The organism is Cellulomonas sp. NPDC055163 (genome assembly GCF_053607065.1).
Window position 1 is genome coordinate 1 of the sequence record NZ_JBSGSU010000002.1, and the last position, 56,296, is coordinate 56,296.

Here is a 56,296-nt window from a genome sequence, read left to right on the forward strand (position 1 = left end):
GGCCCCGACGCCGACCGCCAAGCCGACGCCGACGCCGACCGTCACGCCCCTGGCGACCCCGCCCCCCACTCCCCCACCCCCCTCCCTCCCCCCCCCCCCGCTGCCCGGGTCGCGGCGGAGGCCGCCCGGGACGCCGCGGCACGCGAGGCGGGCGCGGTGCACGCGGCCCGGCAGGGTCAGGCGCAGGCGCGCGAGCTGGGGGCGACGCTCGCCTCGGTCGCCCCACGCGACGCCGCCGCGCAGGCGGTGCTCGACGCGTCCGCGGGCAGGGTGGCCGACGACGCCGTCCGCGCCGCGCTGCAGTCGGCGCTCGACGCGTTGCGCGCTCACGTCGCGGCCGCCGAGCAGGGCGCGGTGACGAGCGCGGCACTCCTCGCGGCCGCGGACGCGGTCGACGCCGCGAGCGCATCGGTCGCTGCGGCCCGGGTCGAGTGGGAGGAGGCCGCCGCGCGGGCTCGCGCACCCGACACCCCGACGGCGAGGGCGCGCCCCGCGGCGCCGCCGGCCCCGCCGGAGGATCCCGCTCCCCCGGCCGCCGGCCGCCCGACCGACGCCGCGGGCAACGTCCTGTGGGTCACGTCGGTCCCGACGGCGGACGGCGACGGGTCGAACGGCAACATGGCGATGTCGGCGATGTGCCGGATCCCGTGGGGCACCGACCAGCTCGGCTACGCGCAGTACCTGCGCTGCGACGCCGCGGACGCCCTGACCGAGCTCGAGGCGGCGTTCCGCGCGACGTTCGGGGAGTCGATCGCGATGGACCTCACCTACCGCTCCTACGCGGACCAGGTCGCGATGAAGCAGGCCCTCGGCCCGATCGCCGCGAAGCCCGGCACGTCGAGCCACGGCCTCGGCACCGCGCTCGACGTCCAGGAGTGGCCCGACGTGTACGGCTTCGGGACCGCCCGCTACGACTGGCTCGTCGCGCACGGCCCGGCCTACGGCTGGTACGCCCCCGCGCGCGTGCGCGCCGACGCCGCCTACCCCGAGTACTGGCACTTCGAGTACGGCCCCGGGCGCACGAGCTGACGGCGCGGACCTCCGGCGCACGCGCACGCCGGGTGGCATGGTGGGGCGTGGTGCGACGGACCCGTCGTGCCACGTCGCGACCCCTGCACCCAGGAGGCACCCGACCATGACGGACACCCACCCGTCGACCACCACCGGCCACGGCTCCCCGGCCACCCCGGGCACCTCCACGGCCGCCCCGAGCACCGGGACCGACGACGCGCCGGCCCGCACGCGACCGCTCGAGACGGCCCGCGCGCAGCTCGCGAAGGCCGTCGACATCCTCGGCTACGACGACGGCCTGCACCAGATGCTGGCGACCCCGCGGCGTGAGATCACCGTCGCGATCCCGCTGCGGCGCGACGACGGCACGACCGAGCTGTTCTCCGGCTACCGCGTCCAGCACAACATCTCGCGCGGCCCCGGCAAGGGCGGCCTGCGCTACGCCGCGAGCGTCGACCCCGACGAGGTCCGCGCGCTCGCGATGCTCATGACCTGGAAGTGCGCGGTCGTCGAGCTCCCGTACGGGGGCGCCAAGGGCGGCGTGACGATCGACCCCCGGCGGTACTCGCAGGCCGAGCTCGAGCGGGTCACGCGCCGGTACACGAGCGAGATCATGCCGATGATCGGCCCGGAGCGGGACATCATGGCGCCCGACATCGGGACCGACGAGCGCACGATGGCGTGGGTCATGGACACGTACTCCGTCAACCGCGGCTACACGATCCCGGCGGTCACGACCGGCAAGCCGCTCGCGGTCGGCGGGTCGCTCGGGCGGGCCACCGCGACGTCCCGCGGGGTCGTGCACGCGGCGCGCGCGGCGCTCGCCGAGGCCGGCGTCGGGATGGACGAGGTCACGGTCGCGATCCAGGGCTTCGGCAAGGTCGGCTCCCACGCGACCCGGTTCTTCGCCGAGGGCGGCGCGCGCGTCGTCGCGGTCAGCGACGAGTACGGCGGCGTGCACGACCCGAGCGGTCTCGACGTGCCCGCGCTCCTCGCGCACGTCGCAGCGACCGGATCCGTCACCGGCTTCGCGGACGCCGAGCCGATCGACAACACGTCCCTCCTGGCCCTCGACGTCGACGTGCTCGTGCCCGCCGCGGTCGAGGGCGTGCTCGACGCCCGGACGGCCCCGTCGGTCAAGGCGCGCTGGGTCGTCGAGGCGGCCAACGGCCCGACGACGCAGCGCGGCGACGAGCTGCTCGCCGAGCGCGGCGTGATCGTCGTGCCCGACATCCTCGCGAACGCCGGCGGCGTGGTCGTGTCCTACTTCGAGTGGGTCCAGGCGAACCAGGCGTACTGGTGGACCGAACGCGAGATCGAGGAACGCCTCGAGGGCCGCATGGTCAGCGCGTACGAGGCCGTGGCGCGCGCCGCCCGCGCCGAGGGGCTGTCGCTGCGGGACGCCGCGCTGACGATCGGTGTGCGCCGCGTCGCCGAGGCGCACCAGATCCGCGGGCTGTACCCCTGACGTGCGCCCGCGGGCGGCCGTGACGTGACCCACGTCCGGTCCGCCCGCGGGAAGCCTGCGCGCCGTCCCCGTGTTGCCCCGAGGTGACCACCTCGATCCCGCTCTCCGTCCTCGACCTGTCCCCCGTCGCCGCCGGCGCGTCCTCGCGCGACGCGCTGCTCGCGAGCACCGAGCTCGCCCGGCGCGCCGACGCGCTCGGGTTCGCCCGGTTCTGGGTCGCGGAGCACCACGCGATGCCGGCTGTCGCCTCGACCTCGCCCGCCGTGCTGCTCGCGCACCTCGCGTCCGCGACCGAGCGCATCCGGGTCGGCTCCGGCGGCGTCATGCTGCCCAACCACCCGGCGCTCGTCGTCGCGGAGCAGTTCGCGATGCTCGAGGCCCTGCACCCCGGGCGCATCGACCTCGGCATCGGCCGCGCGCCGGGAGCCGACCCGCGCACGGCGGCCGCGCTGCGCCGCACCGTCGACGGCCTCGGTGCCGAGGACTTCCCCGTCGAGCTCATCGACGTGCTCGCGCTGCTCGGCAGCGGACCCGAGGGCCACCCGCCGTCGGCGCGCGCCGCCCGGCTCACCGCGACGCCGGCGCCGACGTCGGCACCCGAGGCGTGGCTGCTCGGGTCGAGCCTGTTCAGCGCCCAGCTCGCGGCCGAGCTCGGGCTGCCGTTCAGCTACGCGCACCACTTCTCGACGGGCCGGACGCACCAGGCCGCCGCGGCGTACCGCAGCGGGTTCCGGCCGTCGTCGGTGCTCGCGCAGCCGCGCCTCATGGTGTCCGCGTCGGTGATCGTCGCGGACACCGAGGAGGAGGCCCGCTACCTCGCCGGACCGAGCCGCGTCATGGCGCTGAGCCTGCGCAGCCCCCGGCCGCTCGCACCGATCGTGTCGCCCGACGACGCGCAGCGGATGCTCGCCGACCTCGACCCGGGCACCGCGGAGCTCCTCGCGCAGCTGCCGGGCACCCAGATCGCGACGACGCCCGAGCGTGCCGTCGACGAGCTCGCCGCCCTCGTCGCGCGCACGGGCGCCGACGAGCTGCTCCTCACGGCGACGACCCACGACGTGGCGACGCGGATCGCGACGCTCGAGGCGATCGCGCCGCTGTGGGCCGAGGCGGACGTGCGCGCCGAGGTGCCGGCGGCTCGCTGACGCGCGGCGCCCGGTCCTCAGCGCGGGGCGCCGGGCTCCGGCTCGGCGGGTGCGTGCGGCGCGTCCGGGACGCGGGCCACGGGGACGAGCCGTGACTCGCGGCCCTGGGCGTCGGACAGCACCAGCACGACACCCTCGATCCCCGGTGCGGCGCCGCCGTCCGCTCGATCGCCCGTCCGCGCGTCCCCGGGACGGACGTGCGCGGCGCCGGCCGTCGCGTGCTCCGCGCGGACCCGGACGTCCCCGGCGAGCAGCGCGAGCACCGCCTCCTCGCGCTGCGTGTGCTCGGGTGTGCCCGCCATGCGGGTGCTCACGACCGTCCCGAAGCGCAGGACGCCGTCCTCGAGCCGGTACGTCGAGCGGAGGCGGTTGACGCCGCCCGTCCCGTACACCTGCCCGTCGGACTCGAACGTGAGCGCCGGGCGCGAGCGCTCCGGGACGTCACCGAGGGGCTCCCCCGCGACGTCGACGAACTGCCACGGCGCTGCGGTCAGGTGCACGGCTCCGGTCACGTGCCGATCATGGCACGCCACCCCGGCGCCGTCAGGGTCTCGGCGCACCCGTGCGTCGCGCTCGCCGGACCCGTGCGGCGCGCGCTCGGCGCACAGCCGTGCGGCGCGCGCTCCGCTCACTCACTCGCGCGGCTGGCGCTCCGCCCAGTCGGCGAGCAGCACGCGCGGTCCGGTGTAGAACGGCACCTCCTCGCGCACGTGCCGGCGGGCCTGCGTCGCGCGGAGCTCGCGCATGAGGTCGACGATGCGGTGCAGCTCGTCGGCCTCGAAGGCGAGGATCCACTCGTAGTCCCCGAGCGCGAACGCGGCGAGGGTGTTGGCGCGCACGTCGGCGTAGTCCTTGGCGGCGCGCCCGTGCTCGACGAGCATGTCGCGGCGCTCGGCGTCGGGCAGCACGTACCACTCGTACGAGCGCACGAACGGGTACACGCACAGGTAGTCGCGGGGGTCCTCGCCCGCGAGGAAGGCCGGCACGTGCCCGCGGTTGAACTCGGCGGGGCGGTGCAGCGCGACGACCGACCACACGGGCAGCAGGTGCCGGCCGAGCGCGCTCGCACGGAAGCGCTGGTAGGCGCCCTGCACGGCCTCGACCGAGTCGCCGTGCCACCACACCATGAGGTCGGCGTCGGCGCGCAGGCCGGCGACGTCGTACCAGCCGCGCACCACGAGGTCGCCGATCGCGGGGGTCGGGCCCTCGCCCCGCACGGCCGCCTCGCACTCCGCGACGAGGAGCGTGCGCTCGTCGTGGTCCTCGGGCAGCGGCTGCTCGAGGGCGAACACCGAGAACATCGCGTACCGGATCGCTCCGTTGACGGCCTCGGCGACGCCGGGGGCGTGCCCGCCCTCGTGGTGACCGTGCGGCTGGGACGCCGCGTGCGGTCGAGGGTCGGGCGTGCCGGCGTCCGGCGTCGTCGGTCCTGCGCTCATCGCTGCTCTCCTGCGGTCTGCGGGGTGGTGGTGGGGTCGACGGGATCGACGGGGTCCGACCCGCAGGCCGCGGGCACCCCGTTGTCCTCGCCGGCGCGCAGCCGGCAGCACCCGGGCCGGCACACGTCGGGCCAGGCGTCGAGCCCGCCGACGACGAGCCGCTCGACGTCCTCGCCGCGCTCCGCCGCCGCCCGCTCGACGACGAGGTCCACGAGCCCCTCGACGAACGCGGCGCGCACCCCGACCGTGTCCGCGCGCACCGCGGTCACGCCGAGCTCACCGGCCGTCTCGAGCGCCTCGGTGTCGAGGTCGAACGCGACCTCCATGTGGTCCGAGATGAACCCGATCGGGGAGAGCACGACCGAGCGCATGCCCTGCGCCGCGCGCTCCGTGAGCAGGTCGTTGACGTCCGGCTCGAGCCAGGGCTGGCTCGGCGGGCCCGAGCGTGAGCAGAACGCGAGCGTCCAGTCCACGTCGTGCCCGAGGCGCTGCCCGACCTCGGCCGCGACGACCGCACCGACGTCGAGGTGCTGCGTGCGGTAGCTCGGGCGCTGCGCGCCGGACGCCTCCTCCATCGTGTCCGGGATGGAGTGCGTGACGAAGACGAGCGGCGCGGTGGCAGCCGCCTCGGCGGTCGTCGTGCCGGTCCGCGCCGCGAGCGTGGTGTACGCCTCCACGACGGCGTCGACGTTGGCGCGGACGAAGCCGGGGGTGTGGAAGTAGTGGCGCAGCTTGTCGACCACGAGGCCCGCGCTCCCGTCGTCCCCGGTCGGCGTCGTGGCCCCCAGCCCGCGCAGCGTGGTCGCGAGGTTCTCGCGGTACTGCCGGCAGCCCGAGTACGAGCCGTACGCGCTCGTGACGATCGCGAGGACGCGCGTCGCCCCACCGTCGCGCAGCTCCGTCAGGCCCTCGTCGGTGTACGGCTCCCAGTTGCGGTTGCCCCACGTGACCGGGACGTCGATGCCCCGGCGCGCCAACTCGTCGCGCAGCGCGGCGAGCAGGGCGAGGTTCTGCTCGTTGATCGGGCTGCGACCCCCGAAGTGCGCGTAGTGCTCGCCGACCTCGGCGAGGCGCGCGTCGGGGATGTTCTTCCCGCGCGTGACGTTGCGCAGGAACGGCAGGACGTCGTCGGGTCCGTTCGGGCCGCCGAAGGAGAACAGCAGCAGGCCGTCGTAGGGCGCGAGCGAGGTGGGGTTCAGGGTCGAGGGAGCCACCAGAGAATCATCCCACCGCCGCGCGGAGCGGCCCGGTGACGGCGGGTCGGCCCGCGGTGACGTTGTCGCGACGGGCTGTCAGATCCGCGTTTCCACCCGGCCGTCGGGATGCAGACGGGCGCCCGACCTCCTACCGTTCTGGAGGGGATCCCGGGACGTGGGGCGCGTTCCGGGGCGTACGCACCAGGCAGCGCAGACCGGACGAGGGAGCAAGCCGCGTGGACCCGACCCGCCTCGACGCGCTCGTGGGCCATGCCCTGGGCCGTCGCTACCGCATCGACGGAACCCTCGGGCACGGCGGCATGGGCACCGTCTTCGCCGCGACCGACGTGCGCCTGCGCCGCCCCGTCGCGCTCAAGGTCTTCTCGCTCGACGGGGTGCCCGCGCGCGACATCGGCCGGTACGCCGGCGAGGCACGCGTGCTCGCGAGCCTCTCGCACCCCGGGCTCGTCGCCCTGCTCGACGTCGGCGCGGACCAGGGCCCCGAGGGCGAGCCGCTCGCGTACCTCGTCATGGAGCTCGTCGACGGCGTGACGCTGCGCGACCGGCTCGACGCCGGACCCATCGACCCGGTCGAGGTCGCCGACATCGGCCGCCAGCTCGCGGAGGCGCTCGGCCACGCGCACGCGGCCGGGGTGGTGCACCGCGACCTCAAGCCCGCGAACATCCTCCTCGCGCACGAGCCGGTGCTGTCCGGCGAGGCCGAGGCGCCGGCGACGGCGACGAAGCTCGCGGACTTCGGCATCGCGCAGGCGCTGGGCGGCCCCACGTCCGGGGACACCTCCGCCGGCCGCACGCTCGGGACCGCGAGCTACCTGAGCCCGGAGCAGGCGCTCGGCCGGCCGCTCGGTGCCGGGTCGGACGTCTACTCGCTGGGGCTCGTGCTGCTCGAGTGCCTCACCGGCGAGCGCGCGTACCCCGGCGAGGCGCTCTCGAGCTCGCTCGCGCGCCTGCTCGAGTCCCCCGAGGTGCCCGACTCGCTCGGCCCCACGTGGTGCTCGCTCCTGCAGGAGATGACCGCGAGCGACCCGGCGATGCGGCCCAGCACGACGGAGGTCGCCGAGCGCCTGCGCCGCCTGCGCCGCCCCGCGCTGTGGGACCGCGTCGCGGCGCGGCTCGGCTGAGCGCTCAGGCCACCGGGACCGGGCGGCTCGCCAGCTCCGCGGCGATCTGCTGACCCCAGCGGCGGACGGCGTCGAGGTCGCGGTGGTCGCCCTCGCGGGCGCGCGCCCCGGCGATGACCGTGCGCTCGGTGAACGAGAGCTCGCTGCGGTCGAGCCGGCCCGCGAAGCTGCGGTGCGCGAGGGCGCCGACGTCCGCACGCAGCCGGGCGACCTCGTGCGGGGAGTTCGCGGACGCGGCGGGCTGCGTCGCGAGGCCGGACGAGAAGAGCCAGACCGGCCGCTCGCGCAGCTCGTCGCGCAGCCGTACCGCGAGGTCGCGCGCCTCGGGGATCCAGTGCGCGGTGTACACGGCGGAGCCGAGCACCACGGCGTCGTAGCCCTGGAGGCTCCGCACGTCGGCCGGGGAGCGCTCGTCCACCTCGTGCCCAACCTCGGCGAGCGTGCGCGCCACGACGGCGCCGATCTCCCGCGTCGCGCCGTGCCGGGATGCTGCTGTGACCAGGATCTTCACTGCTCTCACCTCTGTCTGCCGCCGGTTCCGGGTGCGCGTGCGTGCGTTCGTGCGTCGGGGTGCTCGGTGGTCCTCCGCGCGGTCCGGGAGGGCGGCGCGCCACCCCTGCCCCCCGCACCCATCGTGCGCGCGCGGGCCGGCGACCTCGTGGGTCGGAGGTCCCCGGGACCTGTGACCCGTGGCCGGCGGTCGGTCCGGCGTTTCGCCCGGAAGGCCCGAGGAGGCATGCTGGGTGCGGCCGCACGTCGTCGATCGGCGCCGTGACGGTCCTCTCGTGCGCACACCGGCGTCGGGAGCCCTCGACCTGGAGCCGTCACGTGCGCCGTCGCCCCGTCCTCGCGAGCACCGTCCTCGCTGCCGCCCTCGTCCTCGCCGGGTGCGGCGCGAGCGAGCCCGAGAGCTCGCTGCCGACCGCGAGCGGTGAGTTCGGCGACAAGCCCGAGATCACCTTCCCCGACGCCGAGCCGCCCGCCGAGCTCACGACCGACGTCATCTCCGAGGGCGACGGCGCGGAGGTCGCCCCGACCGACCTCATCGTCGCCGACTACCTCGGCCAGGTCTGGGACGGCGAGGTGTTCGACAACTCGTACGACGCGAAGGGCGAGGCCGAGCCCACGCCGCTCACGATCCCGCTGAGCCAGCTCGTCCCGGGCTGGGCCAAGGGCCTCGAGGGCGTCAAGGTCGGCAGCCGCGTGATGCTCTCGCTGCCGCCCGAGGAGGGCTACGGCGAGGAGGGCAACGAGCAGGCGGGCATCAAGGGCACGGACACCATCGTCTTCGTGGTCGACGTGCTGAACAGCTACAGCGCCGACGCGAGCGCCCAGGCGGACGCGGTGCCGGACGCCGCCGCGGCGGCCTCGGTCGCCCCCCAGGTCACCGGTGAGCTCGGCAGCGTGGCGACCGTGACCGTGCCGGCCGGGTCGCCCGAGCCGACCGAGGTCGTCACCACGGTGCTCGCGGAGGGCACTGGCGAGCCCGTCGCCGAGGGCCAGCTCATCGCCCAGTACTCGGGTGTCGACTGGACCGGGTCGAGCATCGGCAGCTCGTGGGAGGACAAGACCCCGCAGGCGTTCCCCGTCTCCCCGGACGAGCCGACGTTCGCCGGCCTCGTCGGCGTGCCGCTCGGCAGCCGGGTCCTGCTGCAGATCCCGTCGGCCGAGGCCAGCCCGGCGATCGCGGTCGTGATCGACCTCATCGACCAGCCGTAACCCGTACGGCTCGCGCGAGGGCCCGGTACGCCACGGCGTGCCGGGCCCTCGTGCGTCCGGCGCGACCTGCCCGCGCGCGGCCCGACGGCCGTACGCTGGGCCGATGGAGACGCCGGCGCCGCGCACCACCTACGTCCTGGTCGACGGCGAGAACATCGACGCCACCCTCGGCTCGTCGATCCTCAGCGGCCGACCGACCCCCGAGCAGCGGCCGCGCTGGGAGCGGGTGCTCGACTTCGCGCAGCGCGCGTGGGGCGGCAACGCGAAGGGGCTGTTCTTCCTCAACGCGTCCAACGGCACCATGCCGATGTCCTTCGTGCAGGCCCTCGTCGCGATCGGGTTCCAGCCGATCCCCCTCGCCGGCGAGAGCTACGAGAAGGTGGTCGACATCGGCATCAAGCGCACGCTCACGGCGCTCGCCGAGCGGCCCGGCGACGTGCTCCTCGCGAGCCACGACGGCGACTTCACCCCCGAGATCGAGGCCCTGCTCGGCACCGACCGCCACGTCGGCCTGCTCGCGTTCCGCGAGTTCACGAGCTCGGCGCTCGCGCAGCTCGCCGACCGCGGGCTCGAGGTGTTCGACCTCGAGTCCGACGTCAAGGCGTTCAACGTCCAGCTCCCGCGCCTGCGGATCATCCCGCTCGACGAGTTCGACCCGCTGCGCTACCTCTGACGGGGCCGGTCGACGCAGGCCCGGTTCCTGCCGCCCGCGTCAGCCCGCGAAGACACCGTCGAGGAACGCGCTCATGCGCTCCTCGACCATCGGGCCGGAGCCGGTCGCGAGGATCGCGAGCCCGTGCGCGCCGCCCGGGACCTCGAGGTAGGTCGTGGGGTCGTCGGAGCGGGCGACCCGGCGGGCCGCGGTCGCGTTGTCCGCCGCGCTGCCGATCACCAGGAGAGGGCCCGTGTACGTCGAGTCGGCCGAGGCGGCGGAACCCGCGTCGGACACCGCGGCGGGGCTCAGCGCGAGCACGCCCGCGGGCGCCGGGTCGAGGTCGTCCGCGAGGGCCGCGGACATCGCCGCCCCGACCGAGGAGCCGACGAGCGCGTAGGCGTCGACGCCCTCCGCGAGCAGCACCTCGACGGTGCTCTCCAGCGACGCCACGGGGTGCCCGGACCACGCGAACGACGTCACGGTGTAGCCCTGCGCCGCGTACGCCTCGAGCGTCGGCACCCACTCGCAGTACGTGTCGCCCGACTGCGGGGCGAAGACGAGGCCGTTCGTGCCCTCGCCGAGCGTCACGACGACGACGGGCTCGTCCTCGGGGCCGGTCACGACCGCGCGCGCGTCGTCGGGCACGCAGTCCGGGGTGTCGATCTCGCGGGGGCCGGTGGGTGCGGGCTCGGCGGTGCGATCCGCGGCCGTCCCGCCGTCCCCTCCCCCGCACGCACCGAGGAGGGCCACGAGCGGCAGCACGACGAGGGGGGCGAGGCGGCGGGCCGTCCGGGGTGCGGGCATGCGGCCGTTCTAGGGCCCGGCCGACCGCCGGTCAAGGGCGGTCGGCCCGTGCCGGCACCCGCGTGGCCGAAGGGGCAGCGGACGGTCCCTCCGCGTGGCCCAGGCGCCGTCAGCCGCCGGAGCGCGCCGCGGGCACCTCGAGCCGTGCGCACGCCGCGGCGTACCGGTCGAGCGCGATCGCGGCGAGCCGGTCGTCGGGGGCGAGCGGCGCGCTGACGACGTCGGCGCCGGCCTCGAGCACCCGGTCGTGGAAGAACCCCGGCGCGAGCAGGTACGCGGCGACGACCACGCGCGGGGCCCCGGTGGCCCGCGCCGCCGCGACGGCGTCCGGGACCCGCGGCGTCGCGCCCGCGCCGTAGCCGATGTGCACGGCGCGCCCGAGCCGCTCCGCGAGCCCCGAGCCGATCGCCTCGACCGCCACCGCGGCGGCAGGATCGGTCGAGCCGGCCGCGGCCAGCACCACGGCGTCGCCGTCGCGCAGGCCGGCCTCGGCGAGGCGGTCCGCGAGCAGGTCGACGAGGCGCGGGTCAGGGCCGAGCGGCGAGGCGGCGACGGCCGGGTGCCCCTCGACGGACTCGGCGATGTCGACGCGCACGTGGAAGCCCACCGAGAGCAGGAGCGGCACGACCACGGCGGTCGACCCGTCCGGCTCGACCGCACCCGCGACCACGTCGGGGACCTCGGGCTGCTGCACGTCCACGAACGCCTCGCGCACGTCGAGGTCGGGGCGCCGCCCACGGACGGCGTCGAGGATCGAGCGGATCGCGGCCCGGCCGGCCACGCTGTCGGTGCCGTGCGAGCACCCCACGAGCACCGGCGGCGGTGTGTGCGTCATCGTCCTCCCTCGCTCACGAGCTCGAGCCGGTAGCCGCGCTTGACCACCGTGCGGATCAGGCCCTTGCTGCCGGTCGCCTCCCGGAGACGTGCGACGGCGACCTCGGCGGCGTGCGGGTCCTGCGAGTCCCCGGGCAGCACCGAGAGCAGGTCGGAGCGGGGGACGACGGCGCCGCGCGCCGCGGCGAGCAGCCGCAGCACCTCGAGGCCCGACGGCGAGAGCGGGAGCACCCGGCCGTCGAGCACCGCGGCGCCGCGGTGCACCTGGAGCGGGCCCGCGACCGTGTCGAGCGTCTGCAGCCCGCCGTAGTGCGCGACGAGCGTGCGCACGAGCGACCCGAGCCGCCCGCGGTCCGGGACGATCGGGGTGATCCCTCGCTCGACGAGCGGCTTCGCGGTGACCGGGCCGACCGCCGCGGTGACGACCTGCCCCCGCCCGGCGAGCCGCACGAGCGTCGGGAGGACGCCGGCCTCCTCGGCCGCGGCGAGCCACGCGGCCGCCCCCGGCGCCGACGTGAACACGACCGCGTCGATCTCCCCGGCGGCGACCGCCCGCACCGACGCCGCGAGCGCCTCGGGGTCGGGTGGCGGCCCCCAGCGGTAGACGACGAGGCTGCGGACGTGCGCGCCCGCGACCTCGAACGCGCGGTCGAGCCCGTCGGCCCCCGCGCCGTGGTGCTGCACGGCGACCTTGAGGCCGGCGACGCCCTCGTCGAGCAGCACCTCGGCGATCTCGGCGCTCGTCTCGGACTCCGCGACCCAGTCGGCCTGGAGCCCCGCGGCCTGGATCGCCCCGCGCGCCTTGGGTCCGCGGGCGACGATGCGGGCGTTCCGGAGCACCGCGGTGAGCTGGTCGGCGATCCCCACGGCGTCGGCCGCCTCGATCCAGCCGCGGAAGCCGATGCCGGTCGTCACGACGACGACGTCGGGCGGGTCGGCGATGAGCGCGCGGGTGCCCGCGACCAGCGCGGCGTCGTCCTGGTTGGGGACCATGCTGAGCGCCGGGGCGTGCCGGATCGCGGCACCACGGCGGGCCAGGGCTGCGCCGAGCTCGGCCGACCGGCGGTCCGCGGTCACGAGCACGACGACCCCGGCCATGGTCTGGTCGATGTGGTCGCTCACGAGGTCATTGTGTCCTGGCCGGATGTCGGTCGTGTGTCGGGCCCGTCGTCCGGCGGCGGCGGGGGCACCAGGAGGCCGTCGGCCGCGACCGCGCCGACGACGATGACGGCGGGCGCGCGCACGCCCGCGGACCGGGCCGCGGCGACGATCCCGTCGAGCGGCGCCCGGGTCACCCGCTGCGTGTCGAGCGTGCCGCTCTCGACGATCGCCACGGGCGTCGCCGGGTCGGTGCCGGCGCCGAGCGCGGTGGCGACGAGCTCGTCGAGCATGCTCACGCCCATGAGCACCACGAGGGTCAGCGACGCGTCGCACAGCCCGGCGAGCGCGGCGCGGGAGAGCCCGTCGTGCCCGTTGACGACCTGCACCGAGCCGACGGTCCCGCGGTGCGTGAGCGGGATGCCGGCCGCGGCGGGCACGGCGAACGCGCTGCTCACGCCCGGGACGACGGTCACGGGCACCCCGGCCTCACGGCACGCGAGCACCTCCTCGCCGCCGCGCCCGTACACGAACGGGTCGCCGCCCTTGAGGCGCACGACGAGCTCGCCGCGCTGGGCCCGCTCGACGAGGACCCGGTTGATCTCGTGCTGCGGGACGGCGTGGTTGCCGGGGGTCTTGCCGACGTCGATCACCTCGACGTCCGCGGGCAGCTCGTCGAGCACGGCCGTCGGCCCGAGGCGGTCGGTCACGACGACGTCCGCCTCGGCGAGCGCCTGGCGGGCACGGACGGTCAGCAGGTCGACCGCGCCCGGTCCCCCGCCGACGAGCACGACCCGGCCCTGCCCGGGCACCGGCGCGCGGCGGCGGCGCAGGTCCGCGCCGCCCTGACGGAGGTGGGTCGCGATGGCGTCGCGCACGCCGGCGATCCGGCGGGCGTCCGCGGGTCCGGCGGAGGCCGACGGGGCGGATGCGCCGGACGCACCCGACGGCTCGGCCGCGCTCCCCGCGGACGTCGCGACGACGCCGACGAGCACGTCGCCGAGCCGGGTCGTCGCGGGGGTGCGCGCGGTCCCGCCGGGCGCGTCGCCCGGCGTCACGCAGAAGACCCGGCGCTCCTCGGCCCACCCGGCGACGGCGACGTCGGTGGACCGGTCGCCCGTCGCGGTCTGCACGAGCCACGCGCCGTCGAGGTCCTTCGCGCGGACCTCTCCGGCGCGCCACTCGACGAGCCCCCAGCGGTGCATGTCGAGCAGCGCCTCGCACAGCTGCGGGGCGACCACGAGGACGCGCGGACCCTCGACGAGCAGGTCCTGCACGAGCCGGGCCGCGACCGGTCCCCCGCCCGCGACGACGACGCGCCGGCCGGCGAGCCGCAGCCCGAGCAGCGCGGTCACCCCGCACCCCCGACGGCGACCGAGCCGGCCGCGACGCCGACCTGCACCGAGCCGGCCACGACGCGCACGGGCCACGTCCGCAGGTCGGCGGGCTCCTTGCCGACCGCGTCCAGGCACCGGCCGGTCGTCAGGTCGAACACCTGCTTGTACATCGGCGACGCGACGGTCGGGACGTCCACGCCGTCGACCGACCGCGTGCCCACGATGCCGCGGGACATCACGTACGCGCCGCAGAACGGGTCGAGCTGCTGGACCGCGAGGACGCGGTCGTCGAGCAGCCGGACCAGCGCGACCTGGTCCCCGCCGACGAGCGCCGCCGCACCCCGCTCGGGCGCGAGGTCGTCGAGCCGGCACACGTCCACCCACGCGACGTCCTCCACCACGAGCTCCTCCACCTGAGCAGCGGTCACGAGCGCACCTCCAGAGTCGTCCCCGCGACGAGCACCGCACCGGTGCGCCCGTCGTCGTACCCGTTCTTCTCCTCCGCCGTGGCGGGCCGTGCCTGGCCGCGCTCCGCGACGTACGCGAGCGACGGGTCGGGCGTGGCCGGCGCGTTGACGAACGACGCGAACCGGCGCAGCTTCTCGGGGTCGGCGAGCGTCGCGGCCCACTCGTCCTCGTACGAGTCGACGTGCAGCGCCATCTGGGCGTCGAGGTCCGCGGCGATGCCGAGCGAGTCGTCCATGATCACGGCGCGCACACCCTCGAGGCCGCCCTCGACGTCCTCCATCCACGGCGCCGTGCGCTGCAGCCGGTCCGCGGTCCGCACGTAGTACATGAGGAAGCGGTCGATGGTCCGCACGAGGGTCTCGGTGTCGAGGTCCTCGGCGAGGAGCTGCGCGTGGCGCGGGGTGAACCCGCCGTTGCCACCGACGTAGACGTTCCAGCCCTTGTCCGTGGCGATGACCCCGACGTCCTTGCCCCGCGCCTCGGCGCACTCGCGTGCGCAGCCCGACACGCCGAGCTTGATCTTGTGCGGGGACCGCAGGCCGCGGTACCGCAGCTCGAGCTCGACGGCGAGCGCCACGGAGTCCTGCACCCCGAACCGGCACCAGGTGGACCCGACGCACGACTTCACGGTGCGCAGCGACTTGCCGTACGCGTGCCCGGACTCCATGCCGGCGTCCACGAGGCGCTTCCAGATCGCGGGGAGCTGGTCGATCCGCGCCCCGAACATGTCGATGCGCTGGCCGCCCGTGATCTTCGTGTACAGCCCGAAGTCCTTCGCGACCTGCCCGATCACGAGCAGGCCCTCGGGGGTGATCTCGCCGCCGGCGATGCGCGGGACGACCGAGTAGGAGCCGTCCTTCTGCAGGTTCGCCATGACGTGGTCGTTGGTGTCCTGCAGCGTCGCGCGCTCGCCCTCGAGGACGTGCCCGGGGGCGGTGGTGGAGAGGATCGACGCGACGACGGGCTTGCAGATGTCGCAGCCGCGGGCTCCGGGCCGCGTGCCGAACCGCGCGAGCACGTCGGTGAACGAGCGGAGCTGCGTGACGCGGACGGCGTCGTAGAGCTGGGCCCGGGAGAGGTCGAAGTGCTCGCAGAGCGCCTTGCTGACCGTGATGCCGGACTTCTCGAGCTCCGTGGTGACGAGCTTCTTGACGAGCGGGAGGCACGAGCCGCAGCTCGTCCCGGCGCGCGTGCAGGCCTTCACCGCGCCGAGGTCGGTGCAGCCGTGCTCGGTGACCGCGCCGCGGACGGTGCCCGCGGTGACGTTGTTGCACGAGCAGACCGCGGCGTCGTCGGGCAGCTCGAGCGCCGCACCCCCACCGCCGCCGCCCTCGGGCAGCAGGTACTGGCCCGGGTCGCCGGGCAGCTCGCGGCCGAGCATCGGGCGCAGCGACGCGTACGCGCTGGCGTCCCCGACGAGGACGCCGCCGAGCAGCGTGCGCGCGTCGTCCGACAGCACGAGCTTCTTGTAGACGCCGCCGACCGGGTCGGCCCAGACGATCTCGAGCGCGCCCGGCGTGACCGCGAACGCGTCGCCGAAGCTCGCGACGTCGACCCCGGAGAGCTTGAGCTTGGTCGCGGTGTCCGCGCCGGGGAACGTCGCCGCGCCGCCGAGCAGGCGGTCCACGACGATCTCCGCCATCGCGTACCCGGGGGCGACGAGCCCGATGCAGGCGCCCTGGATGCACGCGACCTCGCCGGCCGCCGAGACGAACGGGTCGGCGGTCCGGCACGCGTCGTCGACCACGACGCCGCCGCGCGGGCCGACCTCGAGGCCCGCGGCCCGGCCGAGCTCGTCGCGCGGGGTGACGCCGGTCGCGACCACGACGACGTCGACGTCGAGCCGGCCGCCGTCCGCGAAGTCGAGGCGCCCGACCGTGCCCCGGCGGTTCGTGCGCATGCGGGTCGTCGCCGTGTTGAGCCGCACGCCGACGCCCAGGGAGTTGATGAGCCGGCGCAGCGCCTCACCCCCGCCGAGGTCGATCTGCGCCGACATGAGGTGCGTGCCGAACTGCACGACGGTGCTCTGCGCGCCGAGCGCCTGGAGCGCGCCCGCCGCCTCGAGCCCGAGCAGCCCGCCACCGATGACCGCGCCCCGGACCGGTCGGTTCCACCGCTCGCGCTGCTCCTCGACCCAGCCGCGCAGCTCCGCGACGTCGTCGACGGTGCGGTACACGAAGACGCCCGGCAGGTCGTTGCCCTCGATGGGCGGCATCGCGGCCTTCGAGCCGGTCGCCAGCACCAGGTGGTCGTAGTGCTCGACGCGCCCCGACGCGCTCGTGACGGTGCGCGCCTCGCGGTCGATCGCCGTGACGGCGTCGCCGCGCACGAGGCGCACGAGGGGGTCGGCCCACAGCTCGGGCGTGCCGAGCGCGAGGTCCTCGGGGTCCCGGCCGGAGAAGTAGGAGGTCAGGGCGACGCGGTCGTACGGCGCTCGCGGCTCCTCGGCGAGCACGGTGACGCGCCACTCCCCCGCGGCGTCCCGGTCCCGCATCGCCTCGACGAGCCGCTGCGCGACCATGCCACCGCCGACGACGACGAGGTGCTTCGGCGTGCGCTCGCCGACCACGGCGTCCGCCGGCTGCTCGGCCGGGGCCGTCGCCGCGTCGGTCGCGGGTCGGGGCTCCTCGGGCGTGAGGTCCGTCGGGTCGGTCGAGTCCATGTGCGTCTCCAGGGTGGGTCCGGCCGGGGCGTGCCCCCACGCTAGGAACCCCGTGTTTCCGCCAGGGGGCGCGCCCCGTTACCCCCGGGGAACGGTCTGCGCACAGCCCGGCCCGCCCGCGTGTGAGTTCGCCGCGCCGGCCGGGAGGTGCTGCGGAGCGGGCGCGCAGGGCATCCTGGGCCCATGACAGCCGTGGTCGCGCTCCTGCGCGGGGTCAACGTCGGGGGCCACCGCAAGGTCCCCATGGCCCGCCTGCGCGCGGTCGCCGAGGGGCTCGGCCACGAGCAGGTCAAGACCCACCTGAACAGCGGCAACGTGGTGCTCGTCGCGCCCGACGACGCGGCGCCCGAGCGGATCGCCGGCGACCTGGCCGCAGGGCTGCGCGAGGACCTGGGGTTCGACGTCGACGTGGTCGTCCGCACCCGCGCCGAGCTCGACGCCGCCGTCGCCGCCAACCCGTTCCCCGACGCCGCGGCCGAGGACCCCGGGCGCGTGCTCGTCATGTTCTTCGCCGCGGACCTCGACCCCGACCCGGCGTTCGACGCGGCTGCGCTCGGCAACGAGCGGGTCGTGTGGGCGGGCCGCGAGGCGTACGTGCACTACCCCGACGGCCTCGGCCGCTCGCGCCTGGCGCCTGACGTGCTCACCCGCGCCGCGCGCCAGGCCGGCACGGGCCGCAACTGGCGGACGGTGCTCGCGCTGCAGGGCCTGCTCGTCGAGCGCGACTGACCGGACGCGTCCGGCCTACCCGAGGTCGTCGAGCACCTCCCACGGCGCGACCGGGCCGGGGACCACGACGAGCATCGGGTGCGGGTCGGGGACCGTGACGTCCGCCCACCGCGCGAGGACGTCGGGGCTGCGCGCCTCGAGCTTGGCGCGCAGATGACCCCACTCGTGCGCGAGCTGCCCGTCGGTCACCTCGACGTGCAGGTGCGGGTCGGGCGGGTGCAGCACCTTCGACCGGTCGAAGACGTAGCCCCGCGCGGCAGCCTCGTCGGCGATGCCGTGCAGGAACGTGGTGATCGCCTGGCCGGGGTCGCGCGGCTCCGGCGCAGCAGCCGGCTCGGGGTCCCGCACGTACGGTGTCCCGGGGACGCGCGCCGCACGCCCCGGCACCGGGGGCGGCGGCCACCCGGGCGGCGCGAAGCGCACGAGCTGGGGGTGGTTGCGGTACCCCCGCGTCGTGCCGGTGAGCACCTTCTGCGCGAGCAGCGCCTCGCGCCACGCCGCCGTGAGACCCGGGCGGTCCAGGTAGCGCGCGTGGAGCGACCAGAGCCTCACGACCACGTCCTCGGGGTGCCCGGCCGGCAGCGGCGGGTCGCGACGACGGTCGGCATGCCGGGCTCCTCGGGCCAGGGGGCAGGGTCGCCCTCACGCTAGGTGAGCCCGGCCGGGCCCGCGCGCCGGGCGTCGCTAGCGTGGGGCCATGACCACCGTGTTCACGCAGATCATCGAGGGCGCCATCCCGGGCCGGTTCGTGTGGGCCGACGACGTGTGCGTCGCCTTCTCGACCATCGCCCCCCTCACCGACGGGCACGTGCTCGTGGTCCCCCGCGCCGAGCTCGCGCAGCTCACCGAGGCACCCGACGGCGTCGTCGCTCACCTCGCGGTCGTCGCGAAGACGATCGGCGTCGCGCAGCAGACCGCGTGGGGGGCGCCTCGGGCGGCCCTGCTCGTCGCGGGCTTCGAGGTCGCGCACCTGCACCTGCACGTCCTGCCCGCGTGGGACGAGTCGAGCCTGACGTTCGCGAACGCACGCTCCGACGTGCCGGGCGACGAGCTCGACGCCGCGGCGGAGCGGCTGCGGACGGCGCTGCGGGACGCCGGGAACGGCGCGCACGTCCCGGCGACGCTCACGTCGCCCGCGCTCACGGTCTGACGCGACCGCCGGACACGGGTCCGACGCACCCCGGGCTACTGGTCCGGCGTGCCGCGATCCGGAGGCGTGGGACCGCTCGGCGGCGTGGGACGGCTCGGTGGTGTGGCGCGGCCCCGCAGCGGGCGGCGGCTCGGGGCCGTGCGTGCGCGGAGGCAGTAGGCGGCGATCCGCCGCACGTGGGGGTCGGCGTCCTCGGCCAGGGCCGTGAGCAGCTCCTCGGCGGCGGTGCCGTCGAGCTCCGCGAGCGCCTGCGTGAGACGTGCGCGCGCCGCGGACGGAGCCCCGGGCCGCCGGAGCTCGTCCTCGACCGCCCGGGCGATCCGGTCGGCGCTGCGGTGCCGCCCGGCGAGCGCGCCGAGGACCTCCGCCGCCTCGACGTCGTCGTCACCGCGGACCACCATGCGGACCAGCTCGGGGACGGACACCTCGTCGCCGCGCGCGCCCAGGCCGAGCGCCGCGCGACCGCGCACGTCCTCGTCGTGGTGGTCGAGCGCCCGGGTCAGCGCGGCCGCCGCCTCGTCGGTCGGGACGCGCACGAGCGCACGCACCGCCCGCCGCCGGACGTCCCGGTCGGGCGCGTCGAGCGCGGCCACGAGGACGTGCACCGCGTCGTCCTCGTGCCGGCCGAGCGCCCACTGCAGCGCGCCCGCGACGTTGGCGTCGTCCTCCCCGAGGAGTGCCTCGGCGAGCGACGCCGCGGGGACGCGCGCCACGCCGGGAGCGGTGAGCAGGAGCTGCTGGCGGTGCGCCGGCTGCCCGTGGTCGAGCCCGCGCAGCAGCGCGACCAGGCCCAGCACGTCGGTCCACGCGGCGGGCTCGCTCGCCCGCACCTCGCGCAGCCGCGCCAGCAGCTCCTGCTCGCGCGCGACCCGCTCCCGCGTCGAGGCGATCAGACGGTCGACGAGGGCCGACGGCGCGAACGTCGGGTCGTCGAGCGCGCTGCGCACGTCGCCCAGCGGCAGCCCGAGCGAGCGCAGCGACTCGACCTGGAACAGCCGGCGCAGGTCGTCAGTCGCGTACGCGCGGTAGCCGCCCGAGGTGCGCCCGCTCGGCGACACGAGGCCGATCGCGTCGTAGTGGCGCAGCATGCGGGTGCTGATCCCCGCGTGCTGTGCCACGTCACCGATCAGCACGCTCGCCCCGCCCCGGCGTGGGGGGTGGCGACCCCGGGACCGGCCCCGGCGCGTCGCCGGCGGCGAGCGGACCTGGCGCGTCGGCGAGCACGGTCGGCGCAGGCGCGTCGGCGGGTCCGGGCGCGTCGTCGGGTCCAGGCGCGCCGTCGGGCACGGTCGGCGCGGGCGCGTCGTCGGGCACGGTCGGCGCGCGCGCGTCGGCGAGCACGGACGGCGCGGCGGCGAGGGCGGCGACGCGCTGCGCCTCGGCCACCGCCACCCCGAAGTCGGCGTCGGGGTCATCGAGCAGGTGTCGCGTCGCGAGCGCATGCGTGCGGACGGCCTCGTCGTCGGCGTGCCGCCGCTCCTCCAGCGGCGCGAGGCACGCGTCGCCGAGCGCGGCGATCGCGCGGCTCAGGCTCCGCTGCGTCTCACCGTCCCCGCGCCCCAGCTCGGCGCACAGCGCCTCGGCCAGCTCCGCCTCCCGGCCCGCGGGGACGAGGCCGACCGCGGTACGCCACGCGGTGCGGGCGACGTCCTCGTCGGGGTTGTGCAGCACGTCCGTCGAGATCGCGTCCCACCCGCGGGCGTCGCCGATCTTCGACAGGGTGTGCAGCGCCTGGCTCCGCGCCTGGCGGGTGCCGGCCCGCACCTCGTGGAGCAGGAGCGGGACGGTCGTGGCCGCCGGGTGCCGGGTGAGCGCCCACGTGAGCATGTCGCGCACGAAGAAGTCGGGCTCGACCGCGCAGCGCTCGACGAGCAGCGCGACGAGGCCCGGTTCGGGGTGGGTCCCTGCAGCGAGCGCGGCCTGGAGCCGTACGGACGACGACCCGGCGGCCAGGGCGCGGGCGAGGCGGGGGCTGGGGCGGGTGCTGGGGCGGGTGTCGGCGCGGGTGTCCGATCCGGGGACCGGGCGAGCGTCCGGGTGGGTCAGCGGGTGCGACGTCATGGTGGGACCTCCTGCGTCGAGTCCACACCTTCACACAGTGTCAAGGTCAAGCGCCGGGCCGCCGACGCCCCGGAGGTCTGCCCGCGACGCTGACTGCGCGCCCCGCCCACCGCGCGCCGCGGCGCCGCACCTCGATCAGATCGCCGGGTCGTCGTCGCCGTACGGCGGGATGCGCAGCACGCGTGCGTCGGCGGCGACGATCCGCTCCGCGACCGCCCGGAGCTGCCCGGGGGTGTCCGCGCCCGCGCGCACGAACCGGCCCGAGAGGTCGTCGAGCCCGCCGGACGCGAGCGCGAGCAGCAGCTCGGCCACCGTCTCGACCGGCGTCCACTCGGTGCGGTCGTCGTGCGCCGGCATGCCCTGCGTCATGTCGGTCACGACGACGCCCGGCGCGAGGTCGAAGATCCGCAGCCCGGCCGCGCGGTGCTGGTGGTCGAGCAGCCGCGTGAACCTCGCGAGCGCGCCCTTGCTGATCCCGTAGCCCGTGTACGTGCCGGTCGCCCGGTGCCCCGCGCCCGAGTTGAGGTTGACGACCCGGCCACCGCCCCGCGCGAGCATCCCGGGCAGGACCGCGTGCGTGACGAGCAGCGGCCCCCGCACGTTCGCCTCGACGACGCGCCACATGTCCTCGGGGTCGTCGTCGGCGAACGGCACCTCGGCGTTCTCGATCACGCCGGCGTTGTTCACGAGCAGACCGATCCCGCCGAGCGGCGCGAACGCCTCCTCGACGGTCGCCACCACGTCCGCGACCTGCGTGGCGTCGACCAGGTCGCCGGCGGCCACGACGACCCGCTCGGGCGGGAGGCCCGCGTCCCGGCACTCCTGGGCGACCGCCTCGAGGTGGGCGCGCGTGCGGCCGACGAGGGCCACGGCCCAGCCCGCGCGCGCGAGCCCGAGCGCCAGCCCCCGGCCGATCCCGCGACCAGCCCCCGTGACGAGCGCGGTCCTCGGGACGGGCAACGGGGCGGCGTCGGTCGGGGCGGAGGGTGCGGCGGGAGCGGTCGTCATCCCCGTCACGGTACCGGCGGGGCGCGGGACGGTCGCGGCACCGGCAGGGCACCGGACGGACGGCAGCGCCCGCAGCGCACCCAGCACCCGCAGCGCCCGCAGCCCTCGCCGCCGGGAGCAGCCGCGTCTGCCGGCCGGTCGGCGCGCGTCGCCGCATACTCGGACCATGCCTCGCACCCGGTTCGCCGCGCTCGCCGGTCTCGCCGCCGGGGCGGTGACGCTCGGCGTCGCTGCGCTCACCGCCGCGCTGGTCTCCGCGAGCGCGGACCCGCTCGTCGCCGTCGGCGCCACGTTCGTCGACGCGACCCCCGGGTGGCTCAAGGACCTCGCGATCGCGGCGTTCGGGACCGCCGACAAGCTCGCGCTCACCGTCGGCAGCGTCGTCGTGCTCGCGGTCCTCGCCGCGCTCGCGGGGGTGCTCGCTGCGCGGCGGTGGGCGTTCGGTGCGGCGCTCGTCGTGCTCCTCGGGGCCGCCGGCGCGCTGGCCGCGGCGTCCCGCCCCGACGCCGGGCTGCTGGCACCGCTCCCGAGCCTGGTCGGTGCGCTGGCGGGGCTGCTCGTGCTGCGGTGGCTCGTGGACCGTCTGCCCGGACGCGCCCGCGTGGCGGGCGCACCGCCGGCGGGCGCGCGTCCGGTGGACGAGCCTTCGGCCGGGGCGCCGCCGGCGAGTGAGCGCAGGGACGCGACGGGATCGGCGGCACCGGCGGGGTCGGCGGACCGGCGCTCCTTCCTCCGCCTCACCGGCGCCCTCGCCGTCGGCGGGGCGCTCGCGGTCGTCGCGGGCCGCACGCTCGGAGCCGGGCGCCGCGCCGTCGAGGCGGTCCGCGAGACGCTGCGGCTCCCCACCGCGGCCCGGACCGCCGCGCTCCCGGCAGGCGTGGACTCGGGCGTGCCCGGGGTCGACCCGTGGGTCACCCGCAACAGCGCGTTCTACCGGATCGACACCGCGCTCACCGTCCCCCGCGTCGACCCCACGACGTGGGCGCTGCGGGTGCACGGTCTCGTCGAGCGGGAGGTCACGCTGACGTTCGACGAGCTGCTGGGCTCGGACCTCGTCGAGGCGTGGGTCACGCTCGCGTGCGTGTCGAACGAGGTCGGCGGGGACCTCGTCGGCAACGCGCGGTGGCTCGGGCTGCCCGTGCGCGAGCTGCTGGAGCGCGCCGGTCCCCTGCCGGACGCCGACATGGTGCTCTCGACGAGCGCCGACGGGTTCACCGCCTCCACGCCGATCGAGGCCCTGACCGACGACCGGGACGCCCTGCTGGCCGTCGGGATGAACGGCGAGCCGCTGCCCGTCGAGCACGGCTTCCCCGTCCGCATGGTGGTGCCGGGCCTCTACGGGTACGTGTCGGCGACGAAGTGGGTCGTCGACCTCGAGGTCACGCGGTTCGCTGACGCGGAGGCGTACTGGACGGTGCGCGGCTGGTCGGAGCACGGTCCGGTCAAGACCCAGTCGCGCATCGAGGTGCCGCGCCACGCGACGCAGGTCGCCGCCGGCCGGACCGTGGTCGCGGGCACCGCCTGGGCGCAGCACCGGGGCGTCGAGGGCGTCGAGGTCCGCGTCGACGAGGGTCCGTGGGAACGTGCGACGCTCGCGGCGGACGGCGGGATCGACTCGTGGCGGCAGTGGACGCACGCGTGGGACGCCACGCCCGGCGACCACGAGCTGCAGGTGCGTGCGAGCGACCCGGACGGCCCGCAGACCGCGGACGTCGCGCGGGTCGTCCCCGACGGCGCGACCGGGTACCACACCGTGCGCGTCAAGGTCACCGACGCCTGAGCCGCCCCCGGGGCATATCCCCGTCGTGGCGCGCGTTGCGCCGACGCCCGGCAGGCTGGCACGTTGGGCGCCGTCCCACCCTCCGGAGGTCCCATGGCCGTGCTCCCCTCGCCCGGTCCCACGCTGCGCGTGCGGTTCCCCGCCACGTCCCCCGCGGTGCTGCGCTTCCTCGCCACGGAGGCCGGGAGCGCGGCCTTCCTGCTCGCGGCGACGGTCCTCGCGCTCGTCTGGGCGAACTCGCCGTGGGCGCCCGCGTACGAGGCGCTGTGGTCGACCGAGGCCGGCTTCCACGTCGGCAGCGTCGGGCTCACGCTCGACCTGCACCACTGGGTCAACGACGCGGCGATGGCCGTCTTCTTCGCCGTCGTCGGGCTCGAGATCAACCGCGAGGTCACGAGCGGGGAGCTGCGCGACCGGCGCACGGTGGCCGTACCGGCGCTCGGCGCGCTCGGCGGTCTCGCGGTCCCCGCGCTGATCTACCTGGCGTTCAACGGCGGCAGCGAGGCGGCGCACGGGTGGGGTGTCGTCATGTCGACGGACACCGCGTTCCTCGTCGGCATCCTGGCCCTGTTCGGGCCCGCGTGCCCGGACCGGTTGCGGCTGTTCCTGCTCACGCTCGCGATCGTCGACGACATCGGCGCGATCACGGTGATGGCGGTCTTCTACACCGACGGCGTCGCGCTCGTGCCGCTCGGGCTGGCTGGGCTCGTCGTGGTCGCGGTGCTCGTCATGCGCTGGCTCGGCGTCTGGCGGCTCACCCCGTACGTCGTCGCCGCGCTCGCGCTGTGGTTCGCGGTGCAGGCGTCGGGGGTGCACGCGACGCTCGCGGGCGTGCTCGTCGGGCTCCTGCTGCCGTCCCGGCCGTCGCGCCGCGAGGACGTCGACGACGTCGAGCGGTACGCCCAGCACCTCGCCCGGGAGACCACCGCCGAGCGCGAGCACCTCACCGAGCTCGCCGCACGCGCCGCCGTCCCCGCGGCGGACCGGCTCCAGCGGCTGCTGCACCCGTGGAGCGCGTTCGTCGTGGTGCCCGTCTTCGGGCTCGCGAACGCGGGCGTGCGGCTCGACGCGGAGACGCTGCGCACGGCGGCGTCGTCGCCCGTGACCATCGGCGTCGCGGTCGCGCTCGTCGCGGGCAACGCGATCGGGATCTTCGGCGCGGCGTCGCTCGCGATCCGGGCGGGCATGGGCGTGCTGCCGGGGCGCGTGCGGTTCGGGCACCTGCTCGGCGGCTCGGTGCTCGCCGGGATCGGGTTCACGATCTCGCTGTTCATCGCGGAGCTCGCGTTCGACGAGGAGCACCTCGTCGAGCAGGCGAAGATCGGCATCCTCGTGGGCTCGCTCGTGGCCGCCGTGCTCGGGACGCTGCTGCTGCGCTACCTCGGGGAGCGCCTGCCGCTGTGCTCGCCGACCTCCGACGGGCCGCCGCCGACGCTCCCGCCGCGGCCCTGGGTGGCGCCCGCAGGCTGAGCCCAGCGCGGTGCCGGGCGGGGCTCACGCGACGCCGAGCGCAACCCGCAGCGCGCCGACCTCGATCGGCCCGCGGTAGCGGACACCGTCGACGAGCAGCGTCGGGGTGCCCCGCACCCCGGCCGCGACGCCCCCGACGTAGTCGCCCTCGACGGCGTCGGCGTGCACCTGCGCCCGGTCGCCGGCGACCTCGTCGGGGTCGATGCCGAGCTCGGCGGCGTACGCGCGCAGGTCCGCGTCGGTCAGCCGGCCCTGCCGGGAGAACAGCAGCTCCTGCATCGGCCAGAACAGCCCGTGCGCCGCGGCGGCCTCCGCCGCGAGCGCCGCCGTCAGCGCGTGCGGGTGCACCTCGAACAGCGGGAAGTGCCGCCAGACCAGGCGTACCCGGCCGCCCGACCCCGCGACGAGCTCACGCAGCACCGGGGCGGCGTCCCGGCAGTAGGGGCACTCGAGGTCGCCGTACTCCACGACCGTGACCGGGGCGTCGAGGGAGCCGAGCACGTGCCTCGCGTCGTCCGACATGGCGACAGCATGCCAGGCACCCGTCGGCCCCTCCGGGCACACGGCGCCCGGCGCGAGCGGTCGCGCCCCCGCCGTACGCTGACGCCGTGACGACGGTCCGCGCACGCCTCGACGACGCCCCCCTCGACCTCGCGCGTCACGTCGCCGACGTCTCCGGCCCGCGCGCGGGTGCGGTCGCGTCGTTCGTCGGGCTCGTGCGGGACCACGACCCGGGCGCGACGGGTGAGGTCACCGCGCTGGAGTACTCCGCGCACCCGGACGCCGAGCGGGTGCTGACGGCGATCGCCGCCGAGCTGGCCGACGACCCCGATGTGCTCGGGCTCACGGTGAGCCACCGCACCGGGACCCTCGGTGTCGGGGACGTCGCGATCGTCGCGTGCGTCGCGACCGCGCACCGGGCGCACGCGTTCGACGTGTGCCGCACGCTCGTCGAGCGCGTCAAGGCCGAGGTGCCCCTCTGGAAGAAGCAGCTCGAGGCCGACGGCTCGCACACCTGGGTGGGCCTGACCTGACGTCCGGCCGCCCGTGCCCGGCGCGGACGGGGAGAGCCACCGCGGGGAGCCCCGTGGCCGCGAGGGACCGGCCCGGGGACCGTCCGAGATGCCGGATCCGCCCGCACCGTCGGTACGGTGGGCGTATGCACCTGCCCACCGGCGTCCACCCGACCCACGACCCGGGAACGCTGCGCGACCCGGGCGCGACGCTCGTCGGGCTGCCCGCCGTGGTGGTCGTGGCGTCGGACCGCTCGGCGCGCGGGGAGCGCCCGGACCGGTCCGGCCCGCTCGCCGTCGAGCTCCTGCGCGACGCCGGCATCGCCGCGGAGCAGCCGGTCGTCGTGCCCGACGGGCGCCGCAGCGTACAGGCCGCGATCCACCAGGCCCTGTCCTCCGGGGCGCGACTCGTGATCACGAGCGGCGGCACCGGGGTCGGGCCGCGCGACCAGACGCCCGAGGGCACGCGCAGCGCGATCGTGCGCGAGCTGCCGGGCCTCGCGGAGGCGATCCGGCGCGACGCCGCCGAGACCGTCCCGACCGCGGTCCTGTCCCGCGGGCTCGCCGGCGTCAGTGCGACGGGCTCCGTGGTCGTCAACCTCCCCGGCTCCCCGGACGGCGTCCGCCAGGGCCTGCGCGTGCTGCTGCCGCTGCTCCCCCACCTGCTCGACCAGCTCGACGGGGTCGACCACTGATGCTGGTCGACCGGTTCGGCCGCGTGCACCGCGACCTGCGGATCTCCCTGACCGACCGCTGCTCGCTGCGCTGCACGTACTGCATGCCCGCCGAGGGCGTCCCCTGGCTGCCGGGCTCGACGCTGCTGACCACCGCCGAGCTCGTCCGGATCGCGTCCGTCGCGGTGGCGCACGGCGTCACCGAGATCCGGCTCACGGGCGGCGAGCCCCTGCTGCGGCCCGACGTGGTCGACGTCGTCGCGGCCATGGCGGCGCTCGACGGCCCCGAGGGCCCGCCCGAGATCTCGCTCACCACCAACGCGCTGCGCCTGCCCGCGCTCGCCGCCCCGCTCGCCGACGCCGGGCTGGCGCGCGTCAACATCTCGATCGACACGCTGCAGCGCGAGCGGTTCCGCGACCTCACGCGCCGCGACCGGCTCACGGACACGCTCGCGGGGATCGCCGCCGCCGACGCCGCCGGGTTCCGGCCGATCAAGCTCAACGCGGTCGCGATGCGCGGGGTCAACGACGACGAGCTCGTCGACCTCGTGCGCTACGCCGTCGACCGCGGGTACGAGATGCGGTTCATCGAGCAGATGCCGCTCGACGCCGGGCACACCTGGGCGCGCCGCACGATGGTCACCGGCACCGAGATCCTCGAGCGCCTCGCCGAGGCGTTCACGCTGACCGAGCTTCCCGGACGAGGCTCGGCACCCGCCGAGCGGTGGCTCGTCGACGGCGGGCCCTCGACGGTCGGCGTCATCCGCTCCGTCTCCGCACCGTTCTGCGGGGCGTGCGACCGGGTCCGCCTCACCGCCGACGGCCAGCTCCGCTCGTGCCTGTTCGCGCGCACCGAGACGGATCTCCGGACGCTCCTGCGCGAGGGCGGCACGGACGCCGACCTCGAGGCGGCGATCCGCACGTGCCTCGCCGGCAAGCAGCCGGGGCACGGGATCGACGACCCGACGTTCCTGCAGCCGGACCGGCCGATGAGCGCGATCGGCGGCTGACGCGCGGTACTCCGCGCGTCAGGCCGTCGCGCGAGTGCCGAGCGCGAGCCGTCGCACGGCTCGTCAGCCGCCCGCGAACGGGGGCAGCACGTCGACGACGTCGCTGCCGTGCACGACTGCGTCGTCGTCCGAGCGCACGCCGTCGACGAGGACGGAGCACCGGCCCAGCACCTGCGCGAGCGCGTCGCCGTGCGCGGCCAGCATGCGCGTGCGCAGCTCGCCGACGGTGGTCCCGGCGAGCTCCTCGGACTCGGTCCCGGCCGCCTCGGCGGCGCCGGCGAAGTAGCGCACGAGCGGCACGTCAGGCCTCCGTGCCGCCGAGGATCCCGCCGCGCTGCTGCCAGCCGGCGGCGAGGTCGCTCGTGCGACGCATCCCCTCGTCGAGACCGACGGTCCCGGTCGCCACGGCGTAGCCGAGCAGGAACGTCGTGAGCGGCGTGGCCGGGCGGGCGACGCCGTGGGCCGCGTCCCGGGCGACGTCGAGGAGAGCCGCGACGTCGACGACCCCGGGGTCGACGCCGAGCTCCGCGGCCAGCGCACGGACCCACGAGTCGAGCGGGGTCGCGGGGGCGGTCACTCCGGTGTCGTCGGACGGGGTCATGGTTCCTCCGGGGGTCGGGTGCTGCGGGTCGCGGGTGGTGCGGGTCGTGCGGGCGGTCGGCCGCCAGGTCGGTCGTCGGGCCGGGCGGCCGGGTCGGGCGGGCCGTCGCCATCGTCGCACCACGGCGCGGTCGCACGGGTGCCCGGTCGTGCGACGAGGTCCACGCCCGGTGCGGCGACGACCTTGCCCGGTGCGGCGACGCCGTCCGGTCCGAGGGAGATGACGCCGTCGAAGGCGCGCACGTCGTCCCACGTGTCGACGTCGGCCGCGGCGGACGCGTCGTCGGGCACGCGGGCGAGGGTCAGCGGCGCCAGCAGCGCGCGGACCGACGCGCCGCGCACCGTGCCGCCGTCCCGTGCAGCGGCCAGCACGGCCAGGGCCCGGTCGAGGTCCGCGCGCCGGTAGAGCCCGACGAGCGGCTGGTCGCGTCCGTCCGCGTCGACGAGCAGCGCGCCGGACGTCGCCCCGGGCGCCGAGCACGCCGCGACGAGGTGCGGGACGGCCCCGGCGGCGCGCGGGACGTCGCACGCGAGCACGAGCACCCACGTCGCTGGCCCTTCGTCCGGCCGGGCATCGTCAGGCACGGCATCGCCCGGCACGGCATCGTCAGGCACGGCATCGCCCGGCACCGCATCGCCCGGCCCTGCGCCGCCCGGCCCGGCATCGCCCGGCCCGGCATCGCCCGGCCCGGCGCCGCCCGGCCCGGCATCGCCCTCCGCCCGTCCCAGCGCCGCGAGCCCCGCGGCGATCCCGGCGACGGGGCCGCCGTCGGGCGGGTCCTCGAGGGTCCGCAGCACGTCGCCCGGCACGGCCACCGAGCCCGGCGCCACCACCACGGTGCGCCGAGCGCCACCACCCGGTCCGGCCGCGGCGGCGTCGAGCACGTGCGCGAGCAGCCGCCGCCCGGCGACGAGCACGTCGGGCTTCGAGACGCCGCCGAGCCGCCGGGCACGCCCGCCCGCGAGCACGAGCGCGTCGTAGGTCAGCGGCCCACGGGCGCCCGCTCCGGGAACCCCGCCCGCGGAGGGCGGGCGCTCAGGACCGGACCCAGTCACCGGACTTCCCGCCCGACTTCGCGACGAGCCGCACGTGCTCGATCTCGACGGCCTTGTCGAGGCCCTTGAGCATGTCGACGACGGCGAGCGCCGCGACCGACACCGCGGTGAGCGCCTCCATCTCGACGCCGGTGCGGTCGGCGGTGCGGACGGTCGCCGTGACCCGCACCCCGTCGGCGTCCGGCTCGACGTCGACGACCACGCCGTGCACCCCGATGACGTGCGCGAGCGGCAGCAGCTCGGCGGTGCGCTTCGCCGCCGAGATCCCGGCGATGCGCGCGACCGCGAGGACGTCGCCCTTGGGCACGTCGCCGGCGTGCAGGACGTCCATGACGTGCCGCGGTGCACGGACGTAGCCCTCGGCGGTCGCGGAGCGCACGGTCGGCTGCTTCGTGGTGACGTCGACCATGCGGGCGTGGCCCGCGGCGTCCAGGTGCGTGAACGGGCCGCTCACGACGCGATCCGCACGACGGTCACGTGGTCGCCCGCGCCGACGTCCTCGACGTGCGCGGGCACCACGGCGAGGCCGTCGGCGGCCGCGAGGCTCGCGACGAGGTGCGAGCCGGAGCCCCGCGCGGCGGCGGGGCGCACGAGGACCTCGCCGTCGTCCTCGACGATCGTCACCGGGATGTGCTGCTCGCGGCCCGCGGGCGAGCGCCAGCCCTGCGCGACGCGCGCCCGGAGCCGGGGGCGCTCGAGCGCGGCGCCGGACAGGCCGCGCAGCCGCAGGATGGCCGGGCGCACGAACGCCTCGAACGACACGAACGCGCTCACGGGGTTGCCGGGCAGCGACACGACGGGGGTCCCGTCGGGCAGGAGGCCGAACCCCTGCGGCTTGCCGGGCTGCATCGCGACGCTCACGAACGACATCCCCGGCAGCGGCGCGAGGACCTCCTTGACGACGTCGTACGCCCCGACGCTCACGCCACCGGACGTCACGACGAGGTCCGCGGCCGGGTACTGCGCCCCGAGCGCCTCGGCGAGCAGGTCCGGGTCGTCGGGCACCACGCCGAGGCGCTGCACGCGCGCACCGGCGGCGGCCGCGGCGGCCGCCAGCAGGTAGGAGTTGGAGTCGGGGATCTGCCCGCGGCGCGGTGCGACGCCCGGTGTCACGAGCTCGGAGCCGGTCGCGAGCACGACGACGACCGGGCGGCGGTGCACGACGACCTCGGCGCGCCCGACCGACGCGACGGCGGCGAGCCGGTACGGCGTGAGCTCGGAGCCCGCACGGAGCACCACGTCCCCGGCGCTGACGTCCTCCCCGACCCGGCGCACGTGGCGACCCACGGGAGACGGCTCCCTCACCTCGACCTCGACGATCCCGGCGTCGGTGACCTCGACCGGCACGATCGCGTCGGCGCCCGGGGGCAGCGGCGCGCCGGTCATGATGCGCGCCGCCTCGCCGGCGCCGACGACCGGCTGGGCGTCGCTGCCCGCCGCCAGGTCGCCGACGACCCGCAGGTGCACCGGCGTGCCGGGCGTCGCACCGGCGACGTCGCCCGCGCGGACCGCGTACCCGTCCATCGCCGAGTTGTCGAAGCGCGGCAGCGCCTCGTGCGCGGTCACGTCCTCCGCGAGCACGAGCCCGGCACCGTCCTCGAGCGCGACGGTGTGGGCGGCCGTGGGGACCACGAGCCCGAGGACGGCGTCCCGGTGCTGGTCGACCGTGCGAGTCATGGGACCTCCTGGGGTCGGGGGAACCACGCTAGCGGCCGGGGGGACCGTGGTGCACCGAACGCCCGCACCGACGTCGGTGCGGGCGTCCCGGTTGCGTCTCGGTGCGGTCACGGCCAGGTCACAGCGGCCGCGGCGGCCCCCCGGACGTGCGTCGTGCCGCGTGCCCGGACCGCTCGGTCAGGCCTTCCAGACCTGCACGACGCTCGGCCGCGGACCCCGCGCCTCGCCCCGCTTCGGCCGGCGGCCGGGCGCCACGTAGTCGGGGAAGCTCGACTGCGGCGCGTCGAACGACCCGTCCTCGCCCGGGTGCTGCACGGCGACGAACACCATGGACTCCTCCGAGCGGATCACCGGCCCGCACGTCTCGGCGCCCGCCGGCACGGAGAGGAACTGCTGGACGTGGCCGCGCTCGGTCCCGTCGAGCGGGACCTTGAACAGCCCGTCGCCGTAGCCGATGGTCCCGGGCTGGCCGTCCGTGGAGATCCACAGGTTGCCGGCCGCGTCGAACGCGAGGTTGTCGGGGCACGATATGGGCGAGACCTGCTCGGCCGGGAAGCCCGCGAAGTACGTCGAGGTCCCCGCCGCCGGGTCGCCGCACACGAGCAGCAGCGTCCACCGGAACGTCGAGGCCGTCGGGTCGTCGCCGTCCTCGGTGAGCTCGACGACGTGCCCGTCCCGGTTCGCGACGCGGGGGTTCGGCTCGGTCGCGCCCTCCTTGCCGGCCTTGCCGCGGTCGGTGTTGTTGGTGCACGCGACGTAGACGCGGCCTGTGTGCGGGTTCGGCTCGACGTCCTCGGGGCGGTCCATCTTGGTCGCGCCCACGGTGTCGGCCGCGAGCCGCGTGAAGACGAGCACCTCCTCGGTCGTGAACCCCGGGACGTGGCTCACGCCGTCGACGACGAGCGGGATCCACTCGCCGGTGCCGTCGAACTCGCCGTCGGCGGGCAGCGCGCCCGTGCCCGTGATCTCGGCGGCCGGGGAGTCGCCCGCGAACCGGGCGACGTACAGCGAGCCCGCCGAGAGGAGCGTCTTGTTGTGCTCGCGGTCGGCCCGCTTCGAGCCCGTGCGCATCGTGTCGCGCGAGACGAACTTGTACAGGTAGTCGAAGCGCTCGTCGTCGCCCATGTACGCGACGACCTGGCCCGACGGCGCGAGGATCACGTTGGCGCCCTCGTGCTTGAACCGGCCGAGCGCGGTGTGCTTGACCGGCACCGACCCCGGGTCGTGCGGGTCGACCTCGACGACCCAGCCGAACCGGTGCGGCTCGTTCTCGTAGCCCGGGTTGCGGGCGTCGAACCGGGGCTCGATCTCCTCCCAGCCGCGCGTCGTCGCCTTGTCCGCGAGGCCGTAGCGGGTGTCGCGGGGCGACGTCCCGGCCGTGCGGAAGTACTGGTTGACGTTCTCCTCGCCCGACAGCACCGTGCCCCACGGCGTCGTGCCGCCCGCGCAGTTGTTGAGCGTGCCGAGCACCGTGCGGCCCTCGGGGTCGTCGACCGTGCGGAGCAGCTCCGAGCCGGCCGCGGGGCCGGTGACCGCGAACGGCGTCGAGGCGGTGATCCGCCGGTTGTAGCCGCCGATCCGGAGGTGCTCCCACGGCTTGCCCGGGCCCGAGCGGCGCAGCTCGACGACGCTCATGCCGTGCGCGTTCATCGCGATGCGCTTGCGCTCGGCAAGGACGGCCGGGTCCGTCGACGGCGGGAACATGAGGTTCTCGTTGGTGTACTCGTGGTTCGCGACGAGCAGCGCGCCCTTGTCGCCGCGGCTGCCGTCCCGCCCGGTCGGCAGCATCGGGAGGATGTCGACGTAGTCGTTGTTGTAGCCGAACTGGCCGGCCTGCGCCTCGGCGGTCTGCGCGTCGCGGTCGAACGCCGGCGCGTGGCGCAGGATCGGGTCGCCCCAGCGGATCACGGGCGCCCAGCGGTAGCCGTCGGGCACCGTGAACGCGTCGACCGCCGCGGGCACCGGCGCGATCGGCCCGAACGCGAGGCCCTTCGTCGCGCCGTGCCCCTTGCCGTGCGCGGCCGCGGGCTGCGCGCCGAGCGTCGGGCCGACGACGAGGGCGAGGGCCCCGGCGCCGAGGCCACCGAGGACGGAGCGGCGGCTCAGCGCCGCGCTCGCGACGTCCCGGAAGTACGCGTTGTCGCTCGTGTTCGGGACGGGCTGCGCGCACGCGTCCCCGCACTTGAGGTGGCAGGTCACGGCGCTGCGCTTGCCGCGGACGTGCCCGGCCATGGGCAGCAGCGAGCGGGACTCGGGCGCGAGGGTCACGGGGGTGCCTCCGGGGAGATGAGAGCGCCGCCCAGGGGACGGCGAGGGGCGTCCCGGACGCTAGGCACCCCGTCCGACCGTGCGGCGACCCGGCGGTGACGCGCGGGTGAACGTTCCCCGGTGCGCGGGACGGGACCGTCGCGCGCATCGCCTGCACCTCTTCGTGCGCCGGCCGCGCCCGCCGCCCAGCCGCGCCGTGCCCCGGCTGGGCGTCAGCCGTGCCGCGACTCCCGCTCCACGCCGCGCGCGAGCTCCACGGTGAACCACACCGTCTTCCCCGCGGCCGTGAGCTCGACGCCCCACGCGGAGGCGAGGTTGGCGACGACGTGCAGGCCGCGGCCCGACAGCTCGGTCGGGTGCGGGTCGCGCAGGACCGGCAGCCCGGCACCCCGGTCCGTGACCGCCACGCTGAACGCGCCGTCTCGGTAGGCGGTGCGTACCCCGACGTGCCCGTGGTCGGGTCCGTGCACGACGGCGTTGGTGACGACCTCGCTGGCCAAGAGCTCGACGACCAGGCTCTCGTCGGGCGACGCCCCGTGGCCGAGGGCGACGTTGGCGACGCGGCGGCGCACGTGCGTCACGAGCCACGGACCGGCCGCTGCCCCGAGGTCGAGCCCGTAGCCGCTCGGGCCGGGCTGCGGCGCGGGCTGCGCCGGGGCCGCGGTCGTGTGCGACCGGTCCTGCGGCTCGGTCGGCGCGGTCGGCGCGGTCGCTGCCGGCTCGACGGCTGCCGACGCGGCGGCGGCTCGTGCGGTGGCAGCCGGCGCGGCGGCACGCGGCTCGGCGGCACGCGGCTCGGCGGCAGCCCGCGCGGTGGTTCCCGGTGCGGCGGCGGCTGCCGGACCTGCGGGTGCGGCGAGGGACGCACCGCGACCCGCGCGCCCCCGGTGGCGGTACGCCACGGGAAGGACGCCGGTGCGGGTCGGTGCGTGCAGGTCTTCCGGCGCTTCGAGCATGGCTCCCCCGAACCTCTCCACGGCGCGAGCGCCCGCCCGGTGCCGTCACTTTGCTTGACACTTCATCCATCGGCGGGACGGCGGACCGCATGAGGATCTCTGGACGCACGTTCAGGAAGCCACCCGCGCCGGGCCGGGGCGCGGCTCGCACCGGGCTCCGCACACGTCACACGGCACGCCCGGGGTGCGGGATGATCCGGAGATGGCCACCCAGACCCGCGTCCTCGTGACCGACGACCTCGACGGCTCCGACGGCGCCCGGACCTACCGCTTCGCGTGGGGCGACACCCGGTACGAGATCGACCTGACCGACGCGCACCGCGACGAGCTCCTGCGTGCGCTCGAGCCGTACATCACCGCGGCCCGCAAGACGGCGGCCCCGCGGCGGCAGCGAGCGCTGACCGACTGACGGAGCGGCGGGGGCGGATCACCCCCCGGCCCGAGCCGGCTCCTCGACCTCGACGACGACGTCACCGACCGCCCGGCGTGGCTCGCGCGCCCGGGCCCGGTCGGGGTCGGTCGTCCCGAGCCAGTCCAGCAGGCCGCACACCACGTCCTTGCACCCGCCGCACCCGGTCGTCGCGCGGGTCTCCCGCGCGACGTCCTCGACGGTGTCGGCGCCGTGGCGCCAGCACGCCACGATCTCGCCCTTCGTCACGCCGTTGCACCGGCACACCGTGGTGCGGTCGGGCATGAGCGTCGGCGACGCGGCGGGCTCGGGGGCGCCGCCCACGGGCCGCAGGAGCAGCTGCGCAGGGTCCGACGGCGCGGGCGTCGCCCTCGTGTAGGCCGCGACGAGGTCCGCGGCGACCTGGCCCGCGCCGACGCACGTGGCGCCGACGACCCGGCCGTCCGCGACGACGACCTCGACGTGCCGCCCGCCCACGGGGTCGGTCAGCCGCACCGAGCGGTGCCCGGCGTCGCTCCCGCGTCGTGTGCCGCTCACGCCCATCGACACGACGTCGAGGCCGACCGCCTTGACCCGCACGACGTCGGTCCCGCCCTGCGGCAGCGGGGCGCCCACCGGGACCGCGCCGGCGCCGGGGGCGGCGTCCGCGGGCTCGTCGCGCTGGCCGGTGAGCAGCAGCGCGAGCCGCCGCGCCTGGTCCCAGCCCTGCGCGATCAGCCCGGTGCCGCCCTCGGGGGGCTCGGCGCAGTCACCGATCGCGAACACCCGCGGGTCGGCCGGCGCCGCGAGGTCGGGGCCGACGACGACGCCCCGCGCGACGTCGAGGCCGGCGCGCTGCGCGAGCCCGACCTCCGGCACGGTGCCCGCGGTGAGGACGAGCAGGTCGGCGTCGAGCCGCTCGCCGCCCTCGAGTCGCACCCCCTCGAGCCGCCCGTCGCGCACGAGCACCTCCTGCGTGCGGGCCGCGAGGCGCACCCCGATGCCGAGCCGCCCGAGCTCACCCGTCACGACCGCGCCGGCGTCGGCGTCGAGCTGACGGTCCATGAGGCTCGCCCCGCCGTGCACGACCGTGACGTCGAGGCCCCGGTGCGCGAGCCCGCACGCGACCTCGAGCCCGAGCACACCCGCGCCGACGACGACCGCGGTGCGCGCGTTGACGGTCGCCGCGACGATCTCGCGCGCGTCGTCGAGCGTGCGCAGCGCGTGCACGCCCGCCGGGAGCGCGTCGTCGTCCCCCGTCCCGAGGCCCGCGAGCGCCGGGACCCGGGCCCGCGCGCCGGTCGCGAGCACCACCACGTCGTACGGGTACGTGCACCCGGCCGAGTCCAGGACGAGCCGCTCGGCGCGGTCGATCGCGACGGCGCTCGTGCCCGGGAGCACCGAGGTCCTCTCGCGCACGCTGCGCGGCAGGCTCAGCGACGCGACGTCGAGCTTGCCCGCGACGACCTCGGAGAGCAGGACCCGGTTGTACGGCTCGTACTCCTCGGCGCCGAGCACCGTGACGTGGAAGCGCCGCTCGGCGTCGCGCGCGTGCAGGTCGTCCGCGAACCGCGACCCGACCATCCCGTGCCCGACGACGACGACCCGCGTCGTGCCGCTGCGGCCCGCCGTGCCCCCGGTGCTCGTGCCCCCGCTGCTCGTGCCCGCGCTGCTCATGCCCCCGCCGTCCCCGGCGCCTGCGCGCCGCCGTCGTGCCTGACGCCCGCCGCCACGGGCTCGAGCCCCGCGTCGACCGGCTCGAACCCGTCCCACGGCCCGTCCCACCGGGTGACCTGGACCGCGCAGACCTTGAACTCGGGCATCCCCGAGACCGGGTCGGTCGCGTCGTTGGTCAGCCGGTTGACGCTGCCCTGGCCGCTCCAGTGGAACGGCATGAACACGGTGTCGGCGCGCACCGCGTCGCTGACTCGCGTGCGCGCGACGAGCCCGCCGCGTGCGGTCTCGAGGTGCACCGGTGCGCCGTCCTCGACGCCGAGCCGCTCCGCGAGCAGCGGGTGCACCTCGACGTACGGGCCGGGCGACGTGCGCACGAGCGCGGGCACGCGCCGGGTCTGGGCACCCGACTGGTAGTGCGCGAGGACCCGCCCGGTGATGAGGTACAGCGGCGCGCCGGGCCGCAGGTCGTCGGCGGGGCCCACGTGGTCGACGGGGACCAGGCGCGCACGCCCGTCGGGTGTCGGGAAGTCGCGCGTGAACAGCCGCTTCGTGCCGGGGTGCGGCGCCTCGCCGGCGGGCGTCGCGGGGCACGGCCAGAACAGGTCCGGCTCGGCGTCGAGGCGTGCGTGGCTGAGCCCCGAGTAGTCGGCGCGGCCGCCGGCGCTCGCGCGGGCGAGCTCGTCGAAGACCTCGGCGGGGTCGGTCCCGAAGTGCACGGTCGACCCGAGCCGGGCGGCGAGGTCGGCGAGCACGTCGAGCTCGCTGCGCACGCCGGGCGGCGGCTCGAGGGCCTTGCGCCGCCGGATGACGCGGCCCTCGAGCGACGTCATGGTCCCCTCCTCCTCGGCCCACTGGGTCACGGGGAGGATCACGTCGGCGAGCAGCGCCGTCTCGGACGGCACGACGTCGCACACCACGAGCAGCTCGAGCGCGGCGATCCGCTCGCGCAGGCGGTCGGCGTCGGGCGCGCTCACGACGACGTTGGACCCGTGCACCAGCAGGGCGCGGGGCCCGCCCGCCGTCCCGAGGCGGCGCAGGAGCTCGACCGCGGGCAGCCCCGAGCGCGGCAGGTCCGCGGGGTCGACGCCCCAGACCGCCGCGACGTGCGCGCGCGCGGCGTCGTCCTCGATGGACCGGTAGCCGGGGAGCTGGTCGGCCTTCTGGCCGTGCTCGCGCCCGCCCTGGCCGTTGCCCTGACCGGTGATCGCGCCGTAGCCGCTGCCGGTGCGGCCCGGCAGGCCGAGCAGCAGCGCGAGGTCGATCGCGGCGGTCACCGTCGCGGTCCCCTGGCTGCTCTGCTCGACGCCGCGCCCGGTCAGCACGTACGCGCCCGCTCCCCCGCGGGACGGCGACGCGGCCGCGAGCAGCCGGGCGACGGCCCGCAACGTCGTGGCCGGGACACCGCTGACCTGCTCGGCGCGCTCGGGCCACCACGCGGCGACGGACCGCCGCAGCGCGTCGAGCCCGGTCGTGCGGCGCTCGAGGTAGGCCGTGTCGGCGAGCCCCTCGGCGAGCACGACGTGCGCGAGCGCGAGCAGCACGACCAGGTCGGTGCCGGGCACGGGCTGCACGTGCACGCCCTGCCCGTCCACGGTGAGCTCAGCGGTCGCGGACCGGCGCGGGTCCACCACGACGAGCCCGCCCGCGGCGCGCACGCCCGCGAGGTGCTGGAGCGACGGCGGCATGGTCTCGGCGAGGTTCGAGCCGAGCAGCAGCACGGCCTGCGCGCCGCCGACGTCCTCGAGCGGGAACGGCAGGCCGCGGTCGACGCCGAGGGTCCGGTTGGCGCCCGCTGCGGCGCTCGCCATGCAGAACCGGCCGTTGTAGTCGATGTTCGGGGTGCGCAGCACCGTCCGCGCGAACTTCCCGAGCGCGTACGCCTTCTCGTTGGTCAGCCCGCCGCCGCCGAACACCGCGACGGACTGCGGCCCGTGCTCCGCGGCGAGGGTCCGCAGCGTTCCGGCGACGAGGTCGAGCGCGTCGTCCCACGTCGCGGGGCGCAGCTCCCCGCCCACGCGTACCCACGGGGTCGTGAGCCGGTCCCCGGTGCGCAGGACGCTCGCGCTCGTCCAGCCCTTCTGGCACAGCCCGCCGCGGTTCGTCGGGAAGTCGCGCCCCTCGACGGTGACCGGAGCGGCGGGGTCGGTCCCGGGCGCGGGCGGGGCGGCGGGCGCGCCGGCGCCGGCGACCGGGGTGAGGCGCATCGCGCACTGCAGCGCGCAGTAGGGGCAGTGCGTGGCGGTCCCCCGCGCGTCGTCGGACGCACGGGGGGCCGCCACCGCGGGCGAACCCACCATCAGATGCGAGCCTCGGCCATCGCCGCACCGCGGCGCTGGTACACGGCCCACGTGACGGCGGACATGACCGCGTAGACCCCGATGAACACCCACAGCGCGGCCTCGAGGCTGCCGGTCTGCGCGGTCGAGATCGCGAACGTCCGCGGGATCAGGAACCCGCCGAACGCCCCGATCGCCCCGGCGATGCCGATGCAGCCGGCCGCGGCCTTGCGGGCCCGGTCGAGGCTCACGCCCGTGCCGGCCCCGGCAGCGAAGACCGCGGGGATCATCCGGTAGGTCGAGCCGTTGCCGAGCCCGGTGGAGACGAAGAGCAGCAGGAACGAGGCGAGGAAGAGCGCGAAGACGTGCTCACGCAGGGCCATGATCGCGCCGAACGCGCCGATCCCCATGCCGAGGTAGGAGCCGATGGTCACCCGGGCGCCACCGAGCCGGTCCGCGAGGATCCCGCCGAGCGGCCGGGCGAGCGAGCCGACGAGGGCGCCGAGGAACGCGATCGACACGGTGACCTCGGGGAACTGTCCCTTGAGCAGCGTCGGGAACGCACCCGCGTACCCGATGAACGAGCCGAACGTGCCGATGTAGAGGAACGAGATGATCCACGTGTGCCGGTTGCGGGTCGCGTTCGCGAACGACGTGTAGTCGGCCTTGGCCATCGTCAGGTTGTCCATGAAGCGCCACGCGACGAACGCGGCGAGCAGGACGAACGGGATGAACATGAGCCCGGCGCGCTCGAGCGAGATCCCGGCGCCGATCGCGATGACGATCGGCACCGCGAACTGCACGGCCGCCGTCCCCATGTTGCCGCCCGCCGCGTTGAGGCCGAGCGCCTTGCCCTTCTCCTTCGCGGGGTAGAAGAACGAGATGTTCGCCATCGACGACGCGAAGTTGCCGCCGCCGACGCCGGCGAGCGCCGCGATCGCGAGCATGACCCCGAACGGCGTCTCGGGCCGCTGGACCGCCCAGGCGATCGCCGTCGTGGGTAGGAGGAGCAGCAGCGCGGAGACGATGGTCCAGTTCCGGCCACCGAACAGCGGGACCGCGAACGTGTACGGGATCCGCAGCGTCGCGCCGACGAGGCTCGGGACGGCGATGAGCCAGAACATCTGGTCGACCGTGAACGCGAAGCCCGCGGCGGGCAGCTGCGGGACGACGATGCTCCACACGGCCCACACCGCGAAGCCGAGGAACTCCGCGAAGATCGAGCCGTAGAGGTTGCGCTGCGCGACCCGCCGGCCCCCGTTCGCCCAGAACGTCGGGTCCTCGGGGTCCCACTGGTCGATCCAGCGGCCGCGACGCGTGTGCCCGGGCGCGGCAGCGGGCGCGAGGGCGGGGTCGAGGGCGGTCTCGGTGTCCGTGGGTCCGGCGACGCTGCCGGCGGGGGTCATGGTGGTGGGTGTCGCCATCACTGCCTCCTGAGGGGGACGGCCGGGAGTCGGTGGAGAACCGTGGCCGTGCGCCCTGACGGTAGGAAGCCGATGTTTCGCTCGTGCGCGCGCGTCGATGACACGGAGGGAAACCTCCGCGCACAGCCCTGGAGCGGGCCGTGTGAGAACTGCTGAGAGAAGCGGTGGCGCGTGTCACCCGTGGTCGCGGGCGCGACGACGCCCGGCCGTCCGCGAGGGGGCGGGCGACCGGGCGTCGTCGGGTGGTGCGGGCGCGCTCACCGGGGGACGGTGAGCGCGTGCCTCACCGGTAGGTGATGTCGGACGTGGAGTAGCCGCACGCGGCCGACGGCCCGGAGCGGACCTTCGACGGCTCGCCGGAGGTGACGCCCTTGTACTCGTCGCAGATCGAGATCTTGCGCGACGAGTCGCCGACGATCGTGACGTTGCGGAGCGTGGCCTTGTCGCCCAGGTTCGAGTTGATCCCGACGAGTGCCTTGCCCGGGGTCGTGACCTGGACGCCGTCGACCTTGACGGTGCGCGCGTACTGCTTGGAGCAGTTGCCGCACGAGCGGTAGAGCTTGCCGAAGTCGGTGACCTGGAAGCCGCCCGTGATGACGAACGTGCCGGGCCCGTTGTGCTGGAAGACCTTGTCGCTCGCCCCCTTCGCGCCGCCACCGGTCACGGTCATGACCTGCGACGTGCTGCTGCCCTTGAGCGTCGCGGCGTCCTCGCCGACGTCCTCCCACCAGACGTTCTGGAGCGTGCAGGTCCCGGTGCAGTGCACGCCGTCGCCGGCGCCCGTGCCGATGATGACGTTCTTGAGCACCGCGCCGTCGGAGAGCTGGAACATCGGCGGCTGGCTCTCGCCCTGGTCGCCCGAGGAGATGCCGTAGTAGCGGACGAGCCGGCCGTCGAGCGTGCCGGAGACCTGGATGGTCGACGACACCTTCTGCGTCGAGGTGGCGCTCGGCCACGAGCCGCTGGGCTGGGTCGGCGTCGGGCTCGACGTCACCGTCGGCGTCGGGCTCGAGGTGACGGTCGGGCTCGGGCTCGACGTGACCGTCGGGCTGGGGCTCGACGTCGGGTCCGGCGTGCCGCCGGAGACCTTGCGCAGCGTCAGCTGCTGGTTCGTCGCGTTGGTGTCGGTGGCCTGGTTCCAGCGCGCGCCCGCGGACTTGGAGCTGTCCACGACCTGCAGCGCGAGCCCGCTGGCCCGGTTGACGAGCTTGATGCGGCCCGACGAGCCGGCGGCGACCGAGAACTGCTGGCTCGTGGCGCCCGAGTCGGTGGACTGGGTCGCGAGCGAGGACGCCGAGCTGCCGATCGTGAGGACCTTGCCCGAGTGCGCGAACGCGACGCGGAGGTAGCCGCTGCCCGAGTCGAGGAACCGCACGCGCTGGCTGGCCGCGCCGGTCGAGGCCTCCTGCACGACGGCGGCGCCGTCGGCGGTCGAGGCCCCGTCGACGGCGAGCACGAGCCGGGAGCGCCAGCTCTCGAGCTCGTACCAGGACTGGGTGTCGATGGTGGGCGGTGCGGCGGTCGCGCTCTGCGCGCCGACGACAGCGCCGAGCGCGCCGACGGCGAGCGCGAGCGTGACCGCGAGCGCCCGACGGCGAGGGCGTCGGGGCCCGGGGTCGACCGGGCGCGGGTGCGACCGGGTGTCGTTCGTGAGATCCACGTCGTGTGCCTTCCGTGGTGGGCCTCCTCCTCGGCGGCGTTGCCGTGGAGGTGCGGGGCGACCCGACCGGGCCGCCGGGCTCGGGAAGCGCTTCCCCGAGCTGCACGGCCGACGGTAGCCACGTCGCGCCAGCGGGGACAACGGGGGTCGACACCCTGGAAACGATATGGATATCGCTTTCCCTCGCCGTTCGACTCCGCGCGCGCCGATGCCCGGCCCGCCGCACGCGCCGGCCGGCGACGGGCTCAGCCGCAGACCGGACGACGGGCACGGTGGCGGGCCCCGCGGACCGCGAGACGATGGCGCCGCCCTCAGAGCTCCGCGGCGATCGCCGCCTCGATGTTCGTGACCATCTGGTCCCACAGCACGGCAGGGTCGCCCTCACCCCGCGCGATCGACGCCTCGGTCGACCCCCAGTACAGCCACACCATGCCCATCTGCGGGGTCGCCGGCATCGGCGCTCCCTGCGCACCCGCGGCCGCGAAACCCGTCGTGACCGGGTCGTCGGTGATCCGGTCGAGCGCCGCGGTCAGCGCGGGCGCCCGGCTCGTGGCGCGGTAGAGCGCCAGCTGCGCCTCGGGCGTCGCGAGGAAGTCCGCGACGAACGCGCGCGCGTCCTCCTGGTGCAGCGACAGGTTGTTCACGAACGCGCCCTGCACCCCGACGAACGGCTGGGCCGGGAGCGCCCCGGCGGGCGGCACGGGGAGCACGGTGATGTCCATGCCCGCCTCGACGAAGGCGGCCGTGCCCCACGGCCCGGTCAGGACGTACGGGGACTCGCCGGCGAGGAAGGCCTGGGTCGCGGCGTCCGACGTGATCGCCGGGTCGAGCACCTCGCGCTCTGCGAGACTCCGGACGTAGCGCGCGAACGCGTGGCCCGCCTCGCCGCCGAGCGCGAGCTCGGCCGTGTACGAGCCGTCCTCGTCGGCGCGGAAGGCCGGGGCGCCGAACGAGGTCTGCACGGGGTACAGGTGGTACGGGTCACCGCCGTCGCCCTGCTGCACCAGGAGCGGGCGGGCGGCCCGGCCGGCCGCGACCAGCGCCTCCCCCTGCGCCACGACCTCGTCGAACGTGGCGGGTGTCGTCGTCGCGAGCGCGTCGTTGCGCACGAGCGCGACGCTCTCGATCGAGAGGGGGACCCCGTAGGTGACCCCGTCGTAGGTCACCGCCTCGACGGCCGCCGGGGCGAACGCGCCAGGCTCGTCGAGCTCGACCGACTGCACGACACCGCTCGTCACGAGCTCGCCGAGCCAGTCGTGCGCACCGATGAGCACGTCCGGCCCCTCCCCCTGCGTGACGGCGCGCACGTAGTCCGCGCGCAGCGTCTCGCTCGTGCGCGGCACGACGTCGATCGCGACGCCCGCCCCGGTGCCGAACTGCCCGGCGAGGTCCTCGATCGCCCCTGCCCGCGCCTCGTCGACCCAGACGACGAGGGAACGTTCGTGCGCTCCGGCCGCGGGCCGGTCGGGCCCCGGGCCCGCGCAGCCCGCGAGGGCGAGCACGAGAACGAGGGCGGCGGCACCGCCGGTGAGGATGCGTCGTCGCATCGGAGCGCTCCTGGGGGTCTGTTGCGGTCGGCACCGCCCGGCGCGAGGGCGACCGGCGCTCGGACCGTAGTCCGCCGAGGCGGCGTCCGGCAATGTCTTGCAGCAACTTTCTGCAAAGCCGACACGACGATTCCCCCGTCCGGACGAGGGCGTCAGGCGGCGGCCGGGGAGCGGGCGCAGCTCCCCCGCGCCCTCCGGCGGCACGCCCCGGCGGTCGTCACTGACGGGACGGTAAATGCGGATCGTCCGACGGTGTGCATTTGTCCGGTCGCGCTTAAACGATTATTCGACGCGCTTCGACGCGCTTTTGTCGCAGCCAGTCGGAGGCAATCGCCACATCCGCGGGTAACGTCCCCGGAAGGCCGTGAGCGCCCCGCAGGGGATCGGTGCGCCGGCCCGACGACGCCCACAACCGACGCGTCGGACCGCCGACCCCCGCGGGCGGACCGCCGAACCACCGTCCGACGGAGGACACGTGGAAGACGACCGCACCGCGGGCACCGCGACAGTGACGCCGCAGCCGCCCGCACCGGCCCGTGCCTCGACCGGCGCCCTGCCGACGGCCCCGCCGCCCGCGGGTCCGCTCTCCCGCGCCTGGGGACCCGCCGCCGGACGGGACCACCTCACGGAGCTGCTCGCGGGCGGCCTGGCGGCGCACCCCGTCCGGCCGGTGCACGAGCGCGGGCTCTGGGACGCCGTCGACCGGCCCACCGTCGCCGCGTTCCGGCTGCGCGGCGAGCTCGACCTCGAGGAGCCCTGGCCGCAGCCGCTCACCTCCCACTACGCCCGGTACCTGCGCGACGGCAACCGCACGGCGTACGAGGACCAGGTCGCCCGCCGCCAGGAGCGGCTCACCCGCGCGGCCGTGCTCGCGACCACGACCGGCGAGCGCCGCTGGCTCGACGAGGTCGCCGACGGCGTGGTGCTCCTGTGCGAGCAGAGCAGCTGGTGCTGGCCCGCGCACGACGAGGGGCTCCGGCTGCACGGGTGGGCGCTGCCGCCCGCGGGATCACCGTCGCTCGACCTCGGCGCCGCGGAGGTCGTCGGGCAGCTCGCCTGGATCGACCACACGCTCGGCGCGGCGCTCGACGACCACGCGCCCGGCGTCCGCGAGCGCCTGCGCGCCGAGGCCCGGACGCGCGTCCTGAGCCCGTTCGTCGACCGGCGCGACTGGCACTGGCTCCGGCAGGACGGCTGGGCGCACAACTGGAACCCGTGGATCCACGGTCACGTGCTCGTGGCGGCCCTCGCGCTGCTCGACGACCCCGCCGAGCGGGCGGAGGCCGTCGAGCACGTGATCTCCGGACTCGACCAGTTCCTCGACACGCTCCCCGCCGACGGCAGCAGCGACGAGGGGTACACGTCCTGGTGGAACGGCGCCGGGCGCGCGCTGGAGGCGCTGGAGGTCCTCGCGCACGCGAGCGGCGGGGTGCTCGACGCACGCGCGGTGCCCGTCGTGCGCGAGACCGTCCGGTTCCCGCACCGCATGCAGCTCGGCGGCGACTGGTACCTCGACGTCGCCGACAGCCCGGCACGGCCGCCGCGCGACCAGGCGTGGCACGTGCTGCACCGGTGGGCGCAGACGCTCGGCGACGAGCAGGTACGCCTGCACGCCGCGTCCTACCGCGAGCCCGGCCTCCCGTCGGTGACCGAGCGCGCCGGGCTCGGTCGTGCGCTGCAGGGGCTCGCCGACCCGGCCTGGCGCGACGCCCACCGCGAGCACCCGCCGCTCGAGCGCGACGTCTGGCTGCCCACGACGCAGCTCGTCGTCGCGCGCGAGCGGCTCGGCTCCGCACGCGGGCTCTGCGTGACCGTCAAGGGCGGGCACAACGGGGAGCACGACAACCACAACGACGTCGGCTCGGTCGTCGTCGCGGTCGACGGCGTGCCGCTCGTCGTGGACGCGGGCCAGCCGACCTACACCGCGGCGACCTTCGGCGCGGAGCGCTTCACGCTGTGGACGATGCAGAGCAGCTGGCACAACGTCCCCGAACCGGCGTGGACGACGCAGGGCACGGGCGCCCGGTACCGCGCACGGGACGTGCGGGTGACATCCGGGGACGACGTCACGCGCGTCGCGCTCGACCTCTCGGAGGCGTACGACCTGCCGGGCGCGACCGGGGTGCGCACGGTCGTGCTCGACCGCAAGCGGCGCTGCGTGACGATCGAGGACGCGTGGGACCTGGGCCGCGAGGGGCGGCGCGGCGGTGCGGGCGCGGCGGCGGTGCCGGGTGCGGGGACGACCGCCGGGGGCGCGACGGCGGCCGCGGGCGCGGCGGACGGCGACGGCCGCCGCGTCGTGGAGGGCGCGCGTCCCGACGACGACGAGGGTTCCCCCGCCGGGCTGCGCGTCCACTACCTGCTCGCGGGCGCCGTCAGCGCGGAGCGCGGCGGCGTCGTGACCCGGCCGCTCTCGGGCGGACGAGGCGTGCGGCTCACGTGGGACCCCGAGACGGTCGTCGCGACGACCACGGTGCGGCTGCTCGACGACCCGTTGCTCGCCGGGGTGTGGGGCGAGCGGCTGACGCGCCTCGAGCTCACGCTGACCGAGCCCGCACCCGGGGCGGCCCGGGCCGTCGCCCGCGCGGGGCGCCGGACGCGCACGGCGCCGGACGAGGCGACGAGCCGGCTGGTCCGCGTCGTGGCGCAGGCGATCCGCTAGCCGGGGGCCCGGCCGCCGGGTGCTGCCGTGGGCCGGTGGACGGTTCGCGCGCCGTGGGTGCGGGTCCCGGCGCAGACCCGGCTGTCGGGTCGCGCCGTCCGCGTGCGATCACGCCGGCCCGCGCGCACCCTCGGGCGCGCGCGTCGGTCATCGTCAGGTCATGGGACGACCAAGCCGGTCATGGGATGACCGAGATCCGGACAGGGGTGGGTTTGCGCTCCGAGGTCATCCTATGATTAAGGGGTGACGGACCACGCCAGCACTGTCGATGTCGTCCTCGTCGGCGGCGGGATCATGAGCGCGACGCTCGCCTCGATGATCTCCGTCCTCGAGCCCACCTGGTCGATCGAGATCCTGGAGCGCCGCGACGCGCTCGCCGAGGAGAGCTCGAACGCCTGGAACAACGCAGGTACGGGGCACGCCGCCCTGTGCGAGCTCAACTACACCCCTGAGCGGCCCGACGGCTCGATCGACATCGCGAAGGCCGTGACGATCAACGAGCAGTTCGAGCTCTCGCGCGAGCTGTGGCACTTCCTGCTCACGAGCGGCCGGCTGCCCGAGGGCTTCGCCTTCCTGTCCCCGACGCCGCACCTGACGTTCGTGCGCGGCGCCGAGAACGTCGACTACCTGCGCCGGCGCGCCGAGGCCCTCCGCGCGCACCACCTCTTCGCCGGCCTGGAGTTCACGGACGACCTCGAGGTCATCCGCTCGTGGGCCCCCCTGCTGGTCGAGGGGCGGGTCGGCGACGAGCCGGTCGCCGCGACCCGGGCCCCCGAGGGCACCGACGTCGACTTCGGGGCGCTCACGCGCGGCCTGGTCGACGGCGCCGTGCAGCGCGGCGCGACCGTCCGCCTCGAGCACGAGGTCCGCCGTCTCCGGCAGCGCCGCGACGGGACCTGGCGCCTCACGGTCGCCGACCGTCGCTGGAACGCGAGCCCGCGCCGCCGCACGATCGACGCGCGCTTCGTCTTCATCGGCGCGGGCGGCGGCGCGCTGCACCTGCTGCAGAAGTCGGGCATCAAGGAGGCCAAGGGCTACGGCGGCTTCCCGATCAGCGGGCAGTTCCTGCGCACCACGAACCCGGACCTCGTCGCGCAGCACCAGGCCAAGGTCTACGGCAAGGCCGACGTCGGCTCGCCGCCGATGTCGGTGCCGCACCTCGACACGCGCGTGGTCGACGGCCAGACCGCCCTGCTCTTCGGCCCCTACGCCGGGTGGAGCATGAAGTTCCTCAAGGCCGGCTCGCCCCTCGACCTGATCCGCTCGATCCGGCCCGGCAACCTGGTCCCGATGCTCGCGGTCGGGCTGAAGAACGTGGACCTGGTCAAGTACCTGGTCAGCGAGGTCACCGCGACCGAGACGCGTCGGCTGCGCACGCTGCGCGCGTTCATGCCGACGGCCCACCCGCGCGACTGGGAGCTCATCACCGCGGGCCAGCGCGTCCAGGTCATCAAGAAGCACCCGACCCAGGGCGGCGTGCTCGAGTTCGGCACGGAGCTCGTGACCGCGCAGGACGGCACCATCGCCGGCCTGCTCGGCGCCTCCCCGGGCGCGTCGACCGCGGTCTCGACGATGGTCGACCTGCTCGAGCGCTGCTTCCCGTCGCAGGTCGACGCGTGGCGCCCGCAGCTGCGCGAGATGATGCCGAGCCTCGGCGGGAGCGACTGGGACGACTCGTTCGAGCGCGAGGGCATGTCGGACGACGCCCAGGTCGGCGCCTGAGCGGTACCCGCACCCACGCACGACGACGCCCGCTCCCCCGGTCACGGCCGGAGGGGCGGGCGTCGTCGTGCGACGGGCGGGGCAGCCGGTGCGCCGCCGGCCCGAGGAGCGTCCCCGGGCCGGCGGCCGCGGCGTCACCGTCCGGCGAGCAGGTCCTCGAACGACGTCGGGCTCGCGAACGGGTCGTGCACGTCGCGCGGCGTGCGGGCGGCGACGAGGTCGGCGAGCTCGCGGCCCGCACGGTCGACCCGGACCACGAGCGGGGCGACGTCGTCGGACCCGGCCGCCCCCTCGACCGCGCCGAAGTCGTCGGTCGCGGCGAACACGCCGGTCGGGACGACCACGGAACGCAGGTACGAGAACAGCGGCCGGAGCTCGTGCTCGAGCGCGAGCGAGTGCCGCGCGGTGCCCGCGGTCGCGCCGAGCAGCACCGGGGTCCCCGCGAGCGCGCCCTGCTCCAGGACGTCCACGAAGTTCTTGAACATCCCGTTGTACGAGCCGCTGAAGATCGGCGTGACCGCGACGACTCCGTCCGCGCGCGTCACGGTCTCGATGGCCTCACGCAGCGGACCGCTCGAGAAGCCGGTGAGCAGCGCGTCGGTCAGCGGGTGCGCGAGCTCGCGGAGCTCGATCACGTGCACGTCCACCTCGACGCCCTTCTGACCGAGCGCGTTGACGGTGGCCTCGGTCAGGCGGTCGGCGAGCAGGCGCGTCGAGGACGGCTGGCGCAGGCCCGCGGAGACGACCACGAGGGTGCGGCGCGTCATCGGGTCACCGTCGCGACCTCGGGCGAGGCGCCCGTGACGTCGTCGGCGGCGGCGTACACCGTCGCGTCGTGCGCGCCGCCGGCCTTCGCGACGAGCGAGGCGTGCGTCGGGGCCTCGGGCACGTGCGCCGGGCGGCCGACCGCGAGCTCCTTGCGGAGCACCGGGACGACCTCGCCGCCGAGCAGGTCGAGCTGCTCGAGGACGGTCTTGAGCGGCAGGCCCGCGTGGTCCATGAGGAACAGCTGGCGCTGGTAGTCGCCGACGTGCTCGCGCATCGTGGCGTACCGGTCGACGACCTCCTGCGGGCTGCCGACCGTGAGCGGGGTCTGCGCGGTGAAGTCCTCCATCGAGGGCCCGTGGCCGTAGACCGGGGCGTTGTCGAAGTACGGGCGGAACTCGCGCTTGGCGTCCTGGCTGTTCGCCCGCATGAACACCTGGCCGCCGAGCCCGACGATCGCCTGGTCGGCGCTGCCGTGCCCGTAGTGCTCGAACCGGCGGCGGTAGAGGGCGACCATCTGCTGGGTGTGCTCGATGGGCCAGAAGATGTTGTTGTGGAAGAACCCGTCGCCGTAGTAGGCGGCCTGCTCGGCGATCTCGGGGCTGCGGATCGAGCCGTGCCAGACGAACGGCGGGACGCCGTCGAGCGGGCGGGGCGTCGAGGTGAACGACTGCAGCGGGGTGCGGAACTTGCCCTCCCAGCTGACGACGTCCTCGCGCCACAGCCGGTGCAGCAGCGCGTAGTTCTCGATCGCGAGGCTGATGCCGTTGCGGATGTCCTGGCCGAACCACGGGTAGACGGGCCCAGTGTTGCCGCGGCCCATCATGAGGTCGACGCGGCCGTCCGCGAGGTGCTGGAGCATCGCGTAGTCCTCGGCGATCTTCACCGGGTCGTTCGTGGTGATGAGCGTCGTCGAGGTCGACAGGAGGAGCCGCTCGGTCTTCGCGGCGATGTAGCCGAGCATCGTGGTGGGCGACGAGGGCACGAACGGCGGGTTGTGGTGCTCGCCGGTCGCGAAGACGTCGAGCCCGACCTCCTCGGCGTGCCGCGCGATGGTCACCATCGCCTGGATGCGCTCGGCCTCGGTCGGCGTGCGACCGGTCGTGGGGTCGGTCGTGACGTCGCCGACGGTGAAGATCCCGAACTGCATGGCGTGCTCCCTCTGGTCGTCTTGTTTAACATTCAACCATCTGGTCGCCTCAACGACAACCTCTCCGCACCTATTCCGCTCGTCTAGCGTGGCCGGGTGACCTCCGACGACGCCGCTACGCCCCCGCCCGCCACCGACGCCGCGACCGGCACCCCGACCGGCACCCCGACCGCCCGCGAGGTCGCCGACCGGTGGGTCGAGACCCTCGTCGACCTCGACCCGCGCTGGGGAGCCGCGCTCGGGGTCCGCCCCGGCGACCACCGCATGCCGGACCTGTCGCCCGACGGGCTCGCCGCCGAGGCCCGGGCCGCGCGCGCCGCGCTCGCCGAGCTCGACGGCGCCCGCGTCCTCGACGACGACGACCGCCGCTGCGCGACGCTGCTGCGCGAGCGCCTCGACGCGCAGCTCGCCGTCCACGAGACCGGAGCGGACCTCACCTCGCTGCGGCCCATCGGCTCACCCGTGCAGATGCTCCAAGGGATCTTCCTGCTCATGCCGACGGCGACGGACGACGACTGGGACGTCGTCGCCCGCCGCCTCTCCGCCCTCCCCGGGTCCGCGGCCTCCTACCGGCGCACCCTCGAGGCCGGGCTCGCCGCCGGCCGCACGAGCGCACCCCGCCAGGCCGCCGCCGTCGTCGAGATGCTCGACGCCTGGCTCCCGGGCCCGCACACCCCGGGCTGGTACGCCGGCTTCGTCGCGCCCGGACCCGACGCGCTGCGCGCCGAGCTCGACGCCGGGGCGCACGCCGCCACCGCAGCGGTCGCCGAGCTGCGCGACTGGATCGCCGGCACCTACCTGCCCGCGGCGCAAGGCACGCCCGACGGGGTCGGCCGCGACGCGTACCTCGTCGCCGCGCGGTCCAGCATCGGCGCGACGCTCGACCCCGACGAGGCGTACGCGTGGGGCTGGGAGGAGCTCGCGCGCATCGAGGCCGAGATGGTCCGCGAGGCCTACCGGGTGCTGCCCGGTGCGACGCCCGCGGAGGCGTTCGCGCACCTCGACGTGCACGGCGAGGCGGTCGAGGGCGTCGAGGAGGTGCGCGCGTGGCTCCAGACGATGATGGACACCGCGATCGTCGAGCTCGACGGGACCGCGGTGGACGTCGCCGAGCCGGTCCGCCGCGTCGAGGCCATGATCGCTCCCCCGGGCGCCGCGGCCGCGCCGTACTACACGCGCCCGTCGCTCGACTTCAGCCGTCCCGGCCGCACCTGGCTGCCGACCCTCGGGCGCACGCGGTTCCCCACCTGGGACCTCATCAGCACCTGGTACCACGAGGGCGTCCCGGGTCACCACCTCCAGCTCGGCCAGTGGGCGCACCGGGCCGCCGAGCTCTCGCGCTTCCAGGTGAGCGTCGGCTCGGTGTCCGCGACGACCGAGGGCTGGGCCCTGTACGCGGAACGGCTCATGGACGAGCTCGGGTACCTCACCGACCCCGGCGCCCGGCTCGGGTACCTCGACGGCCAGCGCATGCGCGCCGTGCGGGTGGTCATCGACATCGGCATGCACCTCGGGCTGCGCATCCCCGACGGGTCGGGCTTCCACCCCGGGGAGCGGTGGACCGCGGAGCTCGGCGAGGAGTTCTTCGCCGCGCGCAGCGGGTCGCCCGCAGCGTTCGTGCGCAGCGAGATCGTGCGCTACCTCGGCTGGCCCGGGCAGGCCATCAGCTACAAGCTCGGCGAGCGCGCCTGGCTCGCGGGGCGGGCGGCGGCGCGGGCGCGCGCGGAGGCGCACGGCGGGCGCTTCGACCTGCGCGCCTGGCACACCGCGGCGCTCTCGCTCGGCTCGCTCGGGCTCGACGACCTCGAGCGCGAGCTCGGCGCGATCGACGCGGTCGCCGCCGGCTGACGCGCGCCCGGCGGGCTCCCGGTGACGGTGCTCACGGGGAGCCGGCCGCACGCCCGCGCGGGAGTTTCGAAGGATGAGACGAACGGTCCATCTCTTGACACGAAACCCCGGAGGCGCCCACTCTCGTCCGCACCGGGACGGACCCCGGTACCGACGAGCCGCGAGAGGAGCCCACGATGAACCGACCCACGTCCCGGTCCCACTCGTCCCGGCTCCCCCTGGCCGTCTCCCTCCCCGCCGCCGGTGCTGCCGGCCGCGGGTGCTGTCGCTGTCGTTGACGCTCCGCCCCCGTCAACACCCCCGCACCGTCGTGCCCTCCGGCCTGCCCGGACGCGAGCCACGGGCGGGGCCGCGCACCCGAGAGGCACCCTCATGACCACGATCGTCGACCGTTCCCCCGCCACCGCTCCGACCCCGCCGCCCCCCACGACCCGCCCGCCCGGCTCGGCCCGGACGCTGCGCCTCACGGAGCTCGCCGCCCTCACGCGCTCGCTCGCGGAGCGCCCTGACCTGTGGCGCCCGCTCGTCCGCTTCGACCAGGGCTCCCGGTGGTGGACCCGGCTCGAGGGCCCTGCGGGGACGGACGTCTGGCTCCTGTCGTGGCTGACGAGCCAGGGCACCGAGCTGCACGACCACGGGCCCTCGGCGGCGGCGTTCACCGTCGTGCGCGGGGCGCTGACCGAGAACCGCCCCGGCGGCGGCGACACCCTCGCGTCCCGGACCTTCGCGGCCGGCCGCACGCAGACGGTCGTCCCGGGCGCGGTCCACGACGTCGTGAACGTCCACGCGGAGCCGGCCGTGAGCATCCACGCGTACTCGCCGCCGCTCCTCGCGATGACGTACTACACGCTGGGCGGGGGCGGCCTCACCCCGACGCGCACCGTGCTGACCGACCAGCCGGAGCAGGACGCATGAGCGCGCCGACGCTCGCCGCCCCGCACCGCGCAGCGCCCGACCCCCGGGCGCACGGGGTCGGCCCGGCCGACGGCAGCGCCCCCGCCGCCACAGGACCCATCCGACCCACCCGCACCATCGACGACGTCCTCGCCGCGGCGCGCGCCCGCCTGCGCCGGCTCTCCCCGGCCGAGGCCGCGGAGGCCCACGCGCGCGGGGCGGTGCTCGTCGACATCCGACCGGCCGCCCAGCGGGCCGCGGAGGGGACCGTGCCGGGAGCCCTGGTGATCGAGCGCAACGTGCTGGAGTGGCGTCTCGACCCGACCAGCGCGCACCGCGTGCCGATCGCGACCGACCACGACGTCCAGGTCGTCGTGCTGTGCTCCCAGGGCTACACCTCGAGCCTCGCGGCTGCGGCGCTCCTGGACCTGGGGCTGCACCGGGCGACCGACGTCGTCGGTGGCTTCGAGGCGTGGCACCGCGCCGGGCTGCCCACCGAGGGGACGGGCGCGGCCTGACGGCCCGCACCTCCGCGCCGGGTCGACGGCCGAGCTCGCGGGCCGGTCCGGCTGCCACGCGCGGCCGCCGGACCGACGCCACGCCACAGGCCCGCCCGTCGGCCGCTCCTCGGCCACGCCCGGGCCTGTTCGCCTGCCACGCCCCCATCCGTTCCCCAACCACCCCAGGCCCGTTCGACGCTCCACCCCCGAGGCCCCGTCGTCGGCCCCGGGGCTACCCGCTCGTCAGGGACGGGAGCGTACGGGCGGCAGCAGCGAGCGCGTCGAGCGTCGCGGCGACCGCGGGGACCCGCAGCAGGTCGGGCGTCGTCACCGCGTGCACCGTGCGCTCGGCGGTCCCGGCCGCGGCGCGCACCACCACGCCGGGTGTGCGCAGCGCGGTCGGCAGGACGAGCCCGGGCAGCAGCGCGACGCCGAGCCCGGCCGCGACGAGGCCGAGCACCGCGACGTAGTCGTCGGTCGCGTAGGCGATGCGTGGCGTGAACCCGCGAGAGCTGCCGGCGGCGAGCAGGTGGCCGCGGCAGCGCGGGCAGCCCGCGATCCACACGTCGTCCGCGAGGTCGGCGAGGTCGAGCTCGCCACCGGACAGCGCGGGGTGCCCCTCGGGCAGCGCGACGACCGTGCCGTCGTCGACCAGGTGACGGGTGACGAGCCCGTCGAGGTCCCCGCCCGGCGTCGGGACGCCGGGGTAGGCGAAGGCCAGCGCGACGTCGCAGGCCGCGGTCCGCAGCGCCTCGAGCGCCTGCGGCGGCTCGGCCTCGTCGAGGGTCACCACGAGGCCCGGGTGCCGCTCGCGCAGGTCGGCGAGCGCACGCGGCACGATCGTCGCGGTCGCCGAGGGGAACGCCACGAGCCGGACCCGCCCGGAGCGCAGCGTCGTGAGCGACTGCACCTCGGCGGCGGCCGCCCCGACGGCGGCGGTGACGGTCGCCCCGTGGTGCGCGAGCACGCGGCCGGCCTCCGTGAGCCGGACCCCGCGACCGGCCCGCTCGAGCAGCGCCGTCCCGAGCCGGCGCTCGAGGCGCCGGACGTGCTGGCTGACCGCCGGCTGGCTCGACCCGATCGCGGCGGCCGCCGCGGTGAGGCTCCCGTGGTCGGCGATGGCACGCATGAGCCGCAGCGCCTGGACGTCGAGGGCCCGCACGTCGAGCACGGGAGCGGCCGGAGGTGCCGGGGCGCGGCCGGCCGGCGACCCGGTCACGGGTGTCCGCGCAGGACCGGACGGCGACCCGGTCGCGGGTGTCCGCTGAGGAGCCGTCGGGGAGGCACGGGCGGACGTGCCGGCACGCTCGTCCGGCGGCGAGGCCACGGCGGCCGGGACCGGCGCTGCGCCGGTCGAGGACCTGGATGTGGGTACGGGCCCTGACGCGGGCCCGAGGGCCTCCCCGCGCCCGACCGGCCGGCCCGCACGCACGCCGTGGCGGTGCTCGCTCATGGTCACCACGGTACCGACCCATCACTTCCCGTGATGGCGCACCCCGCGAACCCGTCGTTGTGTGATGTGCGGCGCGCGGACGACGATCGGATCATGCCGCTCACCACGACGCCTCTGGCCGACCTGCGCGCCGCCTTCACCCCGGTCGCCGGCTACCTCGACGCCGCGACGCTCGGACTGCCGCCCCGCACCTCCGCGGACGCGCTCCGCGAGGCGCTCGACGCCTGGCAGTCCGGACGCGCCGACGCCGCCGCCTACGACGCGGCGGTGCACCGGTCCCGCACGGCCTACGCCCGGCTCGTCGGCGTGCCGGTCGAGCACGTCGCGGTGGGCTCGCAGTCGTCCTCGCTCGTCGGGGTCGTCGCCGCGGGACTGCCCGGCGGCGCCGAGGTCGTGGTCGTCGACGGGGACTTCACCTCGGTCGTCTTCCCGTTCCTCGCGCACGCCGACCGCGGTGTCCGGGTCCGGCACGTGCCGCTCGACCGTCTCGCCGAGGAGGTGCGCCCGGGCACGGACCTCGTCGCGTTCTCGCTCGTGCAGTCGCGCGACGGCCGGGTCGCCGACGCGGACGCGGTGTGCGCCGCGGCGGCCGCGGTCGGGGCCCGCACGCTGTGCGACACCACGCAGGCCGCAGGTTGGTTCCCCGTCGACGCCGCGCGCTTCGACGTGACCGTGTGCTCCGCCTACAAGTGGCTGTGCGGCCCGCGCGGCACCGCGTTCCTGACCGTGCGGCCCGAGATCGCCGCCACGCTGCGCCCGCTGCACGCCGGCTGGTACGCGGGAGCCGACGTGTGGTCCTCGGTGTACGGCCCCGGCATGACGCTGGCCTCCGACGCCCGGCGGTTCGACGTCTCGCCCGCCTGGCTGTGCTGGGTGGGCCTGGCCCCGGCGCTCGAGCTGCTCGCCGGCGTCGACCCCCGCGAGGTCCGCGCGCACGACGCCGGCCTCGCCGACGCCCTGCGCGCACGGCTCGGCCTCGGACCCACCGGGAGCGCGATCGTCGCGCTGCCCGACGCCACCGGGGCCCTGCGCAACCGTCTTGCGGAGCACGGGGTGCGCGCGGCCGGGCGCGGCGGCGGTGTGCGCCTGGCCTTCCACGTGTGGTGCACCGAGGCCGACGTCGAGCGGGCCGCCGACGCGGTCACCGCCGCCCGCGCGGTCTGAGCGCCGGCCGGCCTGAGCGCCCGCGCGGGCGGCGACCGCTCGCGGGTCCACTGCCGCGACGCCCGCCCGGCCGACGGGACCGCACCCGCCGGGGCCGGGACCACCTCCGGACCGGACCCGGCACCACGCACGCCCGCGAGCCGTGAGCCGTCAGCCGTCAGCGGCACGCACCTTCGACGCGTAGTGCTCGCGCACCGTGCGCTCGGCCTCCTTCCCGAACATGCAGTAGTCGTCGTCGCGCGCGGCGTCCGCCTCGTCGTACAGGTGCGCCGGCCAGTCCCACAGCATGAAGCCCTGGACCCAGTCGCACGGCCCGGTCGCGGCGAACGCCGCCTCGTACCAGACGCGCTGCGCGGACTCGCTCGGCTCGCCGGGGAGCGCCCAGTCGTTGGGCAGCGCCGGGGACCCCGTGCGGCTCGGGCAGCCGGCCTCCATGAAGAAGAACGGCTTGCCGTGCGCGCGCACCACGGGCTCGATGCGCCGCAGCTGGTTCTCCCAGTCGTCCACCGGGTAGTAGCCGCTCGACGAGATCACGTCGACGGCATCCCACCACGTGACGCGGTCCTCCTGGTACTTGTCGCAGTTGTACGTGACGAGCCCCGAGTACACGGCGCGCACCTGCCGGACGAGCTCGCGCCACTCGCCCTCGCGCCGGTCCGTCTGCACCATCTCGCAGCCGATGCAGAGCATCTCCGCGCCCTCCTCCTCGGCGATGCGCGCGTGGTGCACGAGGAAC

51 protein-coding genes (1 of these 51 cut by a window edge) are annotated in these 56,296 nt (G+C 76.1%); 20 read left to right on the forward strand and 31 right to left on the reverse strand.

The annotated features are described in order from the left end of the window. The 3 genes from ACWFNE_RS03780 to ACWFNE_RS03790 form a co-directional block, all read left to right on the forward strand. The coding region (locus ACWFNE_RS03780) for a M15 family metallopeptidase (RefSeq protein ID WP_452121134.1) at window positions 1-1,029 on the forward strand (1,029 nt) is incomplete at its 5' end. A gap of 106 nt (window positions 1,030-1,135) precedes the next feature. Next, the gene (locus tag ACWFNE_RS03785; RefSeq protein WP_452121135.1) at window positions 1,136-2,479 is read left to right on the forward strand and encodes a Glu/Leu/Phe/Val family dehydrogenase; all 1,344 of its coding nucleotides are present in this window, start codon (window positions 1,136-1,138) and stop codon (window positions 2,477-2,479) included. A gap of 83 nt (window positions 2,480-2,562) precedes the next feature. Further along, window positions 2,563-3,624, forward strand: coding sequence for an LLM class flavin-dependent oxidoreductase (locus ACWFNE_RS03790; protein ID WP_452121136.1), 1,062 nt, complete (start codon window positions 2,563-2,565; stop codon window positions 3,622-3,624). 17 nt (window positions 3,625-3,641) lie between these two features. Here the strand turns inward: ACWFNE_RS03790 and ACWFNE_RS03795 are convergent, their stop codons facing one another. From ACWFNE_RS03795 to ACWFNE_RS03805, 3 genes are all read right to left on the reverse strand, one after another. After that, complete coding sequence (locus tag ACWFNE_RS03795; protein ID WP_452121137.1) at window positions 3,642-4,136, reverse strand: META domain-containing protein; 495 nt, start codon at window positions 4,134-4,136, stop codon at window positions 3,642-3,644. A gap of 120 nt (window positions 4,137-4,256) precedes the next feature. Continuing rightward, window positions 4,257-4,925: a hydrogen peroxide-dependent heme synthase gene (gene hemQ, locus ACWFNE_RS03800; RefSeq protein ID WP_452121564.1), complete on the reverse strand. Its 669-nt coding sequence runs from the start codon at window positions 4,923-4,925 to the stop codon at window positions 4,257-4,259. A gap of 134 nt (window positions 4,926-5,059) precedes the next feature. Further along, window positions 5,060-6,277 (reverse strand): ferrochelatase, encoded by a 1,218-nt coding sequence (locus tag ACWFNE_RS03805; protein ID WP_452121138.1) that lies wholly within the window; start codon window positions 6,275-6,277, stop codon window positions 5,060-5,062. Window positions 6,278-6,495: 218 nt separating this feature from the next. Between ACWFNE_RS03805 and ACWFNE_RS03810 the strand changes: the two genes are divergently transcribed. Then, window positions 6,496-7,401, forward strand: coding sequence for a serine/threonine-protein kinase (locus ACWFNE_RS03810; protein WP_452121139.1), 906 nt, complete (start codon window positions 6,496-6,498; stop codon window positions 7,399-7,401). Window positions 7,402-7,405: 4 nt separating this feature from the next. On the opposite strand, the gene ACWFNE_RS03815 is transcribed toward ACWFNE_RS03810, so the two are convergent. Beyond that, complete coding sequence (locus ACWFNE_RS03815; RefSeq protein ID WP_452121140.1) at window positions 7,406-7,912, reverse strand: flavodoxin domain-containing protein; 507 nt, start codon at window positions 7,910-7,912, stop codon at window positions 7,406-7,408. A gap of 317 nt (window positions 7,913-8,229) precedes the next feature. Between ACWFNE_RS03815 and ACWFNE_RS03820 the strand changes: the two genes are divergently transcribed. After that, window positions 8,230-9,120, forward strand: a complete 891-nt coding sequence (locus ACWFNE_RS03820) for an FKBP-type peptidyl-prolyl cis-trans isomerase (protein WP_452121141.1) — start codon at window positions 8,230-8,232, stop codon at window positions 9,118-9,120. 103 nt (window positions 9,121-9,223) lie between these two features. Next, complete coding sequence (locus ACWFNE_RS03825; RefSeq protein WP_452121142.1) at window positions 9,224-9,793, forward strand: NYN domain-containing protein; 570 nt, start codon at window positions 9,224-9,226, stop codon at window positions 9,791-9,793. Window positions 9,794-9,832: 39 nt separating this feature from the next. Here ACWFNE_RS03825 and ACWFNE_RS03830 read toward each other — a convergent pair whose 3' ends face one another. From ACWFNE_RS03830 to nirB, 6 genes are all read right to left on the reverse strand, one after another. Then, a complete protein-coding gene (locus ACWFNE_RS03830) occupies window positions 9,833-10,579 on the reverse strand; it encodes an alpha/beta hydrolase (RefSeq protein ID WP_452121143.1) in 747 nt (248 codons plus the stop codon). 109 nt (window positions 10,580-10,688) lie between these two features. Continuing rightward, entirely contained in the window at window positions 10,689-11,414 is a 726-nt protein-coding gene (locus ACWFNE_RS03835; protein WP_452121144.1) for a sirohydrochlorin chelatase, read from the reverse strand. Continuing rightward, the gene (locus ACWFNE_RS03840; protein WP_452121565.1) at window positions 11,411-12,511 is read right to left on the reverse strand and encodes a uroporphyrinogen-III synthase; all 1,101 of its coding nucleotides are present in this window, start codon (window positions 12,509-12,511) and stop codon (window positions 11,411-11,413) included. Before ACWFNE_RS03840 ends, ACWFNE_RS03835 begins: the two co-directional genes overlap by 4 nt. 20 nt (window positions 12,512-12,531) lie before the next feature. Then, window positions 12,532-13,866: a uroporphyrinogen-III C-methyltransferase gene (gene cobA, locus ACWFNE_RS03845; protein ID WP_452121145.1), complete on the reverse strand. Its 1,335-nt coding sequence runs from the start codon at window positions 13,864-13,866 to the stop codon at window positions 12,532-12,534. Beyond that, the gene (gene nirD, locus ACWFNE_RS03850; RefSeq protein WP_452121146.1) at window positions 13,863-14,276 is read right to left on the reverse strand and encodes a nitrite reductase small subunit NirD; all 414 of its coding nucleotides are present in this window, start codon (window positions 14,274-14,276) and stop codon (window positions 13,863-13,865) included. The genes cobA and nirD overlap by 4 nt, the downstream gene beginning before the upstream one ends. Next, on the reverse strand, window positions 14,273-16,978 hold the full coding sequence (nirB, locus tag ACWFNE_RS03855) for a nitrite reductase large subunit NirB (protein WP_452121147.1): 2,706 nt from the start codon (window positions 16,976-16,978) through the stop codon (window positions 14,273-14,275). Before nirB ends, nirD begins: the two co-directional genes overlap by 4 nt. A gap of 183 nt (window positions 16,979-17,161) precedes the next feature. On the opposite strand from nirB, the gene ACWFNE_RS03860 reads away from it, so the two are divergent. Beyond that, complete coding sequence (locus ACWFNE_RS03860; protein WP_452121148.1) at window positions 17,162-17,707, forward strand: DUF1697 domain-containing protein; 546 nt, start codon at window positions 17,162-17,164, stop codon at window positions 17,705-17,707. Between the two features lie 15 nt (window positions 17,708-17,722). Here ACWFNE_RS03860 and ACWFNE_RS03865 read toward each other — a convergent pair whose 3' ends face one another. Then, window positions 17,723-18,259: a pyrimidine dimer DNA glycosylase/endonuclease V gene (locus tag ACWFNE_RS03865; protein WP_452121149.1), complete on the reverse strand. Its 537-nt coding sequence runs from the start codon at window positions 18,257-18,259 to the stop codon at window positions 17,723-17,725. 145 nt (window positions 18,260-18,404) lie between these two features. Here ACWFNE_RS03865 and ACWFNE_RS03870 point away from each other — a divergent pair, with 145 nt between their 5' ends. Beyond that, the gene (locus ACWFNE_RS03870) at window positions 18,405-18,857 is read left to right on the forward strand and encodes an HIT family protein (RefSeq protein ID WP_452121150.1); all 453 of its coding nucleotides are present in this window, start codon (window positions 18,405-18,407) and stop codon (window positions 18,855-18,857) included. Between the two features lie 35 nt (window positions 18,858-18,892). Here the strand turns inward: ACWFNE_RS03870 and ACWFNE_RS03875 are convergent, their stop codons facing one another. The 3 genes from ACWFNE_RS03875 to ACWFNE_RS03885 form a co-directional block, all read right to left on the reverse strand. Continuing rightward, window positions 18,893-19,975, reverse strand: coding sequence for a HEAT repeat domain-containing protein (locus ACWFNE_RS03875; RefSeq protein ID WP_452121151.1), 1,083 nt, complete (start codon window positions 19,973-19,975; stop codon window positions 18,893-18,895). A 1-nt stretch (window position 19,976) separates the two neighbouring features. After that, window positions 19,977-20,918 (reverse strand): HEAT repeat domain-containing protein, encoded by a 942-nt coding sequence (locus ACWFNE_RS03880; protein WP_452121152.1) that lies wholly within the window; start codon window positions 20,916-20,918, stop codon window positions 19,977-19,979. 135 nt (window positions 20,919-21,053) lie between these two features. Next, the gene (locus ACWFNE_RS03885; RefSeq protein WP_452121153.1) at window positions 21,054-21,926 is read right to left on the reverse strand and encodes an SDR family NAD(P)-dependent oxidoreductase; all 873 of its coding nucleotides are present in this window, start codon (window positions 21,924-21,926) and stop codon (window positions 21,054-21,056) included. 166 nt (window positions 21,927-22,092) lie between these two features. Between ACWFNE_RS03885 and ACWFNE_RS03890 the strand changes: the two genes are divergently transcribed. Beyond that, entirely contained in the window at window positions 22,093-23,706 is a 1,614-nt protein-coding gene (locus ACWFNE_RS03890) for a molybdopterin-dependent oxidoreductase (protein ID WP_452121154.1), read from the forward strand. A 93-nt stretch (window positions 23,707-23,799) separates the two neighbouring features. After that, the gene (gene nhaA, locus ACWFNE_RS03895; protein WP_452121155.1) at window positions 23,800-25,176 is read left to right on the forward strand and encodes a Na+/H+ antiporter NhaA; all 1,377 of its coding nucleotides are present in this window, start codon (window positions 23,800-23,802) and stop codon (window positions 25,174-25,176) included. A 24-nt stretch (window positions 25,177-25,200) separates the two neighbouring features. On the opposite strand, the gene ACWFNE_RS03900 is transcribed toward nhaA, so the two are convergent. Then, entirely contained in the window at window positions 25,201-25,698 is a 498-nt protein-coding gene (locus tag ACWFNE_RS03900; protein WP_452121156.1) for a DsbA family protein, read from the reverse strand. Between the two features lie 86 nt (window positions 25,699-25,784). Here ACWFNE_RS03900 and ACWFNE_RS03905 point away from each other — a divergent pair, with 86 nt between their 5' ends. The 3 genes from ACWFNE_RS03905 (at window position 25,785) to moaA (ending at window position 27,873) form a co-directional block, all read left to right on the forward strand. Next, a complete protein-coding gene (locus tag ACWFNE_RS03905; protein WP_452121157.1) occupies window positions 25,785-26,210 on the forward strand; it encodes a molybdenum cofactor biosynthesis protein MoaE in 426 nt (141 codons plus the stop codon). Between the two features lie 125 nt (window positions 26,211-26,335). Continuing rightward, window positions 26,336-26,884 carry a MogA/MoaB family molybdenum cofactor biosynthesis protein gene (locus ACWFNE_RS03910; RefSeq protein WP_452121158.1) on the forward strand — a complete coding sequence of 183 codons (549 nt, stop codon included), beginning with the start codon at window positions 26,336-26,338 and terminating at the stop codon, window positions 26,882-26,884. After that, complete coding sequence (moaA, locus tag ACWFNE_RS03915) at window positions 26,884-27,873, forward strand: GTP 3',8-cyclase MoaA (protein ID WP_452121159.1); 990 nt, start codon at window positions 26,884-26,886, stop codon at window positions 27,871-27,873. Before ACWFNE_RS03910 ends, moaA begins: the two co-directional genes overlap by 1 nt. A gap of 63 nt (window positions 27,874-27,936) precedes the next feature. Here moaA and ACWFNE_RS03920 read toward each other — a convergent pair whose 3' ends face one another. From ACWFNE_RS03920 to ACWFNE_RS03950, 7 genes are all read right to left on the reverse strand, one after another. Next, window positions 27,937-28,173 carry a MoaD/ThiS family protein gene (locus ACWFNE_RS03920; protein ID WP_452121160.1) on the reverse strand — a complete coding sequence of 79 codons (237 nt, stop codon included), beginning with the start codon at window positions 28,171-28,173 and terminating at the stop codon, window positions 27,937-27,939. Between the two features lies 1 nt (window position 28,174). Next, window positions 28,175-28,474, reverse strand: coding sequence for a DUF6457 domain-containing protein (locus ACWFNE_RS03925; protein ID WP_452121161.1), 300 nt, complete (start codon window positions 28,472-28,474; stop codon window positions 28,175-28,177). Next, a complete protein-coding gene (mobA, locus tag ACWFNE_RS03930; protein ID WP_452121162.1) occupies window positions 28,471-29,529 on the reverse strand; it encodes a molybdenum cofactor guanylyltransferase in 1,059 nt (352 codons plus the stop codon). Before mobA ends, ACWFNE_RS03925 begins: the two co-directional genes overlap by 4 nt. Then, a complete protein-coding gene (gene moaC, locus ACWFNE_RS03935) occupies window positions 29,510-29,983 on the reverse strand; it encodes a cyclic pyranopterin monophosphate synthase MoaC (RefSeq protein ID WP_452121163.1) in 474 nt (157 codons plus the stop codon). Before moaC ends, mobA begins: the two co-directional genes overlap by 20 nt. Then, a complete protein-coding gene (locus ACWFNE_RS03940; protein ID WP_452121164.1) occupies window positions 29,980-31,206 on the reverse strand; it encodes a molybdopterin molybdotransferase MoeA in 1,227 nt (408 codons plus the stop codon). The genes moaC and ACWFNE_RS03940 overlap by 4 nt, the downstream gene beginning before the upstream one ends. A gap of 177 nt (window positions 31,207-31,383) precedes the next feature. Further along, window positions 31,384-33,438, reverse strand: coding sequence for a PhoX family protein (locus tag ACWFNE_RS03945; RefSeq protein ID WP_452121566.1), 2,055 nt, complete (start codon window positions 33,436-33,438; stop codon window positions 31,384-31,386). Window positions 33,439-33,686: 248 nt separating this feature from the next. After that, window positions 33,687-34,430, reverse strand: coding sequence for an ATP-binding protein (locus tag ACWFNE_RS03950; RefSeq protein ID WP_452121165.1), 744 nt, complete (start codon window positions 34,428-34,430; stop codon window positions 33,687-33,689). A gap of 202 nt (window positions 34,431-34,632) precedes the next feature. Here ACWFNE_RS03950 and ACWFNE_RS03955 point away from each other — a divergent pair, with 202 nt between their 5' ends. Next, entirely contained in the window at window positions 34,633-34,839 is a 207-nt protein-coding gene (locus tag ACWFNE_RS03955) for an Lsr2 dimerization domain-containing protein (RefSeq protein ID WP_452121166.1), read from the forward strand. Window positions 34,840-34,857: 18 nt separating this feature from the next. Here the strand turns inward: ACWFNE_RS03955 and ACWFNE_RS03960 are convergent, their stop codons facing one another. From ACWFNE_RS03960 to ACWFNE_RS03980, 5 genes are all read right to left on the reverse strand, one after another. Next, window positions 34,858-36,495, reverse strand: a complete 1,638-nt coding sequence (locus tag ACWFNE_RS03960) for an FAD-dependent oxidoreductase (protein ID WP_452121167.1) — start codon at window positions 36,493-36,495, stop codon at window positions 34,858-34,860. Next, the gene (locus ACWFNE_RS03965) at window positions 36,492-38,792 is read right to left on the reverse strand and encodes a molybdopterin oxidoreductase family protein (RefSeq protein WP_452121168.1); all 2,301 of its coding nucleotides are present in this window, start codon (window positions 38,790-38,792) and stop codon (window positions 36,492-36,494) included. The genes ACWFNE_RS03960 and ACWFNE_RS03965 overlap by 4 nt, the downstream gene beginning before the upstream one ends. After that, window positions 38,792-40,195, reverse strand: coding sequence for an MFS transporter (locus ACWFNE_RS03970; protein ID WP_452121169.1), 1,404 nt, complete (start codon window positions 40,193-40,195; stop codon window positions 38,792-38,794). The genes ACWFNE_RS03965 and ACWFNE_RS03970 overlap by 1 nt, the downstream gene beginning before the upstream one ends. Before the next feature lie 283 nt (window positions 40,196-40,478). Continuing rightward, the gene (locus ACWFNE_RS03975; protein ID WP_452121170.1) at window positions 40,479-41,855 is read right to left on the reverse strand and encodes a pectate lyase; all 1,377 of its coding nucleotides are present in this window, start codon (window positions 41,853-41,855) and stop codon (window positions 40,479-40,481) included. A 311-nt stretch (window positions 41,856-42,166) separates the two neighbouring features. Next, window positions 42,167-43,402 (reverse strand): sugar ABC transporter substrate-binding protein, encoded by a 1,236-nt coding sequence (locus ACWFNE_RS03980; protein WP_452121171.1) that lies wholly within the window; start codon window positions 43,400-43,402, stop codon window positions 42,167-42,169. Window positions 43,403-43,877: 475 nt separating this feature from the next. Between ACWFNE_RS03980 and ACWFNE_RS03985 the strand changes: the two genes are divergently transcribed. Next, complete coding sequence (locus ACWFNE_RS03985) at window positions 43,878-46,064, forward strand: heparinase II/III domain-containing protein (RefSeq protein WP_452121172.1); 2,187 nt, start codon at window positions 43,878-43,880, stop codon at window positions 46,062-46,064. A 243-nt stretch (window positions 46,065-46,307) separates the two neighbouring features. Beyond that, entirely contained in the window at window positions 46,308-47,786 is a 1,479-nt protein-coding gene (gene mqo, locus ACWFNE_RS03990; RefSeq protein WP_452121173.1) for a malate dehydrogenase (quinone), read from the forward strand. 134 nt (window positions 47,787-47,920) lie between these two features. Here the strand turns inward: mqo and ACWFNE_RS03995 are convergent, their stop codons facing one another. Together ACWFNE_RS03995 and ACWFNE_RS04000 are read right to left on the reverse strand one after the other, a co-directional pair. Next, window positions 47,921-48,553 carry an FMN reductase gene (locus ACWFNE_RS03995; RefSeq protein WP_452121174.1) on the reverse strand — a complete coding sequence of 211 codons (633 nt, stop codon included), beginning with the start codon at window positions 48,551-48,553 and terminating at the stop codon, window positions 47,921-47,923. Next, window positions 48,550-49,701, reverse strand: coding sequence for an LLM class flavin-dependent oxidoreductase (locus ACWFNE_RS04000; RefSeq protein ID WP_452121175.1), 1,152 nt, complete (start codon window positions 49,699-49,701; stop codon window positions 48,550-48,552). The genes ACWFNE_RS03995 and ACWFNE_RS04000 overlap by 4 nt, the downstream gene beginning before the upstream one ends. A 96-nt stretch (window positions 49,702-49,797) precedes the next feature. Between ACWFNE_RS04000 and ACWFNE_RS04005 the strand changes: the two genes are divergently transcribed. From ACWFNE_RS04005 to ACWFNE_RS04015, 3 genes are all read left to right on the forward strand, one after another. Next, window positions 49,798-51,549, forward strand: a complete 1,752-nt coding sequence (locus ACWFNE_RS04005; protein ID WP_452121176.1) for a DUF885 domain-containing protein — start codon at window positions 49,798-49,800, stop codon at window positions 51,547-51,549. A 372-nt stretch (window positions 51,550-51,921) separates the two neighbouring features. Then, entirely contained in the window at window positions 51,922-52,464 is a 543-nt protein-coding gene (locus ACWFNE_RS04010; RefSeq protein ID WP_452121177.1) for a cysteine dioxygenase, read from the forward strand. Continuing rightward, window positions 52,461-52,961, forward strand: a complete 501-nt coding sequence (locus tag ACWFNE_RS04015; RefSeq protein WP_452121178.1) for a rhodanese-like domain-containing protein — start codon at window positions 52,461-52,463, stop codon at window positions 52,959-52,961. Before ACWFNE_RS04010 ends, ACWFNE_RS04015 begins: the two co-directional genes overlap by 4 nt. Window positions 52,962-53,175: 214 nt before the next feature. Here ACWFNE_RS04015 and ACWFNE_RS04020 read toward each other — a convergent pair whose 3' ends face one another. Beyond that, window positions 53,176-54,162, reverse strand: coding sequence for a LysR family transcriptional regulator (locus ACWFNE_RS04020; protein ID WP_452121179.1), 987 nt, complete (start codon window positions 54,160-54,162; stop codon window positions 53,176-53,178). Between the two features lie 327 nt (window positions 54,163-54,489). On the opposite strand from ACWFNE_RS04020, the gene ACWFNE_RS04025 reads away from it, so the two are divergent. Continuing rightward, the gene (locus ACWFNE_RS04025; RefSeq protein ID WP_452121180.1) at window positions 54,490-55,560 is read left to right on the forward strand and encodes an aminotransferase class V-fold PLP-dependent enzyme; all 1,071 of its coding nucleotides are present in this window, start codon (window positions 54,490-54,492) and stop codon (window positions 55,558-55,560) included. 150 nt (window positions 55,561-55,710) lie between these two features. Here ACWFNE_RS04025 and ACWFNE_RS04030 read toward each other — a convergent pair whose 3' ends face one another. Next, a protein-coding gene (locus ACWFNE_RS04030) for a glycoside hydrolase family 113 (RefSeq protein WP_452121181.1) crosses the window boundary here: on the reverse strand, window positions 55,711-56,296 show its 3' portion. Its footprint extends 374 nt past the window's final position; only the last 586 of its 960 coding nucleotides appear in the window; its start codon lies beyond the right edge, outside the window; the stop codon is at window positions 55,711-55,713.

Bases quoted from the DNA above. Each gene is read 5' to 3' on its own strand.
- ACWFNE_RS03960 (WP_452121167.1), bottom strand. From the start codon at position 36,495: ATGAGCAGCGCGGGCACGAGCAGCGGGGGCACGAGCACCGGGGGCACG.
- ACWFNE_RS03860 (WP_452121148.1), top strand. From the start codon at position 17,162: ATGACAGCCGTGGTCGCGCTCCTGCGCGGGGTCAACGTCGGGGGCCAC.
- ACWFNE_RS03995 (WP_452121174.1), bottom strand. From the start codon at position 48,553: ATGACGCGCCGCACCCTCGTGGTCGTCTCCGCGGGCCTGCGCCAGCCG.
- ACWFNE_RS03925 (WP_452121161.1), bottom strand. From the start codon at position 28,474: ATGACCCCGTCCGACGACACCGGAGTGACCGCCCCCGCGACCCCGCTC.
- ACWFNE_RS03980 (WP_452121171.1), bottom strand. From the start codon at position 43,402: ATGCGACGACGCATCCTCACCGGCGGTGCCGCCGCCCTCGTTCTCGTG.
- ACWFNE_RS03835 (WP_452121144.1), bottom strand. From the start codon at position 11,414: ATGACGCACACACCGCCGCCGGTGCTCGTGGGGTGCTCGCACGGCACC.
- ACWFNE_RS03940 (WP_452121164.1), bottom strand. From the start codon at position 31,206: ATGACTCGCACGGTCGACCAGCACCGGGACGCCGTCCTCGGGCTCGTG.
- ACWFNE_RS03830 (WP_452121143.1), bottom strand. From the start codon at position 10,579: ATGCCCGCACCCCGGACGGCCCGCCGCCTCGCCCCCCTCGTCGTGCTG.
- ACWFNE_RS04000 (WP_452121175.1), bottom strand. From the start codon at position 49,701: ATGCAGTTCGGGATCTTCACCGTCGGCGACGTCACGACCGACCCCACG.
- ACWFNE_RS03785 (WP_452121135.1), top strand. From the start codon at position 1,136: ATGACGGACACCCACCCGTCGACCACCACCGGCCACGGCTCCCCGGCC.
- ACWFNE_RS03885 (WP_452121153.1), bottom strand. From the start codon at position 21,926: ATGACGACCGCTCCCGCCGCACCCTCCGCCCCGACCGACGCCGCCCCG.
- ACWFNE_RS03840 (WP_452121565.1), bottom strand. From the start codon at position 12,511: ATGGCCGGGGTCGTCGTGCTCGTGACCGCGGACCGCCGGTCGGCCGAG.
- ACWFNE_RS03950 (WP_452121165.1), bottom strand. From the start codon at position 34,430: ATGCTCGAAGCGCCGGAAGACCTGCACGCACCGACCCGCACCGGCGTC.
- ACWFNE_RS03880 (WP_452121152.1), bottom strand. From the start codon at position 20,918: ATGACGTCGCACCCGCTGACCCACCCGGACGCTCGCCCGGTCCCCGGA.
- ACWFNE_RS03825 (WP_452121142.1), top strand. From the start codon at position 9,224: ATGGAGACGCCGGCGCCGCGCACCACCTACGTCCTGGTCGACGGCGAG.
- ACWFNE_RS03890 (WP_452121154.1), top strand. From the start codon at position 22,093: ATGCCTCGCACCCGGTTCGCCGCGCTCGCCGGTCTCGCCGCCGGGGCG.
- ACWFNE_RS03870 (WP_452121150.1), top strand. From the start codon at position 18,405: ATGACCACCGTGTTCACGCAGATCATCGAGGGCGCCATCCCGGGCCGG.
- moaA (WP_452121159.1), top strand. From the start codon at position 26,884: ATGCTGGTCGACCGGTTCGGCCGCGTGCACCGCGACCTGCGGATCTCC.
- ACWFNE_RS04015 (WP_452121178.1), top strand. From the start codon at position 52,461: ATGAGCGCGCCGACGCTCGCCGCCCCGCACCGCGCAGCGCCCGACCCC.
- ACWFNE_RS03970 (WP_452121169.1), bottom strand. From the start codon at position 40,195: ATGGCGACACCCACCACCATGACCCCCGCCGGCAGCGTCGCCGGACCC.
- ACWFNE_RS03900 (WP_452121156.1), bottom strand. From the start codon at position 25,698: ATGTCGGACGACGCGAGGCACGTGCTCGGCTCCCTCGACGCCCCGGTC.
- ACWFNE_RS03955 (WP_452121166.1), top strand. From the start codon at position 34,633: ATGGCCACCCAGACCCGCGTCCTCGTGACCGACGACCTCGACGGCTCC.
- nirB (WP_452121147.1), bottom strand. From the start codon at position 16,978: ATGGACTCGACCGACCCGACGGACCTCACGCCCGAGGAGCCCCGACCC.
- ACWFNE_RS04010 (WP_452121177.1), top strand. From the start codon at position 51,922: ATGACCACGATCGTCGACCGTTCCCCCGCCACCGCTCCGACCCCGCCG.
- ACWFNE_RS03945 (WP_452121566.1), bottom strand. From the start codon at position 33,438: ATGGCCGGGCACGTCCGCGGCAAGCGCAGCGCCGTGACCTGCCACCTC.
- nhaA (WP_452121155.1), top strand. From the start codon at position 23,800: ATGGCCGTGCTCCCCTCGCCCGGTCCCACGCTGCGCGTGCGGTTCCCC.
- ACWFNE_RS03965 (WP_452121168.1), bottom strand. From the start codon at position 38,792: ATGGTGGGTTCGCCCGCGGTGGCGGCCCCCCGTGCGTCCGACGACGCG.
- ACWFNE_RS04025 (WP_452121180.1), top strand. From the start codon at position 54,490: ATGCCGCTCACCACGACGCCTCTGGCCGACCTGCGCGCCGCCTTCACC.
- hemQ (WP_452121564.1), bottom strand. From the start codon at position 4,925: ATGTTCTCGGTGTTCGCCCTCGAGCAGCCGCTGCCCGAGGACCACGAC.
- ACWFNE_RS03910 (WP_452121158.1), top strand. From the start codon at position 26,336: ATGCACCTGCCCACCGGCGTCCACCCGACCCACGACCCGGGAACGCTG.